This window comes from Paenibacillus sp. IITD108 (assembly GCF_036541265.1).
Taxonomy (GTDB): Bacteria; Bacillota; Bacilli; order Paenibacillales; family Paenibacillaceae; genus Pristimantibacillus.
Window position 1 is genome coordinate 115,343 of the sequence record NZ_JAZHCT010000006.1, and the last position, 57,671, is coordinate 173,013.

Annotated in this window: 46 protein-coding genes (2 of these 46 running past the window's edge); 16 read left to right on the forward strand and 30 right to left on the reverse strand. The window is 42.9% G+C overall.

Features of this window, described 5'->3' with window-relative positions; translation table 11 throughout:
* The 4 genes from V1L65_RS07215 to V1L65_RS07230 all read right to left on the reverse strand — a co-directional run.
* On the reverse strand, positions 1-1,983 hold the 5' portion of the coding sequence (locus V1L65_RS07215; protein ID WP_331698435.1) for a carboxypeptidase regulatory-like domain-containing protein. 306 nt of this gene lie to the left of the window's left edge; 1,983 of the gene's 2,289 nt are visible here — the first part of the coding sequence; it begins with the start codon at positions 1,981-1,983; the stop codon falls past the left edge of the window.
* On the reverse strand, positions 1,961-2,311 hold the full coding sequence (locus tag V1L65_RS07220) for a hypothetical protein (protein ID WP_331698436.1): 351 nt from the start codon (positions 2,309-2,311) through the stop codon (positions 1,961-1,963). The genes V1L65_RS07215 and V1L65_RS07220 overlap by 23 nt, the downstream gene beginning before the upstream one ends.
* A complete protein-coding gene (locus tag V1L65_RS07225; RefSeq protein ID WP_442955678.1) occupies positions 2,312-2,794 on the reverse strand; it encodes a sigma-70 family RNA polymerase sigma factor in 483 nt (160 codons plus the stop codon).
* A 188-nt stretch (positions 2,795-2,982) separates the two neighbouring features.
* A complete protein-coding gene (locus V1L65_RS07230; RefSeq protein ID WP_331698437.1) occupies positions 2,983-4,896 on the reverse strand; it encodes a hypothetical protein in 1,914 nt (637 codons plus the stop codon).
* A 115-nt stretch (positions 4,897-5,011) separates the two neighbouring features.
* Between V1L65_RS07230 and V1L65_RS07235 the strand changes: the two genes are divergently transcribed.
* Together V1L65_RS07235 and V1L65_RS07240 are read left to right on the forward strand one after the other, a co-directional pair.
* Positions 5,012-5,335 carry a transposase gene (locus V1L65_RS07235; protein ID WP_331698438.1) on the forward strand — a complete coding sequence of 108 codons (324 nt, stop codon included), beginning with the start codon at positions 5,012-5,014 and terminating at the stop codon, positions 5,333-5,335.
* Between the two features lie 11 nt (positions 5,336-5,346).
* Positions 5,347-6,267, forward strand: a complete 921-nt coding sequence (locus tag V1L65_RS07240) for an IS3 family transposase (RefSeq protein WP_331698544.1) — start codon at positions 5,347-5,349, stop codon at positions 6,265-6,267.
* A gap of 347 nt (positions 6,268-6,614) precedes the next feature.
* Here V1L65_RS07240 and V1L65_RS07245 read toward each other — a convergent pair whose 3' ends face one another.
* The 6 genes from V1L65_RS07245 to V1L65_RS07270 all read right to left on the reverse strand — a co-directional run bounded on the left by V1L65_RS07245 (position 6,615) and on the right by V1L65_RS07270 (position 13,586).
* Positions 6,615-7,754: a toxic anion resistance protein gene (locus V1L65_RS07245; RefSeq protein ID WP_331698439.1), complete on the reverse strand. Its 1,140-nt coding sequence runs from the start codon at positions 7,752-7,754 to the stop codon at positions 6,615-6,617.
* A gap of 25 nt (positions 7,755-7,779) precedes the next feature.
* Positions 7,780-9,468: a vWA domain-containing protein gene (locus tag V1L65_RS07250; protein WP_331698440.1), complete on the reverse strand. Its 1,689-nt coding sequence runs from the start codon at positions 9,466-9,468 to the stop codon at positions 7,780-7,782.
* 10 nt (positions 9,469-9,478) lie between these two features.
* Positions 9,479-10,216, reverse strand: coding sequence for a hypothetical protein (locus V1L65_RS07255; protein WP_331698441.1), 738 nt, complete (start codon positions 10,214-10,216; stop codon positions 9,479-9,481).
* Between the two features lie 268 nt (positions 10,217-10,484).
* Positions 10,485-11,303: a carbohydrate ABC transporter permease gene (locus tag V1L65_RS07260; protein ID WP_331698442.1), complete on the reverse strand. Its 819-nt coding sequence runs from the start codon at positions 11,301-11,303 to the stop codon at positions 10,485-10,487.
* 5 nt (positions 11,304-11,308) lie between these two features.
* Positions 11,309-12,178 (reverse strand): carbohydrate ABC transporter permease, encoded by an 870-nt coding sequence (locus tag V1L65_RS07265; RefSeq protein ID WP_331698443.1) that lies wholly within the window; start codon positions 12,176-12,178, stop codon positions 11,309-11,311.
* Between the two features lie 67 nt (positions 12,179-12,245).
* The gene (locus V1L65_RS07270; RefSeq protein ID WP_331698444.1) at positions 12,246-13,586 is read right to left on the reverse strand and encodes an ABC transporter substrate-binding protein; all 1,341 of its coding nucleotides are present in this window, start codon (positions 13,584-13,586) and stop codon (positions 12,246-12,248) included.
* A gap of 192 nt (positions 13,587-13,778) precedes the next feature.
* Between V1L65_RS07270 and V1L65_RS07275 the strand changes: the two genes are divergently transcribed.
* Complete coding sequence (locus V1L65_RS07275; RefSeq protein ID WP_331698445.1) at positions 13,779-15,557, forward strand: sensor histidine kinase; 1,779 nt, start codon at positions 13,779-13,781, stop codon at positions 15,555-15,557.
* On the forward strand, positions 15,554-17,101 hold the full coding sequence (locus tag V1L65_RS07280; RefSeq protein WP_331698446.1) for a response regulator: 1,548 nt from the start codon (positions 15,554-15,556) through the stop codon (positions 17,099-17,101). Before V1L65_RS07275 ends, V1L65_RS07280 begins: the two co-directional genes overlap by 4 nt.
* A 123-nt stretch (positions 17,102-17,224) precedes the next feature.
* Here V1L65_RS07280 and V1L65_RS07285 read toward each other — a convergent pair whose 3' ends face one another.
* Complete coding sequence (locus V1L65_RS07285; protein ID WP_331698447.1) at positions 17,225-20,125, reverse strand: family 78 glycoside hydrolase catalytic domain; 2,901 nt, start codon at positions 20,123-20,125, stop codon at positions 17,225-17,227.
* Positions 20,126-20,316: 191 nt separating this feature from the next.
* Here V1L65_RS07285 and V1L65_RS07290 point away from each other — a divergent pair, with 191 nt between their 5' ends.
* Entirely contained in the window at positions 20,317-21,207 is an 891-nt protein-coding gene (locus tag V1L65_RS07290; RefSeq protein WP_331698448.1) for an AraC family transcriptional regulator, read from the forward strand.
* 32 nt (positions 21,208-21,239) lie between these two features.
* A complete protein-coding gene (locus tag V1L65_RS07295; protein ID WP_331698449.1) occupies positions 21,240-22,193 on the forward strand; it encodes a ComEC/Rec2 family competence protein in 954 nt (317 codons plus the stop codon).
* Positions 22,194-22,281: 88 nt separating this feature from the next.
* Here the strand turns inward: V1L65_RS07295 and V1L65_RS07300 are convergent, their stop codons facing one another.
* The 7 genes from V1L65_RS07300 to V1L65_RS07330 form a co-directional block, all read right to left on the reverse strand.
* Positions 22,282-23,805, reverse strand: coding sequence for an S-layer homology domain-containing protein (locus tag V1L65_RS07300; protein WP_331698450.1), 1,524 nt, complete (start codon positions 23,803-23,805; stop codon positions 22,282-22,284).
* A 31-nt stretch (positions 23,806-23,836) separates the two neighbouring features.
* Positions 23,837-27,058 carry a DUF4855 domain-containing protein gene (locus V1L65_RS07305; protein ID WP_331698451.1) on the reverse strand — a complete coding sequence of 1,074 codons (3,222 nt, stop codon included), beginning with the start codon at positions 27,056-27,058 and terminating at the stop codon, positions 23,837-23,839.
* A 100-nt stretch (positions 27,059-27,158) separates the two neighbouring features.
* Positions 27,159-28,874 (reverse strand): hypothetical protein, encoded by a 1,716-nt coding sequence (locus V1L65_RS07310; RefSeq protein WP_331698452.1) that lies wholly within the window; start codon positions 28,872-28,874, stop codon positions 27,159-27,161.
* A gap of 137 nt (positions 28,875-29,011) precedes the next feature.
* Complete coding sequence (locus tag V1L65_RS07315; protein WP_331698453.1) at positions 29,012-29,905, reverse strand: carbohydrate ABC transporter permease; 894 nt, start codon at positions 29,903-29,905, stop codon at positions 29,012-29,014.
* A 20-nt stretch (positions 29,906-29,925) separates the two neighbouring features.
* Complete coding sequence (locus V1L65_RS07320; RefSeq protein WP_331698454.1) at positions 29,926-30,885, reverse strand: ABC transporter permease; 960 nt, start codon at positions 30,883-30,885, stop codon at positions 29,926-29,928.
* 191 nt (positions 30,886-31,076) lie between these two features.
* Positions 31,077-31,823: a response regulator transcription factor gene (locus V1L65_RS07325; protein WP_331698455.1), complete on the reverse strand. Its 747-nt coding sequence runs from the start codon at positions 31,821-31,823 to the stop codon at positions 31,077-31,079.
* On the reverse strand, positions 31,801-33,516 hold the full coding sequence (locus tag V1L65_RS07330; protein WP_331698456.1) for a sensor histidine kinase: 1,716 nt from the start codon (positions 33,514-33,516) through the stop codon (positions 31,801-31,803). The genes V1L65_RS07325 and V1L65_RS07330 overlap by 23 nt, the downstream gene beginning before the upstream one ends.
* Before the next feature lie 270 nt (positions 33,517-33,786).
* Here V1L65_RS07330 and V1L65_RS07335 point away from each other — a divergent pair, with 270 nt between their 5' ends.
* On the forward strand, positions 33,787-34,608 hold the full coding sequence (locus tag V1L65_RS07335; RefSeq protein WP_331698457.1) for a metallophosphoesterase family protein: 822 nt from the start codon (positions 33,787-33,789) through the stop codon (positions 34,606-34,608).
* Positions 34,609-34,765: 157 nt separating this feature from the next.
* Here V1L65_RS07335 and V1L65_RS07340 read toward each other — a convergent pair whose 3' ends face one another.
* From V1L65_RS07340 to V1L65_RS07375, 8 genes are all read right to left on the reverse strand, one after another.
* Positions 34,766-36,139 (reverse strand): FAD-dependent oxidoreductase, encoded by a 1,374-nt coding sequence (locus V1L65_RS07340; RefSeq protein ID WP_331698458.1) that lies wholly within the window; start codon positions 36,137-36,139, stop codon positions 34,766-34,768.
* 13 nt (positions 36,140-36,152) lie between these two features.
* Entirely contained in the window at positions 36,153-37,121 is a 969-nt protein-coding gene (locus V1L65_RS07345; RefSeq protein ID WP_331698459.1) for an ABC transporter ATP-binding protein, read from the reverse strand.
* Complete coding sequence (locus V1L65_RS07350) at positions 37,099-38,088, reverse strand: ABC transporter ATP-binding protein (RefSeq protein ID WP_331698460.1); 990 nt, start codon at positions 38,086-38,088, stop codon at positions 37,099-37,101. The genes V1L65_RS07345 and V1L65_RS07350 overlap by 23 nt, the downstream gene beginning before the upstream one ends.
* Before the next feature lie 8 nt (positions 38,089-38,096).
* Positions 38,097-39,002: an ABC transporter permease gene (locus tag V1L65_RS07355; protein ID WP_331698461.1), complete on the reverse strand. Its 906-nt coding sequence runs from the start codon at positions 39,000-39,002 to the stop codon at positions 38,097-38,099.
* 1 nt (position 39,003) lies between these two features.
* The gene (locus V1L65_RS07360) at positions 39,004-39,975 is read right to left on the reverse strand and encodes an ABC transporter permease (RefSeq protein ID WP_331698462.1); all 972 of its coding nucleotides are present in this window, start codon (positions 39,973-39,975) and stop codon (positions 39,004-39,006) included.
* 81 nt (positions 39,976-40,056) lie between these two features.
* The gene (locus V1L65_RS07365; protein WP_331698463.1) at positions 40,057-41,868 is read right to left on the reverse strand and encodes a peptide ABC transporter substrate-binding protein; all 1,812 of its coding nucleotides are present in this window, start codon (positions 41,866-41,868) and stop codon (positions 40,057-40,059) included.
* 84 nt (positions 41,869-41,952) lie between these two features.
* Positions 41,953-44,373, reverse strand: a complete 2,421-nt coding sequence (locus V1L65_RS07370) for a GH116 family glycosyl-hydrolase (RefSeq protein ID WP_331698464.1) — start codon at positions 44,371-44,373, stop codon at positions 41,953-41,955.
* Positions 44,374-44,398: 25 nt separating this feature from the next.
* Positions 44,399-45,394 (reverse strand): glycoside hydrolase family 172 protein, encoded by a 996-nt coding sequence (locus tag V1L65_RS07375; protein ID WP_331698465.1) that lies wholly within the window; start codon positions 45,392-45,394, stop codon positions 44,399-44,401.
* Between the two features lie 221 nt (positions 45,395-45,615).
* Here V1L65_RS07375 and V1L65_RS07380 point away from each other — a divergent pair, with 221 nt between their 5' ends.
* The 9 genes from V1L65_RS07380 (at position 45,616) to V1L65_RS07420 (ending at position 52,501) form a co-directional block, all read left to right on the forward strand.
* Entirely contained in the window at positions 45,616-46,485 is an 870-nt protein-coding gene (locus tag V1L65_RS07380; protein ID WP_331698466.1) for a helix-turn-helix domain-containing protein, read from the forward strand.
* Between the two features lie 340 nt (positions 46,486-46,825).
* On the forward strand, positions 46,826-47,128 hold the full coding sequence (locus V1L65_RS07385) for an urease subunit gamma (RefSeq protein ID WP_331698545.1): 303 nt from the start codon (positions 46,826-46,828) through the stop codon (positions 47,126-47,128).
* Between the two features lie 16 nt (positions 47,129-47,144).
* Positions 47,145-47,462 carry an urease subunit beta gene (locus tag V1L65_RS07390; RefSeq protein WP_331698467.1) on the forward strand — a complete coding sequence of 106 codons (318 nt, stop codon included), beginning with the start codon at positions 47,145-47,147 and terminating at the stop codon, positions 47,460-47,462.
* A 2-nt stretch (positions 47,463-47,464) separates the two neighbouring features.
* The gene (ureC, locus tag V1L65_RS07395) at positions 47,465-49,177 is read left to right on the forward strand and encodes an urease subunit alpha (RefSeq protein ID WP_331698468.1); all 1,713 of its coding nucleotides are present in this window, start codon (positions 47,465-47,467) and stop codon (positions 49,175-49,177) included.
* Positions 49,178-49,371: 194 nt separating this feature from the next.
* On the forward strand, positions 49,372-49,827 hold the full coding sequence (gene ureE, locus V1L65_RS07400; protein WP_331698469.1) for an urease accessory protein UreE: 456 nt from the start codon (positions 49,372-49,374) through the stop codon (positions 49,825-49,827).
* A complete protein-coding gene (locus tag V1L65_RS07405) occupies positions 49,820-50,506 on the forward strand; it encodes an urease accessory protein UreF (RefSeq protein WP_331698470.1) in 687 nt (228 codons plus the stop codon). The genes ureE and V1L65_RS07405 overlap by 8 nt, the downstream gene beginning before the upstream one ends.
* A gap of 34 nt (positions 50,507-50,540) precedes the next feature.
* Complete coding sequence (gene ureG, locus V1L65_RS07410) at positions 50,541-51,149, forward strand: urease accessory protein UreG (protein WP_331698471.1); 609 nt, start codon at positions 50,541-50,543, stop codon at positions 51,147-51,149.
* A 1-nt stretch (position 51,150) separates the two neighbouring features.
* On the forward strand, positions 51,151-51,978 hold the full coding sequence (locus V1L65_RS07415) for an urease accessory protein UreD (protein WP_331698472.1): 828 nt from the start codon (positions 51,151-51,153) through the stop codon (positions 51,976-51,978).
* 61 nt (positions 51,979-52,039) lie between these two features.
* Entirely contained in the window at positions 52,040-52,501 is a 462-nt protein-coding gene (locus V1L65_RS07420; protein WP_331698473.1) for a hypothetical protein, read from the forward strand.
* Between the two features lie 97 nt (positions 52,502-52,598).
* Here V1L65_RS07420 and V1L65_RS07425 read toward each other — a convergent pair whose 3' ends face one another.
* The 4 genes in view from V1L65_RS07425 to V1L65_RS07440 are tightly spaced (at most 56 nt apart) and all read right to left on the reverse strand, a layout consistent with a single transcriptional unit that may run on beyond the window.
* The gene (locus V1L65_RS07425; protein WP_331698474.1) at positions 52,599-53,624 is read right to left on the reverse strand and encodes a zinc-dependent alcohol dehydrogenase; all 1,026 of its coding nucleotides are present in this window, start codon (positions 53,622-53,624) and stop codon (positions 52,599-52,601) included.
* A gap of 43 nt (positions 53,625-53,667) precedes the next feature.
* Positions 53,668-56,346, reverse strand: a complete 2,679-nt coding sequence (locus V1L65_RS07430) for a hypothetical protein (RefSeq protein ID WP_331698475.1) — start codon at positions 56,344-56,346, stop codon at positions 53,668-53,670.
* Between the two features lie 18 nt (positions 56,347-56,364).
* Complete coding sequence (locus tag V1L65_RS07435) at positions 56,365-57,360, reverse strand: Gfo/Idh/MocA family protein (RefSeq protein ID WP_331698476.1); 996 nt, start codon at positions 57,358-57,360, stop codon at positions 56,365-56,367.
* Between the two features lie 56 nt (positions 57,361-57,416).
* Positions 57,417-57,671 carry the 3' portion of an MBL fold metallo-hydrolase gene (locus V1L65_RS07440; protein ID WP_331698477.1) on the reverse strand. Its footprint extends 483 nt past the window's final position, so 255 of the gene's 738 nt are visible here — the last part of the coding sequence; the start codon falls outside the window, past its right edge — the gene reads right to left on this strand; its stop codon occupies positions 57,417-57,419.

Sequence of the window (57,671 nt, forward strand, 5' to 3'; positions counted from 1 at the left end):
AAATCGATGAGTTTTATCGAGTTCCATCGCAATTTCAAACTGTTGCTGCGCTTCCTTCAGCTTTCCTTGCTTCATAAGCGCTGTGGCATAGCGAGATTGCTCGTAATCACCTAATTTTCCATAGTCGGATAATAATAAATACTCGTTAATCGCTTTATGATAGGCAGTCCAATCCGCTTCTTCATAATAATAATCTATAAGCCTGCTCACGACGCGCTCTGTTGGCGCAAGCTTATACTGCTGCTGCAAATATTTCAGCTCCTCCTGCTTGATCTCAGCTTCTCCCAATACTGAATATTTTGCTTGAAGCATTTTTGTAATCATTCGCAGACTGTACAGGTCTTGTTCATTATTCTCAAATGCAATACGATATGCCGCTAATGCATCATCTGGTTTTCCAGCAAGCAGCAGCTGATCCGCATCTGTTAGCGTTCTTGTTTTCAAATAAAAAAATGGTAGATTCCCAATCGTATCCTCATCCAGCCGATAGCCGCTGCTGCTGGACAGAAAATTTCCATGCTCATCAAATGCCTGCACTTCCCAGAAAAAAAGCGCATCCGGATTAGCAAATCCAAGCAGAGGCTCCGGTACAATTGAGCTCCAATCACCTCTTTCTCCATAAGAAATGAGTGCTAATGTATCATACAGCTCGTCTGCTGTCATCTGTTTGAAGTTAGTCTTGATATGTGTTTCGATCGTAGCGCCATTGGCTCCATTCGTTACAGGCACATGCCCTATCAAGTTATAGTACGCTGCGCCAGCAACTGGCTCCCAGCTGAAGCGAATCATTGAATCTGTAATAATTTGTTTATTAACAGGTTCATTTAGCTCAATTAATGGCACCAGAACAAGCGGTTGCTCAAATATTTGTCCTGTTTGATCACTATCATCCACATCAAACCAAACATCGCGGCCTGTTGACCAAGTGTAGCCGTCGACCTGCTCGTAATCTAAACCGAGGTATAGCTGATAGCTACCAGCCAGTACTCCATGAAACGAGTAATTGCCATTTGCATCACTAATCGTTTGATAAGGCTCATCTGTCATCAAGCTATGGTACAAATTTTCTTTCAGCCTTAAAAATACACCCACTCCTGCAACAGGCGTTCCATCGCTGCGCGTTACTTTTCCTGATATTACTGCAGGTTTGCCGCCCTTCTCCAGCATGCGGTCCATTAAATCCCGCAGCATTAACAGCGTACCATGAATGTTAATAGCATAATTACTTGTTTCCCATAATTGAGATTTCTCCTTAGTACCTACCTGCTCCTCTACTATATTCAAGGCTTCCTCTAGCTTCCCGCTGTGCAATGAATTTTTCATTTGCAAAAAGGCTATTTGTTCATTTTCACGTATATCAGTCGTCTCCCATTTATTTTTCAGCTCGTTCAACAAATGATCCGAACGTTTCAAATCGCCTAGGTCCGCTAACATTTTTGCCCGTTGCAAGGTAAGCTCATATAATCCAAAACTTTGTCTAATACCGTTTTCAGATGACTCCAACAGCCGCTGCTCTGCCGCCTCTAGTGCAGTAATGGCTTTTTCTTGCTCGCCAATTTTACTGTATTTATAGGCCAACTGTCTTGCTGCTCGGCTTAAATAACCGTCTGCTGGGCCCGATGAGATATACTGCTCCAAAAATTTTATTGTATCCTCATTGCCTATTTGTATCGCAGCTTCGCTTGGCCCTTGCCTTTGACTCATACCAGACCCTACAAAAATAGGCGCCTGCCTTATATCATCCGAGCTCCCTTCAATAATATGCTCACGAATAAGCTCCCACTTTTTCGAACCTGAGGCTTTATCTATTTTATCTACTATTTTAGTCGACCTTGACTCCCAATCTATTAATTCAGGCCGCCATTTTGCCAGTAATGTTTCCGCTTGGGGCTGAACAATATTTATGAAAAAAGGGATTCCAATCATAAGCAATAACGTCGTCATAACAAGATGCTTTACTTTAATGGTTACTTTCCTTCGCATACTGCTTCAGCCTCCCTTCATATTGCTCCTTATAGTAAATATTGCCTCCAGCTTCGACCAGTTCTATGCTCTTAACCAATGGAACACTCTTTCCTAACGGCAGGCTCGTATCGTATGCCCCTATGCTCCAGAAAATCAATAAGCATGAAACAGCGGCCGCTGCAAGAGGGATCGGCGATAGTTCTAGCTCCTTATTCCATAATGCTATTAATTTGTCTTTGCGAGATTTTGGATGGGTATGTTTAAGTACTTCCATTTGGCCTGTAAATGTTAGCATTCCCAGCTCCCCGTCCAACTTTTCTTGAAGTCTCTCGTCTTCATTATTCATTTACAACTCCTCCTTCTCCCATAGCTTGCGCAGCAGCTCGCGCCCTCTAGCCAGCCTTGATTTAATCGTGTTTTCATTTAAATTCGTATATTCCACAATCTCTTTAATACTTAATTCTGAATAATAGAACAACGTTATTGCCTCTCGATATTTATAATCTAAATGCTGCAATGATTTTCCGAGTCGATGATTGCGTGCTTTCTCCAAAAATAATTCTTCCGTATCAGGCTCAGCCCGTTCTTCAATAATCTCATCCATCCGTGCAAAAGGAATCAGCTTGCGCCAAGACCAGCTGCGCTGTCTCATTCGACAATGGTTAATCGCAATTCGAGTGAGCCAGCTCTTGAGCTGATTGGCATCACGCAGCTGTTCAATCTTCGTGTAAGCAGTAATGAAAGTATCTTGAACGGCTTCTTCTGCCCAATATCTATCTTTCAGCAGCAAATAGGTCATACGCAACAAGTAGTCGCCATACTGGTCCATCAGCGCTTGCAGCGCCGCTTCATCCTTCCTCTTAAGCCGCTCTACTACATCCAGTCCACTCTCCTCCTATCTATTACTAAGATGCATCAACTTGCTGACAGGTTGCATAATTTTCAAAATAAATGAAATTACAATAAATGAACCTCCAAATCACTCGTTAAGTGGAAGTGGAGGTTCTATATTCCTTGCTATTCATTTAAAAACTTAATTTCCAAACCTATCATTTTTCTCGACTGATAGGATTGCGTATAATTAATCTTTAAGGTTTGCTTCGGAAAAATGACCGGCAGCTCATATTGCATCAACTCGTCAGTCTCTGTAGAATCATCTGAGCTGTCATCTGTACTCACTTTTTTAGTTATTGGAGAACTAACAAATTCAAATTGTTTTCCCGGTTTGGATATATATTCAATAAACTCTTCAGGATCATTGACATTATATAATTGTCGCAAATACGTAGACCATTGCAACTCGCTCCACTCGGGTGCTGTCACAGTAACATCCTGCTTTCGCAAGAGCTCAAGTATTATTGATACTTGGTGACCGTCCGCCTCTTGCAGCGCAATGGCAAGCGCCATACTCCAATCTGTCACGCCCGATAAGCCCAAGCGGTCATTTTTAGCTGCAAGCAAATCGAAAACAGCTTCTTTATCCGCCCGATCACTAAACCAATACATGCGAATATTGTCAGGATTTAAACGGCTTAAGCCTATGATCATATGCTTGCCATCCTTCGATACATCGAGCAGATTTTTCACTTCCAGCCGCTTCTCGTACTGCAAAACATACAACTGGCTTCCATCACCGCTAAGCATCACTTCCACATCAAGTGGAATATGCGAAGATTCGCTGCCATCAATAATGACAGCCGCTCCACGAGCGCTCGTGTAGTAAACGCCCTCTTTTGTCTGCTGCCGGACAAGCCTATACATTAATTTTGCTTTGCGCAAATGCGGTTCAATCACATAATGGGTAGATGGATAGTTACTAATTACTTTTTGTTCATTCACGATCCACTCTATGTCAGCAATACCACGAAGCTCTTGCGGCTGTTTGCCTGCTGCGAGGCTTGCCAGCGTCGCTTCGGGAAAGGATAATTTAAAACCTTCATCAGACCACGAATAATTGGCGATTTCTAATGGATATTGCGAGTAAATATTCGAATATGCAGCTTGATAAGATAAGCCCTCTAGTACTTTTTTGGAGCCAAAATCAAAAACAAGTAAATGCTTACCCATTGAAGCAGCACCTCCGCAAACAATAAGCAAACAGCCTGCTAATAGATAAGCAAGAGATACAGCCCATGTCGAACGGTATTCATCACTGCTTCTCTCTGACTTCGCTATGCTTTCCCGCGTTGCAGGCAACTTCACCATAAGCTTGCTCATCAGCAAGCTGATTAGCCAAGTTCCCATTACAGCATGACCGATCAACGGGAGCATATATCCTAATGGCATCGGCAAAAATTTCGGGATTCCTACTATCATTGTTATAATCATGGCAAACAGCGCAAGCAGCACTAAGCTCCAAAAGTTTCTGCGTAAAATGCCCGGGGCACTTAGCAAAGCACTTCTAAACGACTGATCACGTATAACTATGATATAAGGGGTTAATGCAAAAAATAAAGATAGGATGATGAGAATAAATCCTAACGGGAAAAAGGCATATCCCAGCATAATACTTAAATAGCTAAAAGTTAACTGACAAATCGACCATGCAAGCATTCTGCCAAAATAATGCCTGCCATTTTCTAAAAATGACCTTGAACTTTCACTACTGCTCCTTATCTCCTGCTTCAGACCGCCAAGATACATGCCGCGCACAAAGCTTTGGATCGCGAGTACAATCAAGGTAAGGGCCACCGACAAAAAACCTAAATCCATCGGACCAGCTTCAAATGTTGTATAAGGTACTTTCAAATCCATTAATGTGGGCATATAAAGCGGAAGCGATGCTTGTATTTGTTCAGCTTCTGCTGTTGTTCCTAATGAACTTAAGGAATAAGGATAGATGGAAAAGCCAAAATAAGCGCCCAATCCGAGCAAAACAGTAAGCATGACCTCAACAGCTATAACTAGAACTACTAAACGGATTTTATTCATTGTCCCTCCATTTACAAAATTCAGGACTAATCCTGCAAATGCTCCTAGGCCCCCTAATTGAACTGGAGTTTCCTGACCCAATAATTTAAGCTGTTATTAGAGGGGGACGAGAGGCATGAGGAAGAAGCACTTGAATCAAGAAACACGGTTGAAAATCGTAAAGGAAGCACTGGCCGGTGTTAAGGTGGGGACACTCGCCCGCATGTACGGTATTCATCCTGAAACCGTACGTGCATGGGTAAGAGACCACCGTGACGAAATCAATCTAGAGGAGATTCCGACAGCAGATGAGCATCTACAGGAACTATGTCGACTTCAAGAGATAGAGGCACGCTTCGAACAGGCAAAAAAACTTCTTGGCGAGAAGGAGCTTGAGATCGAGATTCTTCGAGAACTCGTAAAAAAGAAGAACCCCGCTTATCTGAAAAACTTGAAGTAGCAGAACCATTTATTAAGCGGGGGGACTCAACAGCTAAAGTTCTGCGCATCCTGGAAGTCCATGAATCAACCTACTATTACCGGAAGACGCAAGATGCATCCAAGACCGAACAAGGTACCTCATGCGGAAAAAAAGGGCGTCCTGTGCCTGGATTCTCCCTTACGAACACGGGTGAAAAAGTCGACGATGAACAGATTAAACAATGGCTGCTCGAACTCCTTGAAGGAGAAGAACATATTTATGGGTACAAGAATCTAGCTCTGTGCCTCCGCAGACAGCGTGGTTTAATTCTAAACAAAAAGAAAGCATACCGCCTATGCAAGGAGTTAAGAATTCTTCAGAAACAACGGAAGAAAAAGAACAAGCATCCACGCAGAATACCGAGAAACCGGACGGTAACCGGGGTTAATCAACTATGGCAAATAGATATTAAGTACGGATACGCGTTGGGATGTCAACGATTCTTTTTCGTGCTTAGCATCATCGATGTATTTGACCGTGTAGTCGTCGGGCAGCATCGAGGTCCTGCGTGTGAGGCAAAGCACGTCGTAGAGACACTTCTCCTTGCTCTACAGGATCGCCTGGAACCTGGAGTAGCTTTACCTACTATCCGTACCGATAATGGACCGCAATTCGTTAGCAAGCTATTTGGTGACACGTGTGAGAGCCTAGGGATATACCACGAACGTATCCCGCCACGTAGTCCAAATATGAACGCATACATTGAGTCTTTTCACAGCTTGCTTGAGCGTGATCTATTCAGTCTAACTGAGTTCATGACACTTGAAAAAGCTTATGACGAGCTCGATCGTTACATGGATTTTTACAACAACCGCAGAATGCACGGTAGCCTAAAAAGCATGCCGCCAGTGGAATTCTCGCAGTGGGTCATGGAGCTGGAAGATCGAACAGAGTTTCATCGAGTCCTGTAATCTAGTGAATTATGAAGCAATTCTAAAATTGAACATTATTTGGTGGGCCAGACTCCAGATTAAGGGGGCCTAGCCGAATGTACATCATTTTATTGGGAATAAGGGTCATTTGAAGGAAAATCCTGCTAAAATGCAGGATTTTCCATTCTTTTTTGATTATAAGAGGTTTTGAGCTAATAATTCCTGCATAATCGCAGGATTTTTAAATTAAGGGGACATTTTAGAATAAAATGATGTATTTTTGCATCATTGCTTTAAGTGAACGCATGAGACACTACTTCTCCATCAACTACGTCAGCTGCCACTTCTACATCAACTACTTCAACCAATCAGCCGCAACTAATTTACTATAAACCTAAACTTTGCCCTTTTTCCAACCGTACAATTTGTCTCTCACCATTGTCGGCAAGCTCTCTAAACTGTTCAATCGTTTGGCGCATTCTAGGCAGTGCTTCCTGCTTATAGCTGCTAATAGAATCCAGTGCAGATAGTACATCAGCAAAGGCCTGCTTCAGTGTTTCTGGTGATATATTAGCTTCCAGAGATTGCTTCTGAATAGCTGCTCCTTGATTTTTCAACATTCTCGAAGTGCCTGCAATAATATCATTCGTTGTTTGATTTAATAGCTCTATCTTTTTAAGCACAATCTTCTGATTATAAAGAGCACTAGCTACTGTTACAGAAGTTTTCAAAGCCGATATCGTAACGTTCTTCGCCCGATCGACACCGCGGATAAGCTCCTTATTGTTTCTCATTACGACTTCAATAGCCATAATGCCCTGCTGGTTAACGACGAGCATCTGCTGCAAATCCATAACACGCTGACGCAGCGGGAAAAGAACTTCTTCCGTGATAAACTGAATTTTATCCGGGTCTTCATTTCGCAGCTTGGCAGCTTCAATCTGCTTTTCAATCGATTCGTCCATGAGTGCTCCGAGCTGTATTTCCTTTTGCAGCTTTTTCGTCAGATCACGAAGCACCTGCTGCTCAATCTCTAACGTTGTATTGTCATTTTTGAGCGTAGATTTTCCTTTATCGAGAGAGACAACAATGTCGGCAATCATGGTATCTGCCTTCTGATATTTAAGGAAATAAGCACGCAACGGATTGAACAATTTACCTAGAATTCCCGTTTTTGCAAAATCGATCATACTCGGGTCCAAATCCTTAAGCTGTACATGCAGCTCAGTTAGTCCCTTGGCTACTTGACCGCCCTCGTCCCCTGTCTTAGATAAATTCCCCACGGCAACCTGCAGCAGCGTATTTTTATCCGAAGAGGCGCGCATCGTATTTATGCCGAACGATTCAATGGATTGCACAATTTCTCTTCGCTTATCGAGCGAACCTACATCAAGGTCCAATATAGCAGCAACATTGGACTCAGCCAGCTCTTTCAGCTTGACAAGCTCCTCAGGCACAGGCTTTACTTCTTCCTCAATCGCCGCTTTAATTTCTTTTGGGTCTATGACTTCCATCGAAAATGACATAGTATTCCTCCTCAGACTAGGTATTTTACATTTGTGCGTTGAACAAATTGCCAATTTTGTATACAACATCATCTGTATCCGCATTGATGCTTGCTGCTTCATTAATGCTGGAAATACTTTGCAGCGCCTTGATATTAGCGTTATATCCGATCGTATAGATTGGAACCTGGTAGGCTTCTATCAGCCCTTTTATTTCTTTAAGCGAGTGCCCTTCATTTGTTTCACCGTCACTAAGAACGAAGATAATCGGCTTCTGATTCGGATTTACAGCCAATTCTTCCTTCAGCATTTTAAGAGCTACTACAATCCCATCGAAGGTTGCAGTGCCTCCGCCTGCCTGCAAGCTGTTTACAGCTCCCACAAACAAGGAACGATGATTCGTATCAAATTTGCCTACCGGCATATTAATCGAAACTTTGCTTGAATAAGAAACTAGACCAATGCTGTTGTCATTACCTAAATATTTTTGTCCCTGCAGCAGTGACTCCTTCAGGCGATTTAGCGGTTCTCCTGCCATGCTGCCTGAAACGTCAGCTACAAATATAGCAACGATCGGCTTGCTGACATTTTTCTTTTCCTTCCACAATTTTTGAGCAGCTAGCAAAAGACCGCCGTCTGTATCTGCAAGCTCAGACTTGTAATCCTCCAAATTGTTAAAGCCTTTGTCCTTGCCAGATTTCTGATACTTATCTTGATTCACAAATTCTGCGAACTTGACGACAATATCGCGTTTTTCCTTTGAAATATTCCCTAAAGCATACAGCGGGCTGTCATGTCTAACACCAAACGGTGTGAATACGTAGGCGCCTTTTAAATCTGCTGCATTAAGGAATGTTTGGTATTCCAAGACAAAACCGTCCAGCATGCCTGATTTGGCTGCATCTCGCATTTGTATCGTTGTAGAAGCAATAAATGGAACATTAGCTTGAAATTTTTCGAAGCCTTGTACTGCCTTTTCCCCTAAAATATTAGAGCTGTCAAAAGTATTCAGCGCCGTTAGCAGGAAGTTTAGTCCTGTAGAGCTGGCAAAAGGATCGGTATAGCCCATTGAAAATTCATTGTTGGCTATCGCTTCCGTAATATTTTTTACATTAATAGAGCCAAATGTGCTGACCAGCTCATCGTACTTCGCTCTTGCGATTACAATACCTGTAACATTACCTACAAGCCGCTTGCTAATTAGATCTGTTTTAACTCCGCTATCCTTAACCATTTCACCCCAAAGCTCGTTTGAAGGCGTAAAGGCATCAGGAACATATTTGCCGGACCTAATATAGTCCGTTGCAGTACCTGAGGCAATATTGCGAATTTTTACCGATGCTTGCTTGCCGTTAATCATAATATTGGCTTTATTGAATTCTGCAGCTACATCCGTCAGCCAGCCGTCTACACCTGTTCCCCCTTTCTCTGGGGAAGAAAAGATTTCAATAAAATAGTCCGTGCTGTTCTTTACTGTGATTGGAAATTTAGATATATCCGGGAGCGACGCTGCTAAATCGACAGGGTTTAAATCTATCTGTCCTTTTATTGGCTGTTCTGTCGTGACAGAAATATTGGAATAAAGCTTATTAAGACGTTTGTCGGCATCGTCAAGCGTCACCTGTGCCTTAGATTTTCCTACATTGGAGGTCATGTTAACACCTAAATAAACAAGCACGAATACGACAACTAGAATGATACCCGATATAATAAAAAAGTTATTCTTTTTGGCCATGTTCAGCACCTCACTGTTTATAATATTTGGTTTGCTTAATTAAAGAATCAATTTCCCGCATGCACGGCATTTTTTCAATCTCTGCAGGATCAAAACTGTCTAAACGCGATATTTCAAGCAGCAGCTTATCGAGCTTCAGCAAAATTTCTTCATTCGTATCCAATGAATGCTTCATGAACGATAAGAACTCATTATACAAATTTGCCTTTTCTTGCATAATTCCCGTAGAAAATCTGGCTGCCTTTTGGCTCATCACACTTTTGAATTCAGCTTCATCAAATACACGCAGACGGTTGATCATGCTTCTTATATTTAAATAAAACAACTTTTCAACCTCTCGGATTACTGAAGCAAACTTTTTGTAGCTTAGCTCCGTAGATTCGAACCGTTGACCTAGAACATTCATTAATGTATCGTTTTTTCTTACTAAACGTTCCATTTGATCAAGTGTAAAACTGACATCCCCCTCCAATGAGCCCACGCGCATGAAGGGCATCAAAGCCTCGACGTAATCCTCATGCGTAATGATTTCCTTTACTGGCAAAGCAACAGGCTGTTTAAAAAACACATTGTAGCTTCCATAAAGTAGAGCAAGCATACTGGCCAGTATCAAGGTAATGCCAAATGCAGAAGCCAGCGCACTTTCCCCGATAGCAACCCCAAGGATCCCTGGCGAGAATACAATTACGTTAATCACAATTGTCGCAATAATAATGCCGAATAGTTTTATGTACTTTATACCAGCCAAAGTTGACACCTCCTCTACCTCGTATAAGCAAATACGTTTGATTGTTAAAGAAGTAGCAAATATTTATTAAAAATATTTTATTTGCAGATATTTTTATTAGAAAATATAACCAACTAAAGCATATTCGACATATTGCCCCATTTTCCTTTTTATAGCTTAAAATAATATAATATACTTCCTTACGTTCCAAGAAGAAGCGAATATATAAAAAAACTGCTCCAATTTGCGGACAAATTCCGCTTGAAGCAGTTCCAATTTGATTCTATGCTTAACTTTTTACTGCACCAGCTGTCATTCCTGATACAATATAGCGCTGTAAAAATATATATAACAAAATAACAGGAGCAGACACGAGCAATATTGTAGTAAACACAAGATTCCAATCTGAACCTTTTTGTCCGAAGAACATATAAATCAATAAGCTTAATGTGTATGTGCCAGCTGAGTTCAAGAAGTAAAACGGAATCGTAAAGTCATTCCAAATGTTCATAGCCGTTAAGATAAGAACAGAAGCGTTTACTGGCAGCATCAGCGGGAAGATAATACCGAAAAACAGACGATATTTTCCTACGCCATCAATGATAGCAGCTTCATCCAACTCTCTCGGTATACCGTGCATAAACGAAATATACAGGTAGGTTGTAAAGGCGAAGTTCGTAGAAACAAACAGCAGCACAACACCAGTATAAGTGCGTATTAAATGAAAGAAATCTACCACATAATAAGTTGTAATAACCATCATCGGCAAAATAAGGCCAATGATCAAAATATTCGTTAGGAGCTTCGTTATTTTCGTATCTCGACGCTGGATAACAAAGGCAGACATCGAGCACAGAATAATGACGAGTATGACACCGAAGAAGGTAATAATGAATGTATTTATAAAAGCCTGCGGTATAGCCGCTGCTGCAAATACATCTTTAATATTTTGAATGATGTTCCAATCAGATGGTAATGAGAGATTCATATCGGCAGCCTCTGCCTTCGTCTTGAAAGCATTCACAACAACGAAATAAATCGGGATGCCGACAATAGCTATCGCCATAATAGCGATAAGCTCGAGCAATAGTTTATTCCATTTTTTCATCAGGCTCACCTACTGTTGTCTCTATTAATAAATTTGTTAAGAGCAAGGACAGCAATTAATACGATAATGAACAATACCAGATTAGCTGCTGTGGCTTCCCCATTTCGACCTGCCGCATACGCCTTAAACACGGCAGTATTGATTACATTCGATGCATTGCCTGGGCCGCCGCCCGTTAAGGTATAAACAATATCGAACACTTTTAAACCGCCAATTGTACTTAGAATGATATTTGTATTTAAAACAGGTATTAACATGGGGAAGGTAATAAATCTGAATTGTTGCCATGGGCTTGCACCGTCAATCTTTGCCGCTTCATTGACCTCCTGTGGCAGCGATTGCAGCGCAGCTAGAAACAAAATCATGGAAAAACCTGTCCATTTCCATATTTCGACAAACGATATGGCATACATAACAATGGCCGGATCGGTAAGCCAATTCATCGCTAAAGAGTCTAAACCAATATTTTTCAAGAATACATTTAGCAGGCCTGTGCTGGGATGATAAATGGCTTTAAAAGCAATAGACACTGCTACTGTACTCAAAATAACAGGAAAGAATAGGATCGAACGCAGCACTACCTTGCTTTTAATAGCCTGGTTTGCTAATATCGCAAGGATTAATCCAAGAAACACCTTGATTACAGTAGTGACTATAGCGAAAATAAATGTATTTTTTAAGGCTAAAAGATTGTTTGGATTATCATATAAAGTAACAAAATTTTCGAAACCTACAAAACGAGTAACCTGGAATGCTCCGTTAAGATTCGTAAAGGCAAAGTAAAAGCTCATTAATGAAGGAACAATAAAAAATATCGTAAATATTAGTGCGCCAGGCAATAGCAGCCAATAGGAGTAAAATCGTTTTTTTAACATAGCTTCACCTCTAGATAGTGAGAGGAGCTTCTTCAATAAGAAACTCCTCCGCTTATCCTACATTTCTTTATTTGAAGTTGGAATCGCCTTTCGCTTTTGCATCAACTTCCAAATCCTTTTGCATAGCCTCAAGTAATTCTGTCGTTGTTCTTCCACCCTTAACAAATAATTCTTGTGTGTAGTTAGGCAGATTGGCATTCGCATTATGAAGTAACGGGTAAGGCGTATATCCAATCGCACGACCTTCATCCAAATATGCCTTCGCATCCAGCTCAGCTGGAGTAAGCGATGTTTTCGTTACTCCTTTAATAGTAGGAATACCGCCTTGGTTTGCAAAGAATATATCTTGAACCTCAGGTTGCAGGAACCAGTTTACAAATTTCTGCGCAGCCTCTTGGTTAGGGCCTTTAACGATATACATGGATTTGGGCGCCCATATAGCAGCTAGATCCTCGCCTCCGCCCTTGTACGGCATTACAAAAGAACCTAGATTTTCAACACCCTCCGGATACTTGGCAACAATCTCATTCATAACCCACGATGCCATATGGTACATCGCTGCTTCTCCTGATGTCAGTGCTTTTTGTGCATTATCATAAGTAGAAGAAAGAATATCTGCGTTAGCTAATCCTTTGTTTACAGCCTCTACTATAAAGTCCATACCAAATTTACGATCTTCCCACTCTGTCATTTTTGCTTTATTCTCATTGATTTGTGGGATTAGCTCTAAGCCTTGTTTGGATGCGCTGGAAATTAGTACAGGAAGCTGCGTAGTCCAAGCATCTTGGCCAGAGAAGTAAATAGGTGTAATGCCAGCCTCTTTAATTTTTTCAGATACAGTCCAGAACTGATCCATATTTGTTGGAATTTCTAAATTTAAGTCAGCGAAAACCTTCTTATTGTAAATGACAACCCCCATATCTGTACCACCATAAGGAGCACCATACCATTTCCCATCCTCGAACGTATCCATCATATTTTTCCAGGCTGATTTATCGAAATTGTCCATCCATGGCTGTCCTTCTTGATCAACAAACACGTCCCCAGGCGTTCCAAAGCCATGATTAGTAGATATCCCGTTTTGGTAGAACAAAATATCTGGCTTATCATTTGTTGCAAAGCGTGTTTTCATTAAGTTTGCGCCGTCTTCGCCTTCAGGCACTTTTTCAATAACAAGCTCAAAGCCATTTTCTTTGGCTACCGGAATAACGGCTTCCATTCCTTGTACAAACCATGTTGTATGTCCTAGCATATTAATTTTTTGGACTGCTGGTGCAGGGTCATTATTTCCGTCTGACGGACTCGGATTATTCTTATTTGTATCATCCGCCCCGCAAGCTGCCAATGATGCAACAAGAGCAGTGCCCAGTGCAGCAGCCATAATGCTTTTAAACGATTTCTTTATCATGTTTGCTTCCCCCTAGTAGTTTTATTGCTCCTATTTATCATAGCTTTGTGCCTCCGTTTACGTAAATGGTGATTCTTACAGTGACAGGGGGAAAATATTAAACGCTTTCACATCGAGTGCAATTTTGCCCCCTATTGGTGTATACTGCATTTTAAAGCTTTGTTATTTTTCAGAAAGGGGGTCTAACGCATTATGAAAAGCTTTAAAACAAAGCTGTTTCTTGTATACTCCATTACACTTATTATGCTGACCATTACTATTAGTTTTCCGCTGTACTTATATTTTAATAAGCAAATTAAGGAAAATATTATGACCAGCGTCGAGCAATTGGCAGGCAATAGTGCCAGCAGCGTTTCTGCTCAACTTACAATGTTTAAAAGTATTACCTTTCAGTTATATAACAGCTACGACTATACAAGGTCTACGCTCGCAAACTATTTGCTGCGCAAGCAAACAGCACCCGAGAGCACCAATGCTCTGCAGGTATTCAAGTCTATTGATAACTACATGCTTATGATGATGGCGACGTACAACAGCATAGAACGGTTAAATCTATATTTGAATAACGGTGATCGCTATTCCAAGCATTTTGAATATGAGACTACGCATGATGAATGGACGACTATTCCATTCAAAGAAATGGCTGACAACGAGCAAGGTGGCATCGTACTAAGCAGTTTGGATAATGGACAGTTTTCCCTTTCAAGGATGCTTCAGTGGGGCAATTACAAAATCGGGTATTTAGAGGCGGTGCTTAAACCTAATACATTAATAGATTCAAACTTGCTTGAAAATATGGAAGGCTCTTCGATTTCAATTTTGAATCGTAATCAATTAGTATTCACAAGCCATTCCAATCAGGACGAAGTATCGCAAATGCTAAGTATGGTGCAATTGGAGTTGGAGAAGCAAACTGGCTTCGCAGAAGTCAATAAGCAAGGCATTATTTCTGTAAGACAAATGACAGATTTAGAGGCCTTCTCTGTTGTAACTCTTGCTAAGAAAAATTCACTGTTTGCCCCTCTTATCGTATTTCGCAATACGATGCTGCTTGCAGTAGCTTTAATTATTATTTTTTCTGTAGCTTTTTATTATTTATTAGCAAAATTGTTAACACGACCTATCGCTTCACTCAAACAGGCTATGAATGAAATCGAGCTGGACAATGAAAGTGAGTTGAAAATTGAAAATCATTATAAGCTGGACGAAATTGAATCCTTGCGCAGGTCTTTTCAAAAAATGAATACTCGTATTAAGGAATCCATGGACGAGCGTGTACATTTTCACACCTTGCAGCTTCAATCCCATTTTCAAAAGCTTCAGGCACAAATCAATCCGCATTTCTTATTTAATATGCTCAGCGTCATTACGATTACAGCAGATCGCAAGCAGCCAGAAGCAGTTGCAAATATTAGTCGTAAACTATCCCAATTTATGCGATATACTGTTTCGACCGAATCTGCTATGGCACAGCTTGGCGACGAACTGCAATTTACGGAAAATTATTTAAATCTAATGAAAGCTCGCTATTTGCATCGGCTGCAATTCGAAATCGATGTGCCAGAAGCGATGCTAGGTATAAGTCTTCCTAAATTAACGATTCAACCTATTGTAGAAAATTGTATCCAGCACGGTTTAAGAGATGAGATTCCTCAGCTAAACATCAAATTAAAGGGCTTCATTACGAACCAACGCTTCGATCTTGTCATATCTGATAACGGCGTAGGTATGAACGTAGAAATACAAGAGGATGTCATGAGACGTATTTCAGCCTATGTTGAAAATATTGAGTATCACAATTTAGCACAATACCCATCGCTTCAGCTTGGCGGTATGGGGCTTGTCAGTTCTATTGCCAGGTTGAAGATGAAATGGAAGCAGCAATTCAGCTTTGCAATCAGCAGAAATGAAGATGGCGGCATCTCTGTTACTTTACAGGGCTCCATGCTGCAGCAGGAGGAATTAAAATGAAAATTATGCTGGTCGACGATGAGCCATTTTTTTTGGAAAATCTAAGAGAAGTTATTCAACAGTGCGGACATAATCTACAATTGCCCATACATATCGTGTCAGAATGCTACAGTGCGGAGAAAGCCATATCCGAAATACCCGTCATGCTTCCTGATCTTATTTTTACGGATATACGGATGACTGACATGGATGGCCTAGAGTTGGCACAGCATGTTCGTGATGAATGGCCTCATATCAAAACGATTATTGTGAGCGGCTATCCGTCCTTTGATTATGCAAGAACAGCACTCAAGGCTAACGTTGTGGATTATTTAGTTAAACCGATTGAGCCCGCCATCATAATGGACGTATTGAAGCAAGCAGCCTCTCATATGCAGGAACATATTTATTTGAGAAAACATGCCTTGCTGCAATATATGCTAAAGGCTCATGTATCTGCGGATATAGAGCACATTAGTATCGCCGCGCAGCCATCCTTTCAATCGCTGGCAATAGTAGCACTTCATAGCAGTGTATTCCAGTTTAATCCGCTCTTATATGATCAACATACCACTAAATTTAACACTGATTTGAAACAGCTACGAGGTATTCTTGGTTCAGAAGAAGAGGTGTGGGCTTTTACTAATCCTAATAAAAAAGGCGTTTATTTTATATTTGAGTTTGCAATCCATGAGGAAGCTCGTTTGCATGAAATAAGTCAATTCCTGCTAAACAGCTATTCCACACCTGAATCCTGCGCAATAGTTGCATACAGCTCCTTCTTCAGTGATGTCCATGAGACTAATAAGTATGCTCGTCTATTAACAAGCTCCCTTGATTATCACTACGTAATTGGTAAAAACCAGTTGCTTACCGAGGAGCAATTAAAGCGTGAAGGACAATCAAGCTATTTGACCATATCCGATGTCCAGTTGAATACATTAAATTATTTGGGTCAGAAACAAGACTGGAAGAGTATTCAGCAACTGATTAAAGAGCTATTTCAAGAATGGGAGAACGTACAATGTCCTGCATTTATTATCGAGATAGAGCTTCGCAAAGTAACCAAGGCGCTTGGTTACTCGCTAGAAGAACGCGATCCTAAGTTTATTAGGGAAATGGAAGTGACCATTCAAGAGCTGTTGTTTGATTCAGCTAATTTTGAAGAAGCTGGACAAGCTTTTACAGATTGGCTTGAAGCAGTTATGAAGCCTTCCGAGCTGAAAAGTGAAAAACGCAGTGAAGTGTTATTCCAGCAAATTGAACACTACATCGCCGCAAATTTAGCTCAGCCCCTAACATTGCAGACACTTACGGACAAATTCGATATTTCTAGCACCTATCTTTGCAATCTGTTTCGCATTCATAGTTCAAGCTCCTTCGTGGAACATCTGACAGAGCAGCGATTGCTGAAAGCTAAGAGGCTTCTTGCAGAGCAAACGGATATGCCGATTAAAGATATCGCAGAAATCGTTGGTTATATCGATCGACATTATTTCTCAAAAGTATTTAAAACCTACGAAGGACGTACACCTTCAGAATATCGGAGCTCCATGATCAACTAACTACTCTTCATTTATATAAAAAGCCTAAGCACAGCGGCAGGGAATGACTCCCAATAGACTGCTGCATGCTTAGGCTTTTTTCAAATACCATTCACATTTCTTTGACAAAAGTATTCCTTATACTTATATAGACTTCAATGATTTTTGCTCAATATTTGCTGTATAGCCTTCCGGAACCACGACAGTTACCTGAGCATGCTCCGGATGTACAACCCGAATCTGAATTTTTTTCTGCTCTTCCTCTACCTGCCAAGATACATCAATTCTTCCTCCGCCTGGATGCGGCACACCGCCGCGAGCCCACTTCAGCCCGCATGGAACTGGCCTAACCTCGACACTAGTCCAGCCTGGAGAAAGCGACTTAATGCCAAGCAGTTCGCGACTAAGGAAATAAGCTGGAGCGGATGACCAAGCATGGCAATGCGAACGGGAAAGCATATCAGGGTTAGCGCGGTTTTCCGTGAAATTCGGATACTGCTCCCAGCACGTAGTTGCACCATGATCGATCATATTACCGTAGTTTAATCGAATATCGTCTACTATTAAATCTACTCTGCTTATCTTACTAAGCGCCTCGTAATAAAAGAAAGACATAAACGGACTGCCGATCTGTACAAATGGAGCAGGCGGGTCAATCAAATATCGATTAAGCACTTCCCTGCGCTCAAGCGGTGCTGTATCCGTTAAAATCGCAACAACCTGCGTTTGTACACTAATAACATTGGAGCGCCTTCCATCAGCATGAATACAGTCGATATAGGCTTGCTGCTCTTCACTCCACAGCTTCTCATTAATCGCTTGGCGAAGCTTAGCAGCTGCCTCTTGGAATAGCTCACTGTCCACAGTTTCTCCTACAAGTGTCCCCATACTGGAAGCCATCTCGAGCGTACGCGCCAGAAACATATTTTGATGCGTAACGATACCGTCATTCGGCTGATCAATAGGCGACCAGTCTAGCAGATTCCAGCCCTTCACATTAAATAGTCCTGATGCATCTATCTTGAGTAGATAATGACGCAGCGTAAAGCGAATATGCTCATACATTTCCTTGGCAAATGACTTGTCACCCGATTGCTCGTAATATTCATAGCATGCAATCGCCCAGAAGAAGGTCCAATTCGGGATAACGCTGCTCCAACCGCTAGGCACCTGATCCATATAAAGTGGAGTTTGATCCTTGGAGCCTGGAACTAGCCGCAGACAGCGTTTGATTATATCCTGCGCGCCAAATAAATAATTGCTTACAAGACCTTCATTGCGGCTGTCCCCCACCCAGAACACCTGCTCAAAGGCTGGACAATCTACAAACGTATCCTCCATGCACAGCTTTGTCGTATGCTTGGCGATTTCCCAAATATCATTCAGCCTACCGTCCGAGCATTCGAATCTGCCAACCTCTGCAATCGGATAGTTGCTTTGCACCATCTCCACGCCATAAATTTTAACAGGTGATTTCGCCTCACGAACATTAAGTGCCAGGTAACGGAAGCCGCGGCGAATCGGTGTTTCATAGCTTTGACGACCTTCTGAAGCTACGTAACGAATAGTGTGATCGAGCCCGAACATATCCTGTCGATAATCATCACGCATATATTCATAGCCATACCAATCGAGAATAGTGCCAGCCTCTGCCTCAATATCAAAGCGCAAATACCCGGAATATTCCTTGCCAAAGTCAATAACTATCTCACTATCATATCCTTCAAACAGAGGAATAACGCCTGCTTCAAGGTTTGGAATGATAGCTTGCTGCAATTGCTCCGGCACGACGTAGAATTCATTTTCTTTGCGCCATACACAAAGACTGAATACATCAGCCTCAGACACATACTTCGGATTGATTGGACGCAGCCAACTGCCATATTCGGCAAGCTCCCTTGCAGATGTTACCTTCGTCATCAGTTCCATATATATAGGGTGATTCACGTTTAGCGGACGATTGTATTGATGATCGATCAGCATAACCTCGTCGAAGGGGCCTACCGTATAAAAGGCGCTCTCGGCCGCTTCAGCTTGTTCGCCAAATAGATTAACAAAGGCAAGCTCTGCTCCGTTGTCGCTATAAGCGCCAATTTGAAGCTTGCCTGTATGAACAGTGCCCGATACGTCTATCAGAATAAAATGCTCGCCAGCTTGCAACTCTACATCCAAATACTTCTCGGGCGCATTGCCGTAAAAACTTTCCTCGCCAAAGATTTCTCCATTAATAGATAAACTCTTCAAACATTCGCCGCATGCAAGAAAGCCTAAAGTAATTTTACTGGATTTGCTGACTGATAGTCCCGCAGCCACATATCCAACAAATTGCAGCACATTAGCATGATCCTCGCTGCCGATAACTAGAGAATTGCGCACATCAACCGCTGTTGAAAGTGAAAAGGTTTTAAGCTTAGCAAGCGATTCAATTCGAGCTGGATAAACCACTTCTTCGGTCAGCATCGGAATATCACGCGGTACTAGTGACGACCATGGCTCTATACCGGCGGCTCCCAGAACGATTGCATCGCTCCACCCATCCACCGAAAAGGATGGCTCTGCCCATTCTGCTGTCCAATGCCTAGCATCGATATATTCAGAAAAGGCTTGCTGGCAGGACATTCTTGGGGCACGCGGCTGCTGACCAAGATGGACAGAGGTTTTCCAGCTGTTATCTGTTCCAATAAGCTGATTATTATATTGCAGCTCAAGAAGCAATCCGCCTTTGCCTCGCACATAATAAAAGGTGGAAACGCCAAAATGCAGCACTAGCACGGCGATTGTATTTTCTTGTCCCGCCTTCAGCAAATGCTTGATGTCATACGTATCATAGGACAGTTCTGCTGGCCATGACCGAACAGGCCCTCTTCCTAGCTGCTTGCCATTGACAAATAATACATATCTAGAGTCAGCAGTAATCCTCAGACTTCCGGATTCTATGTCTTTCTCGCCGATATAGAAAGATTTTCTAAAGCAACGCCACTCATTCCGCGGGCTTTCCTCTCCCGCTCCCCATATCCAGCTTGCTTGCCAATCCTGATTGCTCATTTCTCCCTTACCCTCTTCCCAAATAAATTTATTAGTATTATAAGCTATGAATTCGTAAATTTTGTAGGTTGATTAAGCCCCCATATAGGCTTATTATGACTACAAGAAAGAACGGCACACTCGTCCTTTAAAGACGTACGGTTTCTTCGATAATTCAAAAAATAAGTTTGAACAAGAAAGTAGGCTCAACGATGAAAAAAAACTATATGGTCGAGAAAGGCGAGGAGTTTTTTACCGGAGGGCTATCCTTATACGTTAACCGTGTAAATGAGCTGTTCGATTTGCCCAAGCATGTACATGATTTTATTGAAATATGCTATGTCTGGGAAGGAAGTGGCTTTCACTATATTGGGGACGAGACTGTTCGTGTATCAAAGGGAGACATCTTTTTTATTCCGATCGGCGTATCGCATATTTTTCGCCCCACTACAACACATTCCAAAAACAAGCTGATCATAGGCAACTGCATTTTTGATAAACGCATTTTCCGTTTTTTGACTGAACAGCTTCCAAAGGAATACGGCTTGTACTGGTTTAAGCACATGAATGGACAAACCGAGCAATGGCTGCAGGGCAAGGAGCAGCAGCAGGAATTTCATTTACTTTTTGAATCGCTGCACCGGGAATTCAATCAGAAGCGGCAAGGCTATGAGACGATGCTATTGGGTTTGCTTCTTCAGTTGCTTATTCATTTGGAACGAGCCCTTGAAACCAAAGCTCCCGATCTCAATCGCAATGAACAGCAGATTGAAAATATCTATTTCTTTATTCGTGAGCATCTCCATGAAAAAATAACATTATCACGCATATCCGATCATATTGGACTTAGCCAGCGGCAGCTCCATCGCATTATTACGCAATCAACCGGATATTCTCCTTCAATGCTTATCATTCGAGAACGTATTAAAAAAAGCAGTGAGCTGCTCTTGAATCCTGACTATTCACACTTTACTATTGTTGATATTGCATCCATGGTCGGTATTAACGATCCAAAACGGTTTCATCGCGCTTTCAAGGAACAGATGAACCGGACACCAGCGCAATATCGGCTTCATGCGATGCAGCCCTATGACCATGACTGACGAGGATAAATTATACTAAGGAGATTAGGACGATGGAAAGTGTGAAATTAAATAAAAGTGCTAACAGCTTAAGCATCCATTCCTTTGGGTTAAATACATGGGAAAGTTGTCAGCTTGGGTTGCCGCATGGCCAGCCGGCTGACAGCTATTTGATAACTATTCAAGAGAATAATAAAACCTTGTATATGCTTATCGATGGCGGCAAAAAGGGTCATGGAAAAGAAATCATTTTGCCCTACTTGCTCAGCAATAATATTCATCATTTGGATATCGTTATTCTTACTCATCCGCATCTTGATCACTTCGGTGGGATGATTGATTTACTTGTGAGCGGCAAACTTACGATCGGCAGCTTCATATACGCTCCTATCGCAGATCGGTTTATTGATCGTGGACCTGATGATCTCAATTATGCACAGTGGCTCCAATTTAAAAAAGTGTTGAACGATGCAAAAAAAGCAATAGGCGAAATCATTATTCCTGAAGCTGACCAGTTAGGAATAGGACAAACGATTACTCGCTCCTTGCAGCTCACATTAATTGCGCTTCCCGATAAATCACTCTTGCATGAGCCGACTAACTTAAACGATGTGAGTATCGTTTTTCGATTGGACTTTGGCAAATTCAGCGCATTGTTTACAGGTGATTGCGGAGCAGCGCAGGCGGAGCTTATTATGAAATCCGAATACAAAAAATGGATTGATGACGTTGTTCTTCTTAAAGCCTCCCATCATGGCGGAGATGAGGCTACTAATCGAGATTTTATCGCAGCCAATAATAGCAAAATTGTCCTTATTCCATGCAATTATACAGTGGTTGATTACCGCCCTGCCTTCATTGAAAACTTACATGCTTATACTCGAAATGGTGCCATTATACTTCGTGAAGATTTTGCTCTGCGAAGTGAGGTAATAACGGATGGAGCTGTCGTACATTGCAGGGTGACCAGAAGCGACTGCAACGAGGAATATGTTATTGTTTTATAATGAATCGCAAGCATCCTAGCCATAGAGAAACTCCACAACCGATTGAGGTTGTGGAGTAAATAGCATCATATGCCCGTTTACTAACCCACTACAGACTATCCGACATATTCAATAGATTGCTAATAGCTTGTGCTGCCTCAGCACGAGTTGCTGTCTTTTTAGGCAGAAACAAATTGTTCAGTACTCCTTGCATAAGACCGGACTTCCTTAATACTTGCACTGATGATATCGCCCAAGAAGCGATCTCATCACTATCAGAGTATTCTATTTCTATCGTTTCGACCTTTTCGACAGCTTGAATCATGTCATTTGCCCGGGCGAGCATAACTGCCATTTCCTCGCGTTGTATTAGCTTCTCTGGTCCAAAAAGCTCAGCCGACATTCCTTTAACAATGCCTGCTTCATATGCAGCATTCACAGCTTCCGAATACCAGCTGCCGGCTGGCACATCTTTGAAGCGCGCATCTTTGCTTGCCGATAGACCGAGTGCTCTAGTCAATAACGCCGTGAATTCTGCACGCGTAATTGCCTTACCTGGCGAGAAGGTCGTGTCGCTAACCCCTTTCACCACATGCTTGGCAGATAACTTTGTAATAGCTTCATGCGCCCAATGACTTGCCGGCACATCAGAGTAGGATTTCAAGTAAGACAAAACGGCATAGGTGCTAAATTGAGTCAGCTCCACATTAATCAGTTTTGTACTCTTACTCAATTTCCCACCTTTGTATTCCCAGCTCTTTGTGTTTGAATTGTAGTAGTACACTCCTAGCAAGCTTGCATCTATACTCGCAGTCCCATAAGGAAGCTGAACGAGTATCGGCTTATCAAACTTATTTAAGTTAAGCTCGCCATCTACCGTTTTTACAACGAGAGAAAGCTCTGCAACTGGACCAGCAGCTTGCAAATTTAGCCCTTTGGATGAATGGCCGACAAGCAGCTTTGATGTTTCCTTTTCATCCAAAGGCTTAACTTTCAAAGAAATATTAATGCCGCTGTCCGCCTTAGGCAGCTGCTGCAGCTGCTTTAATACGGCAGAATCGATCGTCAATGTAAGTCCCGATATAACAATTTTCAGCTTAGCTGAGCCAAGCAGATCGCCAGAATTAATCGGGACAATTAATTCATCCTTTCCATCTGGTACCGTTATGACAGCCAAACTCCCCATACCATTCCGTGCATTTTTAAGCTGCTCTTCCGTTATGATAAACGCATTGTCCGCTTCGGAAGATCCGTCGCCAGCCGGCGGATTAGGATTTAGATTTGTATTTTTTGTATACGTAAAAGTCAATAGTTTCAGTTCGGTTACTCCATCGCCGCCGATGAAGGCGTTGTAGGTTGCTGTAACATCCTTTGATAACGTATACCGGAACGAAAATTTGCCCGCTTCATCCGAGGAGGCTTGATCCAAATGTTCAAGCTCCCCTTTAGCATCCATTACACGAAGCGTTACTTGCTTTTTCGTGCCAGATGATATAGCTCCTTCAATGATAACCTGCCTATTAGCATCCACTTTTGCGGTTGCCGTAATCGTTACTGTAGACGAAGCGGCCCAAACGCCAGTGGAGCCGCTGGATAGCATAATGAGCAAAATAAGTATCGCTATTTTTCTCAATGGGATGATCCTCGCTTTCCCCGCTTTTCCCTTATGATTCCAGCTTACGAAGGGAAATGGTATAATGACCGCCTGTTTGCTGCGCTAAAGTCCGGATATACGCAAACTTTTGTAAATCGTCGTCATTTTTAATCGTTAGCGATTTCGGCTGCGTTTCTTTTGACTGATAGGAATAAGTGTATTTCAGTGCAGGTCCTTCTACCCAGCGCGTTTCCATCGCTACCTCAGAGCCAGCCGCCGGAGTTATTGTAATTTCCCATTCTTCTCCGGTAGCAACAGGGAATTTCAGCCATTTTGCTGCACCACTCAACACCGCTTCACTTAATGTCGCCGAATTGTATACGACTCCCTCATTTGCGTTTAACTCGATTGCATTCGCGTAAGTATTGCCGCGTATCGGCTGTACATCAGGCGGAGTAATGCCGTTATACAGCGTATAGCTGCCAGCTGTTGCTGCTGTTACTTTCAAATAATATACAAATGAAGGAGCGTATTGGTTGTTGAATGTAAGCTTGTCGGCTTGGCCTGGTCCAAGATTAGAGCTGCCTCTTGGCGTACCGCTATTCGCATCCCAATACCAAGCAAAGTTAAAGTCCGATCCCGCTGCTGATACCAAATGAAGCTCATAGCTGCTTAGGCCCGTAACTTTATACCATGTTTCTTTACCTGCTCCCGCAGCTGTACCTGCAAGCTGACTCGCATTCGGCAAATCGATGGCATTCATCATAGATGTCCCGTCTTTTACCGGCTTGCTGAGCGAGACTTTAAATTTACCGCTTGAGCCGTCATTCGGGAATACACGAAGCATAATATGCGTATCCGAATGGCCGGGATTGCTTACCAGCATGGATTGCACGTCTGCTGATTTGCCATAGGAGAACCCACTGTGAGGAGTTTGAGTTGACGCCCAATGACGTGTTTCCATATCAAATTTCGAACCATTAAGCGGAGTAAGGGTAACCACCCAATCTTCTCCTGCTTTAATTGGGAACTTGATCCACACCCTGGAGGACACATTGTCAGCAGATATATAAATATCTCCTTCGACAGCGTCTACATTGACCGGATTATCCCATGTATCTCCAACCGGGAGCGGAATTTCCGTTTCATCGATCGGAATTTTTTCATAGACGCCGTTAATGAATTTGGCTGTATCGTCATATACCGCTCGTACTTTAGGCTTCGAGCTGTTGTAGATATCTCTTAGCACTGTACGCGCCCCGACGTAATAGCCTGTAATCGTTTCGTTCAGTTGAGAGCGGACAAGTTCATTCAAATAAGCATAGTACTTACGAATCGAGTAATCGCCATTATACAGCTGTCCGTCATAATCTGTAGCCCAGCCAGACCAGGTAATATGGTAATCCCCTTCTACCTCGACTCCCATTCCAAAGCGTTTAGCAGTGGCAACTGTCGTTTGAAGACGGCTTAGATCCACGGTCGCCGCTTTCGAGTTCGGACCGTAGGCGGAGCTGAAGAAATAGTTCGGCTGCATCATAACGGCATCGAAGCCCAGATCTTTCCAAATTGTAATGCCGTTGGATTGGAAGAACGGAATCCAGTAAAACTTTTTTTCCAAGCTATGAATTTTATTTGATGTGTGCTTGATGAGGTCTTCTTCATTAGTTGTCCTAAACGGCACTTCCTCCCGCAGCCAATAGAAGCCTGCAAGCTCCAGATGCTCATAGCCCTTCTCGTCGAACAGCTCCATAGCGGTATCAATGTACCAGTCGATTGCTTTTGTTCTCGCTTCGAACGAAGCTTCTTCCCCATTTCGGATTCCGAAATTAATCGTTTCTTCGTTTAATACTCCCCAATCGACTGTAGACTCAGGATTCGGGAATGGTACCGATATAACGACTTTCGTCTTGTATTCCGGATCATCTAGCTCCTCCTTCGCTTCCTCTGTCGCAGCATTCAATGCTCCAATATGCTGACCTTCCTTAAACATTTCATCCAAAAACATTTGCCACTTGTCTTTCGTAGTGTAATCATTAAACACGCTTCCGCCTTGTGTGAACAGCATCGTATCAAACAACCATCCTGTTCTGTTGCCATCGGTATCTGTATGGGCAATAACCGATTTGAAATCGTCCTTCACCCACCTGCCGAGTGCACTATTCGATCCGTCCGCAGGATAATAGTATACAAGATACATATTTTTCACGCCGCCTGACTCTGCAAGCGTTGGCGGAGCCGCATCAACAGGCGCGACTTCGGCCGGAAGCACGTCTACAGACCGGTCGGACGGCTTAGCGTCCCTGCCGAGCACTTGAATTTCATCGACGAAAGTAAACATTCCGACTTCGAACTCTACTTTCACATAACGCGCTGCAACATTAATGCCTGTCTGGGCAAGCTCTTGACGCGACGCAGCCTGACTGTTGGAATATTCCGGCTTTAGTTGTCCGGCACTATACCAATTGACATTATCGTTGGACAGCGCGAAATTAATATAGCGGGGCAGCTCAACGGCAGCCAATCTTTCTTGCAGAAATCCGCCAATAACAGAATCTACGTATTTAGTCTCACCTAAATCCAGGACAACAGATCGGCTTACTTGCCGGCCAAATCCTGTCCAGTTTTTGTCCTGGAACGCGCTCACTTCAGTAATAACAGCCGTCTTACCGTCAGTCAGCTCATAATCTGTACCGTTGTCCCTGGCTGTCCGTAATTCGTAAGCCATAACATCCCGGTCAGGGAACGATTGGGTTACGGTATACGGCAAGCCCAGCGCCAGATTTTCATATTCGTCATCCAAAGCCGGGAAGCGGTACGAGTTGGAGAGCGGCTGCATTCTCGTAAAGCTGTCCCAGACGAATACCTTCACATATTTTCCTGTTACTACAGGCGGCAGCTTGAACCCTGCATTGAAAACTTCCTCCGAATCTGCGCTTATGTGCTTATCGATAAAAGCCACATTTTCCATAATGTTGCCCGCGTTGAACAAAGCAACAATCATCGTAGCTTGAATGGCAGATGCCGACTCATTTTTTACCGTAACATTTGCGCGAATGAAACCGTTCGTAGAAAGCTCGTGAATTCGTTCTCCCTCATAATTAGTAAACAGAGGTTTTTCAACTTTTAGAAGATGATCAGAAACTGCAGTTGGAACGATTGAAAAGAGCTGCTTAGATGCTGCAGCAACAGCAGCAGCAGGAGGAGATTGCTCTGCTTGAACCTGAGGCGCAATCAGCCCCAGTGCCATAATTACGGCAAGCAATGATTGAATAAGCTTAGATCTTCTTTCCATCATATACCTCCAATCACATTATCAAAATAAAATAATTCGGATGGGGGGCTATCCGCGCATCCTATTGCAATTCGGACAGCCCATAGCTTCAAAGTGCTAATTAATATTTAACCTTTTCTTTGAACTTTTCATACTGCTTATGCCATTCTGCCTTATACTCCGTCCACTTGCCCTTTTTCTCCAGATCATCGCGATAATCTTTCCAAGCCGCTTCAAACTTGTCTGATGATTCAGCGAGAAGCATTTTAGCGCGATATTCTATCTCAATAGCATCAATTTGTGGTTTGTATTTTTCTATAGTGCCTCCCTGCAGCACCGGCACTGAGTCATAGTTGTGACCCGCTCGCTTTGTGCCTTGACCAGCGAGCAGCATACCGCTTTTCTTTTGCAGTTCATATTTAACTTTCTTTACAGTGTCTTCATTTGTATCCACGTCAGGGACGGTCGTATTGGCCAGGAACCACGGCTGAAGGCCGTACTTTTGCAGCAAATTATTGTCGCCGCTAGACAGATCAGTTTTGAACTCTTCATTAAATCTCCAAATCGTTTTGGTATCGTCAATGTAATTCCATACATACTTGGGGGCTTCACCAGGGGGACCATAATCAACTGTCATAACATTGTTGCCTATCGTCCAATCAAGGAATTGCAGAGAAGCCTCGATATTCTCGCCTTTCATCACGTAAGCACCCGTCCAAGGAAGCGGATTTGTTGATTCAATCGCACCTAATTGACTGACTCCATCTACTTTAGGGAAAGGAATCGCTTCGAATGTAGCTGTCACATCAGATTTGTCCTGCAAAGGCGCCCAGCCATTCTCGGCGATATCAGACATCGAACCGATATAGGCTGCAGCCCGGCCAGTCGTCAGCTTCTGCAAATAGAGTTCCTTCTTATGCGTCGGCGCTTCCTTATCGAGCAAACCGGCCTGATACATTTTGTTAAGCCATGCCCAAGTAGCCTTATAATTATCATGATCGCGCGCCGCAATGAATCCACCATTGCCGTCAGGAGACATTCCGCTTGCTTCCTGAGCGGTGTCGATGCCAAAAGCAGCTGCTATAGATCTCCAGCCTTTAAAGTTGTCACCCATCGTTAAAGGAATAAGCGGGTTGCTGTTCTGATCCTTCAATTTGGCCGCTTCGCTCAGAAACGCCTCAAATCCTTCCATTGTTGCTAGGCTTTCCTTCGTTGAGCCAGTCTGCTCCAAAATATCCGTGCGAACGAAAATGCCCTGCTGACCCCAAGCCCAGAAACCATCCTCAATTCTTGTCGTTTCGCTTCCTTCAATATCAATAAACAGTGGAATGAAATAAGTATGGCCGTCCTCGGCAACGGAATAATCTTTAATCGCTTGAGGAATTCGGTTTAAATTTGGATATTTTTCAGGCATATTTAAATACTCTTCAATTGGCACTACCACGTCTGCATTCAAGAAGTCGGTTTGAGCAGGGCCATTAGGTCCATAAAATGCCCATACGTCTGGAATATCACGGCCAGTCAGCTTCAACCTTCTGCCCGTATCCTCGTTGTCTCCGGTTTCATAGGTCCACTTTACGTTGACTCCGGATGCCTCTGCGCGCAGCTTATCGAAAATTCCATCGTTTTTCACCGGCGGAATCCAGTTAATACCTACGTGCACCGTAATATTTTTCATTTCCTTCGGCTTATCGCTAGGCTTTGAGGTTGCAGCCGATTGACTTGGACTTGAACTTGGACTGCTATTCGTGCTTCCATCGCCCGATTTGCTAGTGCAGGCAGACAAGAAAAGCAGAGTAACGATTACAATCAAGCTAGCTAATTTCCTCTTGTTCAATGCGCTCAAACCCCTTTAAGTGTTTTTTTATATTGAACCTTTTATCGGCTTCGGGCCCTTTCGGCCGATAAATGGACCAATCCCGCTCACAGAAAAGCTAAAACCATAATGTTTCTACCCGCTAATACTTGAACCTCTCAACCTTTAACACTGCCGATTAGTACGCCCTGCACGAAATATTTTTGCAAAAACGGATAAATGAGCAGCACTGGAATCGTGCCCAGTACAACTACTGCCATGCGCAAAGAGGTTGGCGTTACAGCTCTGCTCGCTGCTTCTGTTAATGCCGCCGCATTGTTTCCGCCGCGCAGATTTTCAGCTGCTTCCGCATTGACTAGCATCGACTGCAGAAAGGTTTGCAGCGGTTTCAGCTCTAGCTGGTTCACATAAAAGGCGCCATCAAACCAGCTGTTCCAATGCGCCACAGCAGTAAAGAGCGTGATGGCGGCAAGCATAGGCATAGAGGTCGGGATGACAACCCTCCAAAATATTGTTAGGGCGTTAGCGCCGTCGATTTCAGCTGCTTCAGTAAGCGCCTCGGGAATATTCTCAAAAAAGGATCTCATTACAATTAGGTTCCATACACTTAGAGCTGTCGGGATGATGTACACCCAAAACGTATTTATTAGGTGCAAATCTCGCAATACAATGTAGTAAGGAATTAGCCCTCCCGAAAAGAGCATCGGAATTAAAAAGTAAATGCTTAGCGCTTTGCGTCCCGGCAGCAGCCGAAATGACAGCGCATACGCGGCAAATCCCGTAACGACTACACCGAGTGCTGTACCAAACACCGTTCTCATTATAGAGATCCAAAACGCGTCCTGGACTAAAGGATTTGTGAGCACAGTCATCACATTAACCCAAGTAAACTGTCTGGGCCAAAAATAAATGCCGCCCTTTATAGAGTCCAGCCCTTCATTAAGCGCCAAAGCCGTCATGTATATAAACGGATAAAGCGCGGTTGCAGCCAGCAAGGTTATTAAAATGTTATTGAGTAGCTGATAGCTTCTTTCGCCGAGTGTCATTTTCATTGAAGCGTAGGCCTCCTTCCTTAGAACAATCTAGATCCGCCAAAACGGCGTGACAGACTGTTTGCACCGATAACGAGTAATAGTTGAATAATTCCCGTTGACAGCCCAATCGCAGCAGCAGGTCCGTAATAACCAAGATTGAGCCCGGTTCTAACGACGTAAGTGTCCACCACTTCTGATACCGGCATATTCACAGGGTTTTGCAATGGGTAAATTTGATCAAATCCTGCATTTAACAGATTAGGAATAGTTAGAATAAGCATTATGGAAATCGTCGGTAGCATGCACGGAAGCGTAACGTTCCACATTTGCCTCCATTTGCTAGCTCCATCTACTTTTGCTGCATCATATAATTGCGGATCAATACCTGCAATGGCTGCGAGGAATATAATTGATCCCCATCCCACTTCCTTCCAAATCGATGACACTACGATGAGAGGCCGGAACCAATCTTCCTTGCCCATGAAATATACTCTGTCCAGCCCAAACGATGCTAGAATGTTATTGACAAGACCATTCGATTCTGCGAGTAAAATTTCGATAATATAAGCAACGATAATCCACGATACAAAATGGGGCATATAAGTAAGCGATTGTATAATTCTTTTGAAGCGCTGATTGCGTACCTCGTTAAGCATGATCGCCAGCAATATGGGAGCAGGGAAGCCGAATATAAACTTGAGCGCCGTAATCCATATCGTATTTTCGAACACCTTCCAAAAATCTTTATCCGTTATAAAAGAAAAATGCTCCAATCCAACCCAAGGACTTTTCCACAAACCAGCAAAAATATTGTAATCACGAAATGCAATTTGAATCCCGGCAAGCGGTAAGTAGCTAAATAAAAAAACTACAACGACACCTGGCAGCAGCATGAAATAATGCCAACGAAACTTCCAAATTTTCTTCCACACAACCATGTAAGACTTCTTGCTTTCAACGCTTGTATGCGCATTCAAATTAGCTGCAGTAATTTTCATTATCTCACCTCTGGTTTTATACAGTTTTATAATAGCATCCTGACCAAATGCTGAATATGCAGAACATATTGCATTTGTATCGTATTTTTACATAAGAGAAAACGACAATTGCAGCACCAGTTGAACACAAAAACAGCAGGCACACTTTATATGCGTGGCCTGCGTAAATATGATGTAGCAGCATTATCCCGCTATCCGTTTATTTCTCTAAACTTGCCCGGCGTCATTCCTGTAAAATCGCCAAATACTTGAACAAAATGGCTATCACTCATGTAGCCTACCTGCTGGGAAATTTCATTTATTCTTAAATAGCTGTCTACTAATAGCTTTTTAGCTTTATTCATTCTAGCGGAGGTTACGAATTCAGAAAAAGAGCAGCCCATTTCCTGCTTGAACAGTCTGCTGAAGGCAGAAGGATTCATATTAACCGCTTCAGCAGTTTCTGTGAGCGTAACTGCAATGCTCAAGTCTTTATGCACATATTCGCAAGCCAGCTTTATTGTTCTTTTTTTGGACTTCAATTGACCCTGCTCCGTCAACTCTGTTTGCTTTTTTTCCGATTTCCGAAAACCTAGCTCCTCTGCGACGACAAGAAGCGCATCAATAATTTCCTCATCCGGACTCGGCTTTATTAAGTAATTGGCAACACCTAGCTGCAATCCTTTTCGGGCATATTCAAAATCGCTCCAACCTGTGAGCAATATGGCTTTTAATTGGGGCAATTCCATTTTTAGCTGCTTAATAAGCTCCAGTCCGTCCATATAAGGCATTCGAATATCCGTGAGCAATACATCTGGACGAAGGCGCAAAGCCATCTCGAAAGCTTCTCTGCCATCAATGGCAACCCCCTCCAGATGAATGCCGTATTTATTCCAATCTATATCTGTGGTAAGCGAATCTCTTACATACTGCTCGTCATCCGCGATAAGAAGCTTCATCGTTATTGCCATCCCCCTTAGGTATTCGTATCGTAATATGTGTGCCTTTACCTTCCGAGCTTTCAATAGAAAAAACAAAATTTTGTCCGTACTTCAATTGCAGCCTGCGGTAAATATTTTTCAATGCATAGCCGGAGCCTTCAAAGCCGTCCTTGGCTTCCTTTGCGCCTAAATCGTTGTATAACCCCTCCATCGCATGAAAGTTTTGTATAAATTGCCGCAGCTTGTTAAGCTGGTCATCCGACATGCCAACCCCATTATCAGATATGCTTATAAGAAGATTGGACCTGAGAAGTGTGAAATTTATTCTTATAACGCCTTGTCGTGAAATTGTTTCCAGTCCATGCTTGACCGCATTTTCAACAATGGGCTGTACAATTAGCGAAGGAATTTGAAATTGCTCAGAGCCTGGCTCCATATAAACGTCCAAATGATATTTGTCTGGCGTGCGAATATTTAAAAGATGTATGTAGTGGGCAATATGCTCGATTGTTTCTACGACGGATCTTGTGTTTTCCCCCTGATTCAGGCTGGCTCGAAATAGTTTGGACATGACCATAAGGGAATTTGCTAAATGTTTATCCACACGTTTAGCCATAGAATATAAAGCGCCTAACGTATTGTATAAAAAATGCGGATTTATTTGGTTCGTTAAGTAACTTAGCTCCGCTTGCTGTCTAGCGATACGTTCCTGATATCCCGTCCGAATCAATTGATCCTGCGTCTCGACCATTTGATTAAACCCCTCGGCTACTACACCGAATTCATCTGTTTGGACGTACTTTACTCTAGCTGACAAATCGCCTGCTTCAACCTTTTTCATTTCCGTGAGCAGCTGCTTTAGAGGAACATGGACGCTTTGAATAAGCAAATGTCCCATCCATAGAGCTAAAAAAATGGCAATAAATCCGTAAACATAGGTCAGCGTGCTAAGCAGCTGCAATCCGCCCATAAAATCCTTCAATGGAGCAACAGATACTATAGACCAGCCTGTAAGCTTTGACTGAGAACGGGCAACCAACCAATCTTTATCAATATAATAATTTTCTTTCTGCTGATTTAACAAACTCGGCTTAATGCCTAAATATTTGCCTATCATATCGCCGGTACGCAAAACCTCATTACCATGCTCGTTGAAAAGCATTAAAGATGATTCTGCTTTTTTTGCGGCTTCGCCCAGAAGATCAAGAATGGTATATTCCAAATACCCGACTCCAATAATGACAGGCATATGTTGCATACCTATTCCAGGCACAGAGCGTACGAATGTAATCTGCTGATTACCGCTCTCGCGCGCAGGAGTTAAGTCCAATAAAGAACCCGCAGGCATAGAATGAGTGGCATCTGGATATATCCAATATTTGAACCTGCCTTCATCGCTTTGTTTCAGCATCCAATTCAAAGCGATATGATCGGTTGCTTTATAAATACCAAATCTTGTAGATATAACCTCATTTGTATAGGGAAAATAAATCCATATCGAAGTAGCGCGCGATTCAGTTTTTAATATATTGTCCAACTGATTCTGAAACGCCATAATATCAAGCGCGTCTTGCTCAGTTAAGGAAATCTGCTGATGATCGAGCAAAAAATTACGAGTCAGCGGCTCAGACTCTATTACGGCAGACAGCCTTACAGCGCCAAGCAACGTTTCATCCAACCAGGAGATAGACAGCTCGAGCGATTTGCTCATTTGCCCGCCTGCCTTTTCCTCTAAAATTTGCTGAGCCTGTTGAAGAAAAATAAATAAAAAAAAACAACTGGAATTAATACGAGAGATACGTAAGAAACTATCTTTCTTCTGATCGTGAATCTTTTTTGTAGTTGGAGTCCTGTTACTTTCATCCACTCACCTCTAAATGAACTAGTTTCCCTAGAAAAATAATTGTATTAAATGGTTAATTTGTATTATTATGTAGTTAATAAATTAACTACGATTTTTCTCTAAGGAGAGACCTAATCTATGAAACCACTATTTTCATTTTCTGTGCTTTCCGATCTTCATTTCATGGCTTATAAAGATACGGATCTCCCCGTAGAATGGGTTCCATTCCTACAGCGTGAAATTCAATTCGTAAACTCATTGAAGCCTAGTTTCATAGTGATCAACGGCGACTTAACCAATGGCAAAGAAAGAGATTACAAGCTAGCGGCTTCAACTATGCAACAAGTCAAGATGCCTGTCTTCTATACGATGGGAAATCATGAATACTACGGTATTTATGAAGAGCACAGTTTTACTAATGAGATAGCCCATCAACGTTTTTTAGATTATACAGGGTGTCCATCTATTTATTACGAAAAAATTATTCATGGCTTTACTTTTTTGTTTTTAGCTACTGAAAATTACACAACAGGCGGCAATGAGGCCGGATGGATCTCTGCTGCTCAGTTAAATTGGCTGCAAGAAAGACTTAAACTCTCCTACAAAAAGCCTGTATTTGTATTTCTGCACCATCCTGTTAATAAAACTGTTGCCGAGTCTGACCATACCTGCATGCAGTCCAATGAACTCCGCAAAATTTTCAGCAAACATCCAGGTGTTCTTTTGTTCTCAGGTCATACTCATTGCAGAATGGATAGAAATGATCAATTCATTAAAGAGGAAGGTATTATTTTTATTGGAGGTGGTTGCCTTTATCAAGAGGTACCCCAATCTCGCTGGGTTGATGTGTATGAGAACTATGCTGTAATTCGTCTGATCAATCATAAAGATCGCAAATGGCTTGACGATTTTCAAGAAACTATTAACTTTAATAACTACCATATTCAAGAAAATGAATAGTCAGGTTACACTTAATATATGTAGATTTTGCTCTATCGTCAATATTGGATTTTTGATATTTATATAATTTTTTATATAACATATATGCAATATAGTTTAAAAGAACATAGAAGCTGCGAAGTTACCGCAGCTTCTAATTTTCACCCTATAATAGCAACTATGCTAAATTACAGCCATTTTGAATAAGCTTGCTTCTCAACGTTTCGCCTTCTAGTTCCCTAGGCTTAATCCCCCTTTCTACACACATCGCAGCAGCAGTGCCTGCGGCTTCGCCAAGTGCACGACAATTAGATTCAATACGTATAGCGGATTGGGCATAAAAATCTGCTGAAATGCAACGGCCGGCCACCAATAATGAATCGATTTTCTTAGGCACTAGACAGCGATACGGTATTTCACAAAATTGTCCTTCAGGCAAGTGCCTGAAATCATCGGGGGAGCCATTTTCATCACGATTGGGATTATGAACATCTATTGGATAGCAGCTCCGAGCAATGGCATCCGTAAACTTGGCGCCTGTACAAACATCCTTCTCCGTTAATGTATATTCGCCCATAATTCTTCGGGACTCACGCACTCCAACCATTTGGGATGTCAGCACTATATAGGCTTGCTCGAAGCCTGGAATATACCTCTTCAAAAACTGCTCCAGCCTTAATATAATATCTCTGCCTTGTAGAACAGCCTCTGTTAAATGGAAAATATTCGTTCCATCCACATTCCCTGTAATTCTGGGGCAATTGAATGCCAGCTCTCCAGGTCGTCCGGGGACAGAAAAAAATTGAAAGTATTCACCGTCGGAAGGTTTAAGTATTCCGTCATCAACCGCCTGTTGAAGTACTGGCTCTAGCGGCATATGACTTCCCCATACTGAAGCCGCATGCATAAAGGGATAATCGGCGCATATGCCTCCAATAGAACGAATATAATCCGCTACTTTAGGCAGACTCACATTCCCCATATGAAAACGCATAGACATGGCTTGATTTTTCCCGTTATTATAAGGGTTTCCTGATTCGAATGGCGCATTGGAGCGATAGGCAATATCACCGTCACCTGTGGCGTCAATTGTAACCTCTGCGCGAATCAATATTCTACCACTCTTATTTCCAACTACAATGCCTGCAACGCAATTATTTTCAATTAATAACTCATGGACAAATGAATAATATAAACAGCGAACCCCTGCTTCAACCGCCAGATGTTCTAACACAAATTTTAGTTTTTCTGGATTGAACCATCCGCTGTTGCCGTCCTGCGCAGTCGCACCGTCTCCCGACTGCGCAAGCAGCGTATTGATTTCTTCGCTTATTCCCGTATTTAACGGGTGGCGGTCGATATGGTTGGACATCATGGGGGTGACCAGCGCTGCGGTAGCAGTACCGCCGAGAAAGCCATTTTGTTCAACTAAGATAGTACGAGCTCCCGAACGGGCGGCTGCAATTGCCGCTACTGCTCCTGAGGTGCCTCCTCCAACGACCAGGACATCCGTAGTTAATACTGTATCCTTTTTTGGATTCCATTCTGTCAATCCAACCATCTCCTTAAATTAAATGGCATGCTACAAATCTATCATTACCAACTTCACGAAACTGCGGATCTTCCGTTTTGCATCGATCAATTACATATGCACATCGAGTATGAAATGGGCAGCCTGTAGGCGGATTCAAAGGAGATGGCACTTCCCCCTCAAGAATAATTCGATCCTGGCTTCTTTCCGGGCTGACTTTTGGAACTGCAGAAAGCAATGCTTTCGTATAGGGATGCAAAGGCTCGTCATACAATTGCTCTGTTTTTGCCGTTTCTACTATTTTTCCAAGGTACATAACGCCAACTCTTGTAGAAAATGATTCTATTACAGCCAAGTTGTGTGCAATAAACAAATAGGTTAGCCCGAATTCCTCCTGAAGATTTTGAAGCAGCTTCAAAATTTGTGCTTGTATAGAAACGTCAAGCGCAGAGACCGGCTCATCACAGACTATAAATTTTGGGTTTAGTGCCAATGCTCTTGCTATACCGACCCTTTGCTGCTGACCACCGCTTAATTCATGAGGATAGGCATTCATCATCGAGTTGTTCAAGCCGACAAGCTCCATCAAATACTTGGCCTTTTCCATACGCTCCTGCCTCGAAACATGTTTATTGTGAAGTACAATCGGCTCTGTAATGTTAGCCCAAACGCTTAAATGAGGAAACAATGAAGAATAAGGATCTTGAAATATAATTTGCATTTTTTGTCTATGCTGGCGCATTTGGACATCTTGGTAATTAGTAATATTATTTCCATCAAAAAAAATTTCGCCCTTTGTTGAAGAATGCAGCTTCAGTAACACTCTAGCCAAAGTGGACTTTCCGCTTCCGCTTTCGCCAACCAGCCCGAATGTTTCACCGGGATAAATAGACAACGATATATCCTTTAAAGCATGGAGCTTATTCCTGCCTGTATGGAACACTTTATATATATTTCTAGCTTCAACTAATGGATAGCGCTCAAGCGGTTGCTGCATTGTCATCCCCCTCTTTGTCCATATTCCAGCATGCTGCATAATGATTATCTCCTACTCCCGTAAGCTCTGGACTCGCTATGCAAGCTGAAGTAACATGATTGCAGCGCGATGCGAAGGCACAACCCTGCATATCATCGCTCATATTAGGTGGCGTGCCATTGATTGGCTCAGGAGATTTGCGTACTCCAAGCACTGGTGTAGACTTCAGCAGCGCTTTGGAATAAGGATGACGCGGCGCCGATAGAAATTGGTTTATTGAGGCCGATTCGACTATTTTTCCAGCATACATAACCAAAATACGATCGCAATATTGAGCCGCCACGCCGAAATCATGGGTTATTATAACGACTGACATTCCGAGTTCATCCCGCATCGAGCTTATTAGCTCCATTATTTGCGCTTGTACTGTTACATCGAGCGCTGTAGTTGGTTCATCTGCTATTAACAGCTTGGGGCTGCATGCAATCGCCATTGCAATGACAGCTCTTTGACGCATACCGCCGCTAAACTCAAACGGATACTGCTTCATCCTCAGCTCAGGTGAAGGAATGCCGACACGCTTCAATAATTGAATAGTATGCTCTTTAGCGGCACTCCTTCCAGTTAGCTTGTGCCAAAGAATCGGCTCCATGATTTGCTTGCCTATTGGAAGCGTCGGGTTTAATGAACTCATAGGATCCTGAAAGATAAAGCCAATGTCCTTGCCTCTTATACTCTGTTGTTCTTTTGCAGTTAATGAGAGCAGGTCATAACCCATAAACGTCGCGCTTCCGCTAACTATTTTCCCGGATTTTGGAATTAAGCCCATTAAAGCTTTTACGCAAACACTTTTACCGCTGCCGCTTTCTCCGACGATGCCAACTATTTCTTTCTTATATACATCAAACGATATACCGTTGACTGCTTTGACAATTGTGTCGTTTCGTTCGAATTGGACTTGTAATTCTTTAACCTCCAACAATTTTTCCAACATCTCTCACCTCATTCTTTAGGATCAAGCGCATCACGAACTCCATCACCTACAAATGTAAAGGCCAGCAATACTAAAACAAATGTAATCATCGGCCATATTAATAAATGAGGAAAGCTCCACATAAATTTTTGTCCGGACGTAATTAAATTCCCCCAGCTTGGAATTGGAGGAGCAAAACCCATGCCGATTGCAGACAGGGAAGATTCAATCATCATAGCAGACGGAATGCCAAAGGCTAATTGAACGATAATGGGAGCAACTGCATTAGGAGCAATGTATCTTCTAATAATTTGCCAATTTGTAGCTCCAAGAGCGCGTGCAGCTTCGACGAAATCCTTTTCTCTGATTGCTACAACAGCTCCTCTAGATATCCAGGCCATTCCAACCCAAGAGGTGAGACCTATTGCTATAAGCATCGTAATTAAGCCGCGCCCCATAATAACAAGTAAAATAATATTAATAAGCAGCACTGGAAATGCAAAAAAAATGTCAACGATTCGCATTAATATATTGTCTAGACGACCGCCGACATATGCTGCGATTGATCCGATTAAGCCACCCACTACAAGCTCGATAGCAATCGCCCCAAAGGCAATCAGCACGGCGTTGTGCAAGCTGTAGATTAATCGGGAGAATACATCTCTGCCAAGCTCATCTGTTCCAAAAGGATGCCCCTTCACAGGCGTCTGATAAGTTATTTCATAATTATTAAAATCATAGGGATAAGGGGCAATCCAGGGACCTACTATACCAACTGCTACAAACAGAAAAACAAATATCAATCCGATAACCGCTAATCGATTTCTGCGGAATTTACGCCATGCGCGGCTGTAAAATCCTTTGCTTTGTTCTTGTTTCCGTTTAAGTCTTGCAGAATCAGGATTTGATTCCGCTAATACGGTAGATTGACTCAAGCTAACGTCCCCCTTTGGTCCGTTGATAACGAATTCGTGGATCTATAACGGTATAGGCAATATCCACCATGAAATTTGCTATCATGACGATAATGCCATATACAAAAGTAAAAGACATTAACATTGGTAGATCCCGATTTCCCGCTGCGCCGGCGAAATTTATTCCCATCCCCGGTATTAAAAACATAACTTCAACAACGACAGCCGAGGCTATTAATCCTGAGATCATTGGCCCCATTATGGTTACCAATGGTATTAATGAATTTCTTAGTGCATGTCCAAATACTACTTGTTTGAAATTCCCGCCCTTAGCCCAGGCTGAAGTAACATAATCCTGTCTCAGCTGCTCGATAAGACTCGAGCGAATGTATCTGGCAATGATGGCAACTGGTCCAGCAGATAACGCCACAACTGGAATGATATAGTTATACCAATTCCCCCAGCCTTGAGTCGGCAGCCATTTAAGCTGCAAACTTAAGAGTAGAATAAGCAGTACCCCTACTATAAAAGCCGGGATGCTCATGGCAAATACGGATAAGCCCATTGGTACAAAATCCCACGCTGAATTTTGCTTTACTGCAGCTAATATCCCAATTGGAATTCCGATTAGTAGTGCCAAGGCTACCGCAAATAAAGCTAACTTCAACGATATAGGCAGCTGCTCCATTATCAGTTCCTGCATGGGCTTATCTGGATACTGATAGGACGGACCGAAATCCCAAGTAAAGGCCCCTTTCAAAAACTTAAGAAACTGGATATACTGCGGCTCATTAAGACCCCATTTATCCTGAAAATCCTTAAGCATTTTTTCATTAAGCTCTTGGCTAGCTCCAGAGCCCGAAATTCTAAGCTGCACTTCCTTCAGCTCAAGGAAGTTTCCAGGCACGAATTGCATTAATGTAAACGTCAATAATGAGATAATAACTAACGCTATTACTATAAAAAATATTCTCTTTGCTACATAAATGAGCACTTGCGCCACCTCCTCAAGTAAAAATGGAAGCAATCGGAATCGCTATTCTGCCCCCCCCCCGATTGCTCCTTTTATTTGTTATTAATTTGTAGTTATTCCATTGAAATATAGAGGCTTGCCTAAGAATAATTTGTCTGCAATATATCCTTTAACATTTGATTTAACAAGGAAAAACGATTTCCAAGCATATAATGGAATATAGAGACCTGATTCAAGCCGAAGCTGATCCGCTTCTTTTGCAAGCTTTTGCTTTGTAGCAGAATCAGAAGTTAAAATCTGATCGACCAGTTCCTTGTATTTTCTGCCGTTATCAGTAGCGTTTGTAAGGAAAAACTCATCCAAGCGTTGCAAACGGGTCGCATTGTCCAACTCTTTATTATCTCGAATACTTACAAACTCTTTATACTTTTTGCCGGAGAACGATTTTTTGAAATAATCCATGCCTTGGGTGAGCAAAGGTATGGCTGAAGCATAGGCAGGGGTATAGGCATCATCATAAAAGCCTACATAGTTTTCCTCTAATGGATTATTAATTTTAGTCCACCAAGCTCCCCAATCCCCAATATTATCTACTTGTACTTTAATGCCAAGATTTGTTTCCCATTGTTCCTTCACACCTAGAATAAAAGGATCTACACTGGCTCCATGCGCTACTGATATTTGGATAGTTGGCAGCCCCTTTCCATCAGGAAATCCGGCATCTGCAAGAAGCTGCTGCGCTTTTTCTACATCATAGGTCAGCTGGTTCGGCCAATTAGGATCAATGAAGGAAGGGATTAATGAATTTATTGGCTCAACGGTTCCTCTCGACACCGTTTTGGCCAACAACTCCTTATCAATAGCCATATTGAGCGCCAATCCGATACGCGGATCTTCAAGCACACTGTTTGGCGAGTTATTCAAGTAGGTTAATACTTTAAAGCCTGCGGAAGTATTTGATACCAATTCCTTGCTTAGCGTCGGATCTTTTTCAATTGCGGCAAGCTCGGCGGCTGTTACTTGCATAATTTGAACTTCATTATTCATATAAGCGGGTAAATTAGTTTGCGCTGCATTATCTGCCATTTTCAAAGTAATTTCATCCAACGTCACATTATCGTAATAATGTTCATTAGGTATCCATACTGTTTTTTCATTAATCGTAAATTCCTTCGGTTTATAAGGACCGTTGACTACAATATTTTCTACTTTAAATGCATGATCGGGGTCTTCCATTACATTGCTATGCAAAGCTAATCCCCAGTTCATTGCCGCACGTTCAGGAAAATCCATTATCGGATTAACCAAATGAACGATAAGGGTGTGGTCGTCCTTTGCTTCTACACCAAGCTCCGTCGGTTTTGTTTTGCCAGCCATAATATCCTTTTGATTCACAATTTCCGACTCACCTGTTGTATACCATGGAGTGTTATTTTTCTGGGACCAAACTGCAGGATCTATTGTATGCTGCCAAGAGCGTACAATATCGAATGCGGTGAACTTATCACCATTTGACCATTTTGCATCCTCGTTAATAAGGAATGTCCAAGTTTTCCCTTCATCATCAGTTGACCATTCCTTCGCCATCCCCGGTATAGCTTTGTAATTTTCATTCAGCCTCGTTAGCCCTTCTGAGTACAGCTGTCTTGCATAAATAACAGCCCAGCCCCCATAACGCCAATCCAATGATTCAGGTGCTGTGTAAAACATCGTGAGCTTGCCTCCGCCGCCTATTTTCTTCTCCTTTCCTTCCTTGGGAACAGGATTGGCTGTTGAATCGTTGTTTTTCTCCACCTCCTTCTTGCCCGTATCTTCAGACATATCCACTGGCTTAGGTGAGTTTCCAGTACAACCCGTCATGGTCACAGCAACAATAAGTACAATTAAGAAAATGAGCACTGACTTAGTCTGCATCTCAACATTTCCCCTTAATAATGAGTTATAAATCAACTTGAAACTTTAATGAAACGCTTTCAATTTAACGTATTTTCGTTTCCACTACAGAACCAGTTCTTTGCCGCAAGCCACTACAGTAATTCCATCAGCATTTCCATACAACACCTCTATATGAAAATCATCTCCTCCCTTCTCGGTTTTCCATTGCTGGTAAACCCCCCATGCTCTCCCCATACTCCAGAAGGTTCTGAAATTGTTTTGACTCATAATCGGCTTAAAATAAATCTTCTTATTTACAAGATCTGCCACAAAACCGCTCATCGCTAGAATAAGCCCCCAGCTAGCCATGGACCGAACATAATGGTGACCGCATTCAACCTCGTTCCAAGGATTTCTTTTTATTCCATCATGTCTCTCTCGCACTGCTTGAACGAGTTCCAAGCCTTCATCTAAATAACCTTCTAATATAAGATGAGTCGCTACTTGGTACTCTACCCCGCTCCAAACCTCATCGGAATAAATAAATGGAGTACGCGGTCTCTTTCCTCTGGGCCAGCTGCATAGGACAAGGCCCGATTCATCACTCAAAGCATATGTCCTTTGACAATTCAAATGTTGCTCAAATCCTCGTCTAAAGTTATAGCGATAAATGGAGTGAACAGCTTTCTGCACACAATTAGGCGGCAATAAATAACCTAACCCATACAAATGCGCCAATTGCTGACCAAGCAACTGATCGGATAAGCAGCCAGCACCGTATTGATATTTAAATTCATCATCCCTGCTGTCCTGTTCATAATATTCTCCATTCCATAGCCTTTCGTGTAGTTTGCTGGTGCTCTCCTGCAGTGCGTTAGTGTACTTGCTCGCCAACACTAGATCGCCTAAATAAGTTGCTATCTCGGCAGACGTCTTCAAAGCGCCGAGCAATAATGTTCCAGTCAATGCGTTTGCTCCATAAAAATCAATATCATAGGTGACATGCTGCTTGCCTTCCATGACAAAATCATTGTCCTCATCCCAATAAATGAAAGCAAAATCAAGCGTTTTTTTCATAGATGGCCATAGTTCTTGCAAAAAATTATCGTCACCTGACAATTTCCATTCCCGATATACACGCATAATGGAGCCTAACTGTCCATCCGTTGAAGGCGGTGTTTGATCATAGCCCCACATTTGCCATTTGGCATCAAACATTTTGTAAGCTCGAAAATTCATCCACCCATTGTCTTCCACTTCCTCAAGAAACTCTATTCTCCGCATGGACTGCTCCAACTCAGGAAACAGATAGGCAACAGTCTGAGCATAATTCCAAACATGTGTGCAGTTTCCCTCGCAGCATCCTCCGCTATTAAAGGTTCCTTCATACCCAAGGAATCTGCCATCGCTTAGCCGAAAACAGGTTGTACTTCGGAGAACCGTAATATTGCTCATTGCAGCGTCTATAATTTCAGGAGGCAACGAGCTGTCGTACATCGCTTTTGAAAAAAGCAATGACTGACCCTTCAAGCGACTTTGTTCCTCTGCAATATATTTTGCTACCTCCCAAGCATCAGAAAAGTCGTTGCTGTAAAAATTTCGCGTAATTTGCTCTCCTTCGCGCTTGATTCTAATTTCATCATTCCATCCGTTAATCCGATTTGGGAAATACCAGCTTAAAATAAATTCAAACTTTACACTTTCTCCCGGCTGAAGCTTATGGCATACACCGAGAGAGCCCGTATCCGTTTGATAAGCAGCTGTCGGGTCTATATATTCTAAATCTTCAAGCTTGCCGTCTTCATGAAAGTCCTCCCAAAACTGCTGAAGTTGTTCATAAGAAGAGCCTCGAAGCCAGGCGCGCTTGTAAGTGACGGATTTCCATGTTGTGACAAGCGCCATATTTCCAAAATATAAGCTGCTTCGCTCATGATTTTCCGAACGCATGAACAATCCTTGAACGAAGCACTCCTCACGAAAATCATTAATATTGCGTGCCATATTAGGGGAATTCATCTGACCGAATTGACCGAATTTTACATCTCCAATCGGATTCATAATTGAACCGGCCAGTGTGATTTCTACGCTTTCATTAACCTTATTGGTAACCGTATACGTCAAGACGGTACCAGGCAGGGAAGAATCCTTGCAGTTTAATGGAATAAAGGGCGTATAGGCTTCCATGGACACGCTAACAGGAAGCTCATCATCTTCAAATGATATTCGAACAAAGGGATATTCAACTTCCATCGTCGATTCTTTCATTCTTGGCAGACCTGCGCCAGTGTAGGGATGATATCCGTGAGAATTGGAATAAGGCGGTCTGATCCTTCGTTCTAAAATTTTGCTTATTGGCTTTCCGCCATCAGGTAATGCTCTAATTGAAAAAAACGTATTAGGCAAAGACAATCCCTTCTCAGGCTTGTTAAATATTTCCCAGTCCCTAAATTCTCCTCGACTTCCTATCGAAACATTGCCGGTTCCAATACCTCCGAGAAGGAAGGCCGCTTCAGAGGCAACAGCACCGTTATACCTAATAGTCACATATACACGCCCCTTAAATTAATTATTAATTAACTTCAAGATCATCATTTACAGGAAGCTTTGGAAAGGCTTGATGCGGTTCTGCCTGGTACCAGAATGCAGTAGATGCGATATCATCCTTAAGCGGCAAGTATCTTCCATCATTGCGCCAACCAAGCGCTTGAATCGTGATGCGCAGATCCCTTTGAAATCGAATTGGATCCATAATATGCCACCTATACATACCGAAGCGCTGTTGACTTCTGTATAATCCGTCAGGCTTTATGACTTGATGGAAGCCTAGAAAAGCTGTCGAGTAAGTGCCATACTCCCCTTGTGGGTGTTCGAAATTCCAAGCGCCGCCAAAATAATCCTCTGTCCCTGTTCCGCAAATAGTAGGGAAATCAGAATCTCCATCCATATAAACTTTGATTTCCCCTTCTCCCCACCAGCCTGTGTTATTGGACTGCCAAGCCAAATAAGTACCGACAAAGTGACCTTGACCTGTGACGCCATCTAATATAGTATGAACATCTTTATAGGCAAGTGGATTACTTCTCCTCCACAGTGCATGGAAATAAGCCGCATCATTAGGAACTTCGGTTAAGGCATAATCAATCTGATAAAACAAAACCTCACTTTTATTGTTTATATTTTCCACCGTTATTCGTGCATGCTTCCGAAATGGCATCTCCCAATAACAGTTAAAGCCACCTGCAGGATTAACCGCTACCATTAACGAATTCACATTGCTTCGCTCACACCACCCGTTGCAAAAAAAATCTCCAATAGGCACTTCCACTGAAGGCTCTTCCTCTCCATCCCAATACATTCGAATAATTAAGCTTCTCCAGGCGCTTGGATGGCAAGTCATCCATATATGCTGTATGCAACCGCTTTCTCCTATTTCAGCAATTGTAAACAAGCTGTTCCCATCTATGTAGATTGAAGGTGAGACCTTCCACCCAATTCCAAGATCACGAGCATAAGCTTCTCCGGTGCCTGAGACGGCCATACCTCCTTTTCCCTTTGCGCCGTTCATGTTTTCCCCACTTATAGATCTTGTTAGAGCATTGGATAATTTGCTAAGACCTCCGATTCCCATACTCAAGCTACTCCACTCCATTTCACACATCTCCCAAATTTAGAAATATATACAAAAAAAGTTTTGTATATTAGAATAGTAGCACAGGTAATTGCTAATTTATTTATCCCGTAAGCTCACTTATTTAACCGAAATAATCATTTTACGGAGGGCTAAATGTGAATCTGAATACAATTTCACCTTATGTGAGAGTAGCGCTTGACAGTAAAATTCAACCCCCATGGAAAATTAGAGAACGAGTATTGTTTGATTACGAGATACTTTATGTTAAATCCGGGAAAATTATTGTTACGGTTGAGGATGAGGTATATTATGGACAGCCAGAAGACTTGTTTTTTTTCAAGCCAAAACAGCGTCATTCTATAACTTTCATTGGAGATGAGGTCGTTCATCAACCTCATATTCATTTTGATTTTTTCTATGAAGATAACAGTCCGGATGTACAGCTTAGCTTTCAACCGCTTAACAAAATTTCTGCAAATCAGCTTTCATGGTTTCGCCCTGATGTAACGGCTGGTCTAAACATTCCCAATTACATAAAACTAACCGACCCTGTAAAGATCGAAAATAAACTTCTAAATCTAATTCATACCTTTGAGCAAAAAATGCCTTACTATGAAATAAATGCAAAAGGGCTTCTAATCAATCTCTGGGTCACTCTCTTGCAACAGCTTAACCATTATCAAAATGAATATATTGTCTCACATTGGGAGGCGTTGCAGAGTGTGAAAGAATATTTAAGCATTAACCTTCATGAAACAGCTAATCTTGATCATTTGTCCAAAATGGCCAAATTAAGCAAATCTCACTTTCTAAGATTGTTTAAGCTTGCCTTTCACATGTCGCCCCTACAATATCAGCAAGCTATGCGAATGGAAAAGGCCAAAGAAATGATTCTATATTCCAATAAAAGTATCTCTGAAATTGCAGAAACTTTTGGCTACTCAAGCATTCACTCCTTTAGTCGTACCTTCAAGATTAATCAAGGAGTTTCACCAGCCTATTATCGAAGAAGAATCTATAATTAATGATAAAGATAGATGATACAATTATCTGTATTGAATTTTTTGCAATCATATTGAATTTCTTTAAATCCGTAATAGAGTCCTCATGATCAAGCCAGATTTCCATATATCGCCTCATCCGAATTTCAATTTCCAACTCTTCATCGCCGCCTCTACAAGACCCATTTTCATACATTAAAACTCCCAAAAACGTGATAACACCAATGTTTTCTCCCACTTTCACATGGTTTGTATATTTAATGTTAGGTTATGCTATACCCCACATTTTTTATATGCTAAAATCGTCTAGTGGTCATCCACGGTAGACATCGAATCTTAGAATTACTACAGGAGGTTGAACGTATTGCATCTATTGCCTAGAGAAATGGATAAACTCATGATTGTAGTAGCTGCAGATCTTGCAAAGCGCCGAAAAGACAGGGGTCTTAAGCTTAATCACCCTGAAGCGGTCGCTATTATTACCTACGAGCTGTTGGAAGGGGCGAGAGATGGTAAAACAGTTGCTGAACTGATGGAATATGGAGCTTCTATTCTTACAAGAGAAGATGTAATGGAAGGCATTCCCGAAATGATTGCTGATATTCAGGTGGAAGCTACTTTTCCAGACGGCACCAAGCTAGTTACCGTCCACAGCCCAATCAGATAATCAGGAGGAATGTGCCATGATACCAGGAGAGTATATTCTCAAGGAAGATAAAATTATTTGTAACGAAGGCAAGCAGATAAATGTTATTTCAGTAACAAACACTGGGGATCGTCCTGTACAGGTTGGTTCGCATTTTCATTTTTATGAGGTTAATGAAGCTCTGCAATTTGATAGAGATCAAGCTTACGGAAAAAGATTGAATATTCCCGCTGGTGCCGCTGTACGCTTCGAGCCTGGAGACGCAAAGGATATCCAGCTTATTCCATTTGCTGGCGAACGCCGAATATACGGCTTCAATAATAAAGTAGACGGCAGCTTAGAAGGAGAGGAATAATCATGAGCTTTAAGATGTCGAGAAGACAATATGCAGAAATGTTCGGCCCGACAACAGGCGATTCGATTCGTCTGGCAGATACGGACTTGTTCATTCAAATAGAGAAAGATTATACATCTTACGGCGAAGAAGTTGTTTTTGGCGGCGGCAAGGTTATCCGTGACGGAATGGGGCAGCATCCTCTTGCTACTCGAGGAGATGGCGTAGCTGATGTTGTCATTACAAATATCGTTATTTTTGACTACACTGGGATTTACAAAGCAGATTTAGCGATTACAGATGGGAAAATATCAGGAATAGGAAAAAGCGGCAATCCGCTTGTTATGGATAATGTTGATATTATTATCGGTGCCTCTACTGAGATTATTGCAGGTGAAGGCTTGATCGTAACAGCGGGAGCTATCGATACGCATGTCCACTTTATTAATCCTGAGCAGGTGCAGGTGGCGCTGACGTCTGGCACTACTACGTTAATTGGCGGCGGTACTGGACCGGCAGCAGGCTCAAGAGCTACAACTATAACGCCGGGCGAATGGAATATCCACCGCATGCTGGCAGCTGCTGAAGGACTTCCGATCAATGTCGGCTTTACCGGCAAAGGACATGCAGCAGCGACCGAGCCATTGGCGGAACAGGTTCGAGCAGGCGTTATCGGCCTCAAGGTTCATGAAGATTGGGGAGCTACTGCTTCTTCACTGGATTATGCCTTACAAGTTGCTGACGAATATGATATCCAAGTTGCACTCCATGCGGACACCTTGAACGAAGGCGGCTTTATGGAAAACACAATGGCTGCTGTAAAAGATCGCGTTCTTCATATGTACCATACAGAAGGCGCTGGCGGTGGACATGCTCCCGATTTAATTAAATCAGCTGGCTACTCTAATATTTTGCCATCTTCCACTAACCCGACGCTGCCATATACAGTGAATACAATCGATGAGCATCTCGATATGGTTATGGTTTGCCACCATTTGAATCCATCTGTTCCAGAAGATATTGCTTTTGCAGATTCTAGAATTAGAAGAGAAACGATTGCCGCTGAAGACATTCTTCACGATATGGGCGTATTCAGTATGGTCAGCTCTGATGCACAGGCAATGGGTCGTGTAGGAGAAGTAGTTCTGCGTACTTGGCAAACAGCGGATAAAATGAAACAGCAGCGCGGCACGATGAGCGGTGACAGCACTTACGCCGATAATAACCGTGCTAAACGTTACGTCGCCAAATATACAATTAATCCTGCAATTACACACGGTATTTCTCAGCATGTTGGTTCGATTGAAGTTGGCAAAATGGCTGACCTCGTGCTGTGGTCTCCTAAGTTTTTTGGCGTTAAGCCTGAAATGGTGCTCAAAAATGGATTTGCCGTCGTAAGCCTGATGGGCGATGCCAACGCATCCATTCCAACTCCACAGCCATATATTTATAGACCTATGTACGCACAAACCGGTGCAGCACTTGCAAAAAGCTCTGTTACCTTTATTTCTCAAGCGGCATTTGACAATGGCATTCATGAACAGCTAGGACTGAAAAAGATTATTCTCCCGGTTGGCGGTATCCGCACCCTGTCCAAAAAAGATATGAAGCTTAACTTCGAAACGCCTCATATTACAGTTGATCCGCAAACCTATGAAGTTCGAGTAAACGGGGAATTACTGACATGTGAGCCTGTAGATCGTGTGCCAATGGGTCAACGCTATTTCTTATTTTAAGAGGTAGTTCAAAAAGTCCAATTTTGATAACGAAGTAGCTCAGGAGCGTCTCGACATCGAATCTTGCATTCAACCGAAATCTCCAGTGCTCACGTACCTTTAAGTACGCTCCGCGCCTCCGATTTCTAGTTTCATACAATATTCTCGGTTCTGAAAACCGGACTTTTTGAACACTCATTTTAAGGAGAATCTTAATGATAATCGAGAAAGTAGTAGCTAATATAAAAGATTTAAGCCCGGAAGAATTGAATAAGCGCCATAAGGAAAAGGTTTATATGGAGAGCGCTCATTTGGTCAAAAGAATTAACCGTGTAACGACCGATCATGGCAAGGAAATCGGCATTCGTCTAACCGATCAACGTGACCTGCTGGCAGGCGACATTCTATATATGGATGATAAAAATATGATCATTATCGATGTATTGTCCGATGATCTTCTAGTCATTAGCCCGCGCAGCATAATGGAAATGGGCAATATCGCCCATCAATTAGGCAACCGTCATTTGCCTGCTCAATTCGAAGATAATGATATGCTCGTACAATATGATTATTTGGTTGAGGAGCTTCTGCAACAACTGGAAATTCCTTATAAGCGCGAGGAACGCAAAGTGAAGCAAGCATTCCGCCATATTGGACATAGTCATGGATAATAAGCTTCTCTCCTTGTTACAGCTATGCGATTCCAATTTTCCGACAGGCGCATTCAGCCATTCCTTTGGATTGGAAAGCTATATTCAAGAAGACAAGGTGCATGATGCATCGTCGTTCTCACAATGGCTGCGCGTATATTTGCATGAGCAATTAACCTACTCAGATGGACTTGCCTGCCGCCAAGTGTATGAAGCACTCCAAAGTGAGGATATTTCTCGCATCTGGGAAATGGATCGACGGATTACCGTTCAAAACTTGCCTAGAGAAACTAGGCAAGGTACTCAAATGATCGGCAATCGCATGTTAAAGCTGACAGAAGAATTGTATGGCATGCCCATCCTCTCTCAGTACAGAGCAAATATTACAAAAAAACAATCATTCGGCCACCCTGCCATCGTATTCGCGATGGTCGCTCACGGACTTGGAGTGTCTCAATCAACCTCCATCCTCTATTATTTATATTCGGCTATTTCCAGCCAGGTTCAAAACGCAGTACGCGCCATACCGCTAGGACAAACAGCAGGACAGAAAATAATTCAACAGTTCCAATCCGAGCTTGAACAAGCAGTTGAGACGATTATACAGCTGACGGAGGACGATTTCGGAATCGTTTCTCCGGGTATTGAGCTGTCGCAAATGAAGCATGAGCGTGTCCATATTCGGATATTCATGTCTTAACATTGCAATGGAATTAGAAAAGGACGTGTTATATATGCAACCCGTAAAAATTGGAGTCGGAGGACCTGTTGGAGCAGGTAAAACGATGCTTGTAGAGAAACTGACTCGCCATATGACAGATGTCAGCATGGCAGTTGTTACTAATGATATTTATACTAAAGAGGATGCTAAATTCTTGATGCAAAACGGCGTTCTTCCAGAAGACCGCATCATCGGAGTGGAAACGGGCGGCTGTCCGCATACCGCCATTCGCGAAGATGCATCCATGAACTTTGCTGCAATCGATGATTTAATAGAGCGCCATCCTGATGTTGAGCTGATTTTTATCGAATCAGGCGGAGACAACTTGGCCGCAACGTTCAGCCCCGAGCTGGCTGATTTCTCTATCTACATTATTGACGTAGCGCAAGGCGAGAAAATCCCTCGCAAAGGCGGACAAGGCATGATCAAGTCCGACCTGTTCATTATTAATAAAACGGATCTTGCTCCTTATGTCGGCGCAAGTCTTGAAGTAATGGCAAAGGATACAAAAGTGTTTCGCGGAGAGAAGCCTTTTGTATTTTCGAATTTAAAAGAAAATGAAGGCCTCGACGAAATCATAGACTGGATTAACAAGCATGTATTGTTAAAAGGATTGGAATAATATGTCGCAATGGACAGGCCTATTAAACCTTGATTTGGAGCAGCGCCATGGAAAAACCGTCGCCAAAAATGTATATTTTCAAGGCGCCTTTAAAGTAATGAGGCCGGTTTACCATGACGACAGCGGGCAGGTATGCTACTACCTGCTCAATCCGGGCGGCGGTTACTTGGACGGAGACAGATACCGAATGCACATCTCAGCAGATGAAGACGCGAAAGTAACGCTAACGACTCAATCTGCCACTAAAGTGTACAAGTCGCCCAAGGATTACGCCTATCAAGAAACCGAAATTCATCTTAAGCAAGGCAGTTATTTGGAGTTTGTTCCAGATCCATTAATTGCCTACGAAAATGCTCACTACAAACAAAAAAATATCGTGCATATGGAAAAAGGCTCTACTTTCCTCTATACCGATATTGTAACGCCAGGCTGGTCGCCTAGCGGAGATAGATTTACCTACAAGACGATTCAGCTCTTAACCGAAATTTATTATGATGGGCTTCTTGGTGTACTGGATCATATAAAACTTACGCCCAGCAAACAAAATATAACTGAAATCGGCTACTTAGAGGGCTATTCCCATCTAGGCTCGATGATCGTCGTTAGTGAATTTATGACCGATACACTGCTCGATGACCTGTATGAAACCATTCAAGCTGAAAATAATTCAACTTTTAATTTTGGCCTTTCAAAGCTTGAGGTGCCTGGGTTTAGCCTCAGATTACTAGCAAATTCTACCCAGCAAATTGAACACATTTTTTCTATTTGCCACCGCATCGTAACAGAATCATGGTATAATCGAACACCAAGACCTTTAAGAAAGTACTAGCAGCATAATAAGATGATCTAGGAGGAACAATTTCCTAGAGACTTTACGAGGAGGGCTAGCTATGCTCGAAGATAAGAATGCACGACCCGAACTGGAAGGTTTTGATGTTGAGACACTGTTTGAGGATCGCGTTCATCAGAGGCACGCATTCACTTTTAAAGTCCAGGGAGATGAGTTCAAGGGACATTATTATCAGGACCAAATTCAGTGGCTCCACCCTCATCCCAGTCAAATGATCGGCGAAGAGCAGGTAGAATTCATTGAAGAAGCTATTCACTCCTTAATGTGTCAAAGTGGCATAGCTAGCGGGATCAAAGACTTTCAACTTGAGGATGCCTTTGAAAATCGCAGGCACGCTCGGCAAAAATTTTCGTTGCAAATTAACGGCGAGGATTATAAAGGCTATGTTCACGAAGGCGATATCCAATGGTTTCACCCGCAGCCTCAGCAGAGGCTCGATGAGGAGCAGGTTCAAGCGATTGAAAGCGAAATTCATGAGAAAATCGCCAAGCAATCTAAATAGGCACAACATACTTAGGTCTAAACAAAGTGGCTGTCCAGAAAGTCAGTATTAATTGACTTTGGCAGCCACTTTTTTTCTCCTATCCTTTCGAGCCGTTCTATCTGCTTGGGTCCAGAAATATTTTCCCATTGATAACTTTGCCTGAGACTAAATCCTGAAAGGCCGTATTGGCCTCAGTCAAGCTTCTCACTTCTGTCCAGCCCTCTTCCGTAATAACGCCTTGCTCCAGCAATTGCACTGCATCGTAAAAATCCTGTCTGGTATAGCAGAAGGAGCCTAGAATCTCGATTTCGCTGCGGATCAGACGATTGATAAACAGCTTCGTCTCGTCGATGCCAAGTCCAATGTTCATAATGGTTCCCCCGGGACTCAGCAGCTCCATACCCGATTCCCGCGTTGGCTGAAATCCCGCCGCATCGATAACGACATCTACTCCCTTACTTCCGAATAAGGCGGCTGCATGCTCCTTTAAATTCCCCTTTGTCGGATTAAAAATATGCTCGAATTGAATATTGCGGGCCATGTGCAAACGATCATCATTAGTATCGACTATAAGCACCTTTGATGCCCCTAACAAACGCGTAACTTTGGCGCTCAGTAAACCGATGCCTCCCGCACCGAATACAACGATATTAGGGAAGGTATGACGCTCAATTGCTCTGCGCACCGCACGCAAAGAGCAGGCCAGAGGCTCAGCCAAACTTGCCCGGTAAGGATTCATGGACTCAGATACTGGAACAAGCGTGCTTTGTGGAACGGCTACATACTGTGCAAATCCGCCTGGCCGATGAATGCCTACAATTTGCCGTTTGGCACAAAGCTGAGTTAAGCCTTTTAAGCAGCTTAAGCATTCGTCGCAAAATAATAAAGGATTAACAACGACCTTTTGTCCCACATCAAATTGGTTTGCGCCATCACCATTTTGTTCAACTCGTCCACAAATCTCATGCCCCATAATTAACGGGGGTACTCTTAAGCTGTTATGTCCAAGATATCCTTCGATTTCCGAACCGCATATGCCTACGCCAAGTATACGAACCAGAACCTCATTAACTTTCGGCATCGGTACTTCATGCTGCTCTACATTCATCCTCTCAGGAGCATTCCACACTATAACCTTCATTCTGAAGTCCTCCCAAATCTTTGTTCTTAAAATTACATTTCTTTTATGTTTGCATCTGAGTAATGTTTACTTCACTCTTCAGCTGATCGAGCACATACTGGCAGTTCACTACCTTCTCCTGCAAATCCTGGGCCGTATAATAATAATGATTGGACGCCTCGAAGCCAATGCGCGAATCTTGCTTAACAAGGGTATACAACGCCATCGCATTTTCTAATTCTTTTTGGACAATATCGGCGAGGGTGCTGCCAAGCTTATTTTTCTGTTCCCCATCTTTTGCGACAAGATAACGATTCCTATTTTTCACGAATAAAATTTGCATATAAGTGCTGTAGAAATGCAGGTAAGCAGCGCTAGCAATCCGGTGCAGATCATCGTAATCCGCTTCGGTGCTTGATGAAATATGTTTTCGCGCCTTCTCAAGCAGCTTCAGTCCTTTTTTCCAGCCGCTTGCCAGCTTTTTAAACTGGTTGGCAAATACCGTTTCCGAATATTTTGCGCGCCACCTCTCAAGATCATCGTAAGGAATCCCTACCATCGTAGCTTTATAATGAGTAGGCTCCATATAAAGCAAATTTGCCGGTCCCATATTTTGAGGTGCGAGATAAAGCACCGCGATATCAAACGGAAATTGCTGAAACGCTTCGCTGAAAGCAAGCGATGCCTGCGTGATCGTTTTTCCCGCAGCAGCTCCAAATTGATCCTCGAGCAATTCATGGATGCCTCTCGGCTTGCCTCCGTCCGTTGACCAATAATGCTCCGCAGCTAGCCTTAATGTCAGGGAAGGATAGCCGCCCAGCGTCCAGCTCAGCATTAGTCCGCTTACCCCCGATGCATTCAACCGTTGCAGATGCTCCTCAATCAATTGAAATACGGGCAAGTAAGGAACCGCTGACAGCTCCCATGAATTATTGAATTGCACCTTTGCCGCGGTTTTTAATCCGTTATCCTTTGCCATTTGCCAAATGCGGGCTGTTTTTTCGCTCGGACCAACTACGGAAATAGAATAATCGATTACTTTGCCTTGAATATCGGCAATATTCGTTTCTTTCTCATCTTCGCTTACGGAAAGAATCGTAACATTGCTTGGAAGCTGCTTAATCGCCGTCAAAATCTCATTATCGTCCCAGCCCAATGATTCGGTCCAGGCCCATGTGTAGCAAAGCACCCGGGCAGCAGGAGCTTCCTTGGCAACGGCATCCGCCACCAAATGGATGACTTCTGAAATAACGGCGCTCGGACTGCGCTTGCTGCAGCGCGGACAATTCGTCTTGCCGCCAGGAGCTCTTGAGTAGCAGTTCGTCAAGTTCTCAGACATTGTGATGGCGAATATACCGCCAAGTCCGGGCACCTCTCTGAACAAGGCGGACACGGATTCGCTCAGAATAGCTTGAACCTCCGGCACGGATGTGCAAAGCGCGGCATAGCCTTGCTCCTCCTGCCCTTTCCAATCTGGCTTATCCTTAAAATAGGAAAGCGGCATGGAACGCGGTTCATTGAAGTACAAATAAACACGAATGCCGTATTTCGACGCTTTTTTGACCAGCCTTCTTAATCCTTCTATCCTTTGTTCCCAATTGACCGACAGCTCAGGTGCCGCGCGCCAAGGAACGAGCTGATATAGAACGCTTTGCATCCAAATGCCATTAACGCCTACTTCCGATAATCGCTCCAGCTGCTCCTCCGGATAAGGATCCAGCTCCGTCTCGAGCAGCGGATCACCATACACCGCACTATAGGAATAAATATAGCGGAGGTCGAACTTCGTGGTCTGCTCATATTTCCCTTTCTCCAGATATGGCAGCTCTGACTTTTTCATCGTTTGCTCGATCCACTGCAGCCCGCGCAAAATCCCTTCCTCATCGGATGACTGGATAACAATTTCATCGTCCGAAACGAATATCGTATGACTTTCTTTCACTCCACTAGCGGCAGGATCCACCTTGAATCGAAGAATCGGCCTCTCTTTGTGCGATGATGCTGCAACAGACCACTCTACTCCCCAATGTTGTGCATGCTTATCGGCAAATCGCTGAGCGTAGGCGTACAAATTGCCTTCTCCCATGCTTACGTCCTTGCCGTCGTTCGTGTCATCACCTTCACCCTTATACTTGTTTTGGAAAATCTGAATCGTCCATGGCACATCCAGCCTGGCTTCGCTAGCTAGCGGCAGCCTTCTTGCTGAAAGCCTCGGCAGATCGTGCTGCTTGAATCGTTCCAAAAAATCGAACGGCTTCTCCTGAAAAGTAGTATCAAGCTCTTTCTGAATGGGATCGAAAGCTTCCGACACGCGCTGTTTCCACTCGAGAGTCAGCTTCTCCTCCTTTGCGCTTAAAGGCTTATAGCGTACAGGCTTTACGAACGGCTTTAAATTGCCCAGCTTTACCCACAGAAAATCATCCTCTTTAAGCGTGAATTCCAGCTTTTCCTCCGTCCAATCAAGCAGTGTTAAGAGCTGCTCGTAAGTAAGCAAATGCCAATTAGCCCTTATGATCGTAATGTAGCCTCTGGCAAGCCATTGCAAGTCCGCCTCCAGAGGCACCTCCAGTCCCATAAGGACTGCAACCTCTTCGATTTGTTTAACCGTAGCTTCCAATACAGCGGCAATGCGTTCCGTAGGCACCAGGCCGTAATTTCTCCAGATGATGGCTTGCATACGAGTTGGAAAATGAGGCAGCGCGATCGGAATCATTTGCGGATTTGCTTCAAATTCTTGTATCATGGCTTCAGCCTGCTCCTCTCACAAAAAAATATCTTGACCGCACTCAGTGGATTTTACAATAGCATCAGCAATCTCAATAACGTGAACAGCGTCTGCGAATGAAACGTATTCAAAACCCGTTCCGTTTAATATGCAATTCGAGATATAGTCCAGCTGATCGCGCAATGCCCCATAAATATGCCCGTTCCGCTGATGATGAATAAAAAACTCCTTCGACACACTTCCCTCTTGATTCCATAGATGCAGTCCGGCATTGCTTGTTTCAAAATGGGCCTTGCCATCACTGCCGCTGACCTCCACGCTATCGAAAATTTCAACTCCCGCCTTGTCCGGGGTTAGCCAGTTGCTGTGCAGTACAGCGAACATCCCATTCTCAAAGGTTAGGTTCGCCCATAATGATTCTGGAGCGGCGCTGTCAGAAAGATGCTGCGCATAGGCACGAACGGATTTGACCCTGCTGCCTGCATACCATACTGCCAGATCAAGATCATGCACGGTCAATTCATATACGGTATGTGTTCTAGAGTAAGTAGAAAACAAGGACTGCTGCCTGGACCGTTTAAAAAATAAACTTGCAATTTGTCCAAGCCGTCCATTATAAATAGCGCTTTTCAATTCAGCATAACGGGGGTCAAATCGCAGCAAATGTCCGGGAATAACCTGCTTGCCGCATTGCTGCGCCATGCGATACATCTCTTGCGCCTCTGCTACATCCGTCGTTATCGGTTTTTCAACCAGCACATGCTTGCCTGATTGAAGCGCTAGCAGCGTCGGCCTTAAATGCCCTTTCTCGAAGGTTGCAACATTAACAAGCTCTATGTCCGTTTGCTCGATTAACTGTTCATAATTGGTGTAACGCCGCTCAATTCCATATTTGTTGCCTATTTCATCCAAACGATCTGCACGATTATCGCAAATCGCGGCTATTTCAACCTGGGGCAATGAACGAAAAGCTTCTAGATGGCACTCTCCCCAGCTTCCTAATCCGATGACCGCTGCTTTCATTTTTCTCATAGTCAATCCTCCTGTTTAAACCGGTCTATTCATTAAATTCATTTCGGCTGCTAGATTTAAAGATTAGGCGGGATATCCAGCCGGCCGAATTGAGCCTGCGCTTTTTGAATATGCTTGCTGGCAGAGCTTAAGAGAAAAGGGCCGTGGCCAGGAAACATCGCATCAATCGATAGTGAAGCCAACTTGTTAATAGCGGATGCATATAGTTGAATATTGCAATCCCAGCTGTTTTGTATAAATATTTTGCCTCCTGCAAACATAGTGTCTCCGACAAAAATAATTTTTTGGCCGCTTATTTCCAACAAAAAGCT

Coding starts and splice junctions, on each gene's coding strand:
- V1L65_RS07220 (WP_331698436.1), bottom strand. CDS start 2,311: ATGAATAATGAAGACGAGAGACTTCAAGAAAAGTTGGACGGGGAGCTG.
- V1L65_RS07225 (WP_442955678.1), bottom strand. CDS start 2,794: ATGGACCAGTATGGCGACTACTTGTTGCGTATGACCTATTTGCTGCTG.
- V1L65_RS07230 (WP_331698437.1), bottom strand. CDS start 4,896: ATGAATAAAATCCGTTTAGTAGTTCTAGTTATAGCTGTTGAGGTCATG.
- V1L65_RS07235 (WP_331698438.1), top strand. CDS start 5,012: ATGAGGAAGAAGCACTTGAATCAAGAAACACGGTTGAAAATCGTAAAG.
- V1L65_RS07245 (WP_331698439.1), bottom strand. CDS start 7,754: ATGTCATTTTCGATGGAAGTCATAGACCCAAAAGAAATTAAAGCGGCG.
- V1L65_RS07250 (WP_331698440.1), bottom strand. CDS start 9,468: ATGGCCAAAAAGAATAACTTTTTTATTATATCGGGTATCATTCTAGTT.
- V1L65_RS07260 (WP_331698442.1), bottom strand. CDS start 11,303: ATGAAAAAATGGAATAAACTATTGCTCGAGCTTATCGCTATTATGGCG.
- V1L65_RS07265 (WP_331698443.1), bottom strand. CDS start 12,178: ATGTTAAAAAAACGATTTTACTCCTATTGGCTGCTATTGCCTGGCGCA.
- V1L65_RS07270 (WP_331698444.1), bottom strand. CDS start 13,586: ATGATAAAGAAATCGTTTAAAAGCATTATGGCTGCTGCACTGGGCACT.
- V1L65_RS07275 (WP_331698445.1), top strand. CDS start 13,779: ATGAAAAGCTTTAAAACAAAGCTGTTTCTTGTATACTCCATTACACTT.
- V1L65_RS07280 (WP_331698446.1), top strand. CDS start 15,554: ATGAAAATTATGCTGGTCGACGATGAGCCATTTTTTTTGGAAAATCTA.
- V1L65_RS07285 (WP_331698447.1), bottom strand. CDS start 20,125: ATGAGCAATCAGGATTGGCAAGCAAGCTGGATATGGGGAGCGGGAGAG.
- V1L65_RS07290 (WP_331698448.1), top strand. CDS start 20,317: ATGAAAAAAAACTATATGGTCGAGAAAGGCGAGGAGTTTTTTACCGGA.
- V1L65_RS07295 (WP_331698449.1), top strand. CDS start 21,240: ATGGAAAGTGTGAAATTAAATAAAAGTGCTAACAGCTTAAGCATCCAT.
- V1L65_RS07305 (WP_331698451.1), bottom strand. CDS start 27,058: ATGGAAAGAAGATCTAAGCTTATTCAATCATTGCTTGCCGTAATTATG.
- V1L65_RS07315 (WP_331698453.1), bottom strand. CDS start 29,905: ATGAAAATGACACTCGGCGAAAGAAGCTATCAGCTACTCAATAACATT.
- V1L65_RS07320 (WP_331698454.1), bottom strand. CDS start 30,885: ATGAAAATTACTGCAGCTAATTTGAATGCGCATACAAGCGTTGAAAGC.
- V1L65_RS07325 (WP_331698455.1), bottom strand. CDS start 31,823: ATGAAGCTTCTTATCGCGGATGACGAGCAGTATGTAAGAGATTCGCTT.
- V1L65_RS07330 (WP_331698456.1), bottom strand. CDS start 33,516: ATGAGCAAATCGCTCGAGCTGTCTATCTCCTGGTTGGATGAAACGTTG.
- V1L65_RS07335 (WP_331698457.1), top strand. CDS start 33,787: ATGAAACCACTATTTTCATTTTCTGTGCTTTCCGATCTTCATTTCATG.
- V1L65_RS07345 (WP_331698459.1), bottom strand. CDS start 37,121: ATGACAATGCAGCAACCGCTTGAGCGCTATCCATTAGTTGAAGCTAGA.
- V1L65_RS07350 (WP_331698460.1), bottom strand. CDS start 38,088: ATGTTGGAAAAATTGTTGGAGGTTAAAGAATTACAAGTCCAATTCGAA.
- V1L65_RS07365 (WP_331698463.1), bottom strand. CDS start 41,868: ATGCAGACTAAGTCAGTGCTCATTTTCTTAATTGTACTTATTGTTGCT.
- V1L65_RS07375 (WP_331698465.1), bottom strand. CDS start 45,394: ATGAACGGCGCAAAGGGAAAAGGAGGTATGGCCGTCTCAGGCACCGGA.
- V1L65_RS07390 (WP_331698467.1), top strand. CDS start 47,145: ATGATACCAGGAGAGTATATTCTCAAGGAAGATAAAATTATTTGTAAC.
- ureC (WP_331698468.1), top strand. CDS start 47,465: ATGAGCTTTAAGATGTCGAGAAGACAATATGCAGAAATGTTCGGCCCG.
- ureE (WP_331698469.1), top strand. CDS start 49,372: ATGATAATCGAGAAAGTAGTAGCTAATATAAAAGATTTAAGCCCGGAA.
- V1L65_RS07405 (WP_331698470.1), top strand. CDS start 49,820: ATGGATAATAAGCTTCTCTCCTTGTTACAGCTATGCGATTCCAATTTT.
- ureG (WP_331698471.1), top strand. CDS start 50,541: ATGCAACCCGTAAAAATTGGAGTCGGAGGACCTGTTGGAGCAGGTAAA.
- V1L65_RS07415 (WP_331698472.1), top strand. CDS start 51,151: ATGTCGCAATGGACAGGCCTATTAAACCTTGATTTGGAGCAGCGCCAT.
- V1L65_RS07420 (WP_331698473.1), top strand. CDS start 52,040: ATGCTCGAAGATAAGAATGCACGACCCGAACTGGAAGGTTTTGATGTT.
- V1L65_RS07425 (WP_331698474.1), bottom strand. CDS start 53,624: ATGAAGGTTATAGTGTGGAATGCTCCTGAGAGGATGAATGTAGAGCAG.
- V1L65_RS07430 (WP_331698475.1), bottom strand. CDS start 56,346: ATGATACAAGAATTTGAAGCAAATCCGCAAATGATTCCGATCGCGCTG.
- V1L65_RS07435 (WP_331698476.1), bottom strand. CDS start 57,360: ATGAGAAAAATGAAAGCAGCGGTCATCGGATTAGGAAGCTGGGGAGAG.